The organism is Gordonia sp. ABSL11-1 (assembly GCF_030315685.1).
GTDB lineage: Bacteria > Actinomycetota > Actinomycetes > Mycobacteriales > Mycobacteriaceae > Gordonia.
The window spans coordinates 1-56726 of the sequence record NZ_JASXSI010000007.1 but is presented as its reverse complement, the minus strand read 5'-3'; the positions used below and the strand labels follow the sequence as shown (position 1 = coordinate 56726).

Genomic DNA, 56726 nt, shown 5'->3' with positions numbered 1-56726 from the left:
TGAAGAACTTGCCGGTGGCCGTGATCACCAGTGGCTTGGTCGGCTCGGCGGCGATCTGATCCAGGTGGTCCCTTACCGTCGCGATCCATTCGATCCGGAACCGGTTGTCCGGATTGGACTCGTCGAGTTCGACACCCTCGGCGCCCAGGTAGAGCTCGGTGACATCGCCCGCGGAACTGAGAAACGGCATGTAGCGACCTTATCGCCGGGCATTACTGTTGGGCCCATGGACCCCACTGCCGACGCCGACGCCGCTGCGATCGCGGCCGCGGCGACGATCGCCGCCGAGACCGATTGCACCAGGCACGACGTCGCGGTGGTCCTCGGGTCGGGCTGGGCACCGGCGGCCGAGGCCTTCGGCTCACCCGTCGCCAGCGTGCCGATGGCCGATCTGCCGGGGTTCACACCACCCAAGGCCGCAGGTCACGGCGGTGTCGTGCACTCGGTTCGCGTCGGTGATCGGCGGGTGCTCATCCTGCTCGGACGCATTCACGCCTACGAGGGCCATCACCTGTCGCGGGTCGTGCACCCGGTCCGGACCGCGGCCGCCGCGGGGGCGCACACGATCGTGCTGACGAATGCTGCCGGAGGACTGCGCGACGACATGTCCGTCGGGCAACCGGTCCTGATCAGCGATCACCTCAATCTGACGGCGCGGTCACCGCTGGTCGGTGCCCAGTTCGTCGACCTCGTCGACGCCTACTCACCCGCATTGCGCGACCTCGCCCGCACGATCGACCCGACACTGGCCGACGGTGTCTACGCCGGATTGCCCGGCCCCCACTACGAGACGCCCGCGGAGATCCGGATGTTGCGCACCCTCGGAGCGGACCTGGTCGGCATGTCGACGGTCCACGAGACCATCGCCGCACGCGCCGCGGGTCTGGATGTGCTCGGCATGTCGCTGGTCACCAACCTCGCCGCCGGGATGACCGGCGAACCACTCAGCCACACCGAGGTTCTCGAGGTGGGTCGCGCATCGGCGAGCCGCATGGGCGAGCTGCTCGCGTCCATCATCGGTCAGCTCTGACCATGACGGTGACCGAACCCGACGACTGGATCGACGGCGATCCGGACCCGCGCACCCGGCGTGAGCTGGCCGCGCTCGGCGCCGACGACCTCGCCGAACGTTTCTCCGACACTCTGCATTTCGGTACCGCCGGCCTGCGGGGACCGGTCCGGGCGGGCCCGAACGGGATGAACGTCGCCGTCGTCACCCGGGCCACCGAGAGCCTCGGACGATGGCTCCTCGACCGGGGCAACGCCGGCGCCACCGTCGTCGTCGGCCGGGACGCCCGCCACGGTTCGTACGAGTTCGCCACCGCTGCAGCCGAAGTCCTCGCCGCTCAGGGTTTCGATGTCGTCGCCCTGCCGGGCGCGACACCGACCCCGCTGGTCGCGTTCGCCTGTCGCGACCTCGGAGCCGCGGCCGCCGTCACCGTCACCGCGTCGCACAATCCCCCTGCCGACAACGGCTACAAGGTGTATCTGACCGGGGGCGCACAACTCATCCCGCCGGCCGATGCGGAGATCGAGTCACTGATCTCCGGCGCGCCGCCGGCAAAAACCATTGCGCGACAACCGGTGTCGTCGGACTGGCGGGCCTCGTTGAATGCCCGCCGCTATCTGGACCGACTGGACCGACGGTTCGGACGTGTCGAACGATCCCCCGTCCGCATCGCCCTCACCGCGATGCACGGCGTCGGTGGCGCGACCGCGTTGACCGCGTTGCGCCGCGCCGGATTCGACGACGTGCATGTCGTCGCGGATCAGTTCGCGCCCGACCCCGACTTCCCGACGGTACGGTTCCCCAATCCCGAGGAGCCCGGCGCCGCCGACCGACTACTGACCCTCGCCGACGATGTGGACGCCGACCTCGCCATCGCCCTGGACCCCGATGCCGATCGATGCGCGATCGGCACACGCGCGCACGGTCACTGGCGCATGCTGACCGGCGACGAGACCGGCGCCCTCTTGGGACGACATCTGCTCTCGACCACCGATCTGGCCGATCCCGTCGTCGCCGCCACGATCGTCTCCGGATCACTCCTGGCGAAGGTCGCCACCTCGATGGGCGCGCGGTACGTGACGACCCTGACCGGCTTCAAATGGCTTGTCCGCGCGGGTGAACCGCTGCTGTACGCCTACGAGGAGGCCATCGGACACTGCGTCGATCCCGGTGCCGTGCGCGACAAGGACGGCATCGCCGCCGCCATCGTGGCCGCCCTTCTCTGCCACGAACGTCGATGCGCCGGTGACGATCTCTCCGGCGCACTCGACGAACTCGCCGTCGAGCACGGCGTGCACGTCACCACGCAACGCTCGATCAGGGTCACCGACCTCGACGAGATCACCGAGCTGATGGCGGATCTACGCCGCACACCGCCGACCGTGCTCGCAGGTGTGCCCGTCCGGACCGACGACTTCGCCACCCGCGACGACACCCTGCGCACCGACGCGCTGCAGATGACCGGTACGTCGACCGATGGCGTGACGGTCCGCGTGATGGCCCGACCCTCGGGCACCGAGCCGAAGCTGAAGTACTACATCGAGGTCGTTGCATCGGCCGCGGCACCGGACATTCCGGACATCACCAGGCACCTGCACGAGGTCGCCGGCGCAGTCGCCGACGCCCTCCCTGTGCACGCTGGATACGGTGAACGGCGTGCACACGGTTTCTGATCCGATCCTGGACGCCACCGACCTCGACGTGGTCCGCAACGGGCGAGCCCTGCTCCACAAGGTGAGCCTGCGGGTGCAGCCCGGCGAACACTGGGCGCTGCTGGGCCCCAACGGAGCCGGGAAGTCGACCCTGATGACGATCCTCGGGGCGCGCGGACATCCGACGACCGGAACGGTCGATGTGTTGGGCAAGCGACTCGGCCGGGTGGACATGCGCGAACTGCGTACCCACATCGGGCACGTCGACCCGCGCTGGCGCATCGACGTCCCACTGACCGCCCACGAGGTCGTGCTGACCGGCCTCACCAACACTCCCGAACTCGACCGTCGCCACACCTACACCGACGACGAGCACCGGCACGCCGACGACCTTCTCGAGCTCCTCGGCATGACCGCACGCCGCGACTCGATGTGGCCGGTCATGAGCCAGGGCGAGCGCGGCCGCACCCTCATCGCACGCGCACTCATGCCCCGACCCGCACTCCTGCTGCTCGACGAACCAGCCACCGGACTCGACTTGGCCGCACGCGAGAAGCTGCTCACCGGCATCGACCAATTGCGTTCCGAGGTACCCGATCTCGCGAGCGTGCTGGTCACCCATCACCTCGAGGACCTGCCCGCCAGCACGAGTCACGCCATGCTGCTTCGGGACGGCGAGGCGATCGCGGCGGGTCTCGTCGACGACGCACTCACCTCGGAGACCATCAGCGAATGCTTCGACCACCCCGTCGTCGTGCGGCGATCGGATGGCCGCTGGGCAGCCGTCGCGGCCTGAGCGTCCGAGCTGATCAGCGCGGCCCGAACTGGCGGTCGCCGGCATCACCGAGGCCCGGCACGATGTAGGCGACGTCGTTGAGCCCCTCGTCGACCGCGGCCACCACCAACCGCACGGGATGGCCTGACGACTCGAGCGCGGTGACCCCCTCCGGCGCGGCGACAACGCAGACCGCGGTGATGTCGGTGGCCTTGCGCGCCATGAGCAACTCGATGGTGTGCAGCATCGACCCACCGGTCGCCAGCATCGGATCGAGGACGAACACCGGCAGTCCGGACAGATCGTCGGGCAGCGACTCCAGATAGGGCACCGGCCGCGCGGTGGACTCGTCACGCGCGACACCGACGAAACCGACGTGCGCCTCGGGCACCATCGCGTGCGCCTGCTCCACCATGCCCAGCCCGGCACGCAGCACCGGCACCAACAGCGGCGGCGTCGCCAGCCGTGACCCGTCGACCGCCGTCAGCGGCGTCTCGATCGAAACGGTCTCGCTCGGGGCCCCGGCCAGCGCCTCGTACACGAGCATCTGTGTGAGGTCCGACAGGGCCGCCCGGAACCCCGCGTTGTCGGTGCGCTTGTCGCGCATCGTGGTGAGCCGGGCGGCGGCCAGCGGATGATCGACGATCTGTACCTGCATGGGAATCACCCTAAGTGGAACCAGACGCGTCGGTCGGGCGTCAGAGATACATGACCGAGGTAACCGCCCACTCCCCCGCGTTGTCCGCCTATGCGCGTGCCCAACACGTCGCCGCCGACGAACTGCGCACCCAGGCCGCCCACCAGAGAGGTGAGGTCGGCGAGCTCACGCCGACCTTCGGCGTCATCGGCGCCGACTTCCTGGCCGCCACCGCGTTCGTGCTCGACGGACGCTCCCGTCGGCTCGACACCGTCGCCGCGCGCCACGCGGATCAGGCTCGCGCCACCCGCGCGGCCGACGACCGCTACACCGAATCCGACGACTCCGCCGCTGCCGCCCTGCGGTCGTCGGCACCCGATCGGGAGCTGTCACTCTGATGCTGACGATCGACATCCTCATCGCACCGCTGCGCATCATGATCACCGCCCTCGGGACCGGTGTGCTGCCACCGGACAACCCCGCCGACCGCCTGCGCACGGCGACCCCACAACTCGAAGAGATCCGGCAGACGTCGTCGGCCGCGACCGATCGCGTCGCCGCGCAATGGCGCGGCACCGGTGCCGACGCGGCCTCCCGGACCGCCGGTCGAGACCGCACCGCTGTCGCGGACGTGGCCGACGACAGCGCCGAGATCGCCACGCTCATCGAGCAGGCAGGCGTCAAGGTCAAGGTGGCCGCCGACCAGCTCGGGGCACTCATCGACTCGTTCGAACGCATCGCCGCAGCACTCGGACCGACCCTGTTCACACCGCAGGGGATCTCGATGATCCTGCCCATCGCCCTCGACCACATCGGTCGCGGCATGCAGATCGTCGCGCGTACGCAGACCGACCTGCGGACCGACACCGACCGCATGATGAGCCTCGGGCGCACCGAGGCGCCTGCCGACGTCTCGCGGCTCTCGCCGGATCCGGTCGCCGGCGGCATCCCGGTCAGGCTTCCGGACGGGTCGGTCGCGTACGCCCCGAACGAACGGGCCGCCAAGGCCGTCGAGGCCGCGCTCAGCCAGCGCGGCGTGCCCTATGTGTGGGGCGGCACCACGCCGAATGGTTTCGACTGCAGCGGGTTCACCCAGTGGTCCTATCGTCAGGCGGGTCTGGAGCTCCCCCGGCTGGCGCAGGATCAGGACACCGCCGGGGTGCCGGTGAGCCAAGGAGACCTGATGCCCGGCGATCTCGCGGTGTGGGATGGCCACGTGGCGATGTACATCGGGAACGACCAGCTCGTGGAGGCCGGCAACCCGGTCCAGACCTCACCGTTGCGCACCACCAACGCCGGTCAGGGCTTCCAGGGATTCTTCCGTCCACGATGAGTCCGGGCCGCGATCCCACGGCGTTCATCGTCTGGTCGCAGGCCCGCCACCCGAGTTCACAGATCCGATCAGTACGCTGTGTCCTCATGGCCGGAGACATCGTCCCCATCGAGCTCGGACTCACCGACGGAAACATCTTCACCCTCTGGGCACCCCGGTGGCGTGAAGGTGACGACGAGTGGGAGGCATTCCTCGGCCTCGACGAGGATCTCTACGGCTTCCCCGGGGTGGCCGAGCTGGCGGCGTTCATCCGCAACGACGACGACAACGATCTCGTGGAGCATCCGGCGTGGGAGACCGTCGTCGGGCTGCAGGCCGACGAACTGGTGCCCGACGACCGCCACTCCTACGACCTCGTCGGAGTGCCGGAGCTGGCCGCCGAGGACCCGTCGCCCGAGGTCATCGCCGAACTCGAGGATGCTCTCGAGATCGTGCGCATCCTGGGCGAGGTCTGCGAACTCACGGTCATCACGAAGTTCTTCAACGGCAATCCCATCCTCGGTGCGGTCACGACCGGCACCCGCAACTTCGTCGGCCGCGAGGGCGTCGACCTGTGGGTGCGGATCGGCCGGTTGATCGCCAAGCACTGGGATGACGTGATCGACGCGATCGACGACGTCATCTCCACCCCGAAGGTCGACCCGGCAGCCGTCGAGACCGCCGAGGCCGAACTCGAGGCGGCCGCGTCCGCCGAGGACGAGGACGAACCGGCCGACGACGACATCGAACTCGTCGAGGGTGCCGCAGCGGCCACGTCCGATGAGGGGTCCGACGACACCGACGATTCGGACGAGGACGACGACCACGACGACGAGATCGACGACGATATCGATGACGACGACTTCTGGGCGGGTGTCGGTATCGACCCGATCCGGATCGTCACCAGCGACGGCGAATACCTATCGCTGCGTTGCTATCTCGGCGACGACCCGGTCTTCCTGGGGAACAACGGGAAGATCTTCGTGTTCGGTTCGTCTCGATCGCTGAGCCGTTTCCTCGCCGACGACGACGACCACGATCTCGCCGACGTGTCGACGTTCGACGAGGTGCGCACCGGCGCCACCGACGGCTCACTCGAGTTCGACGTCATCGACGACAACGTGTACGTCCTGCCGGGTCTGGTCGACGACATCGCCGACGGACCCCGCCGGATGGACCGCAACCAGCTCGACCTCGCCGTCGAATTGCTCACCGACGCCGCCGACTACGCAGACGACGACTCGGTCAACGAGGCGCTCGGCTCGACCACCCCGCTCGGCTGGTTCGTCGACTACGCGATCAATCCCGATCCGAAGCGGATGGCACCGAGTCCGCCGTTCGAGAACGAGTCCGAGGCCTGGCGAGCACTCGTCCACGACTTCGAGGCCCGGCTCGTCAAGAAGTCCTGACGCCTCAGCCGAGCAGCACCGCGTATCCCGGCTTGATGACGTCGTCGATCAGGGCGAGCCGCTCGTCGAAGTGGATGAAGGCCGACTTCATGGCATTGACGGTGAACCGTTCGAAGTCCGCCCAGCCGTAGCCGAACTGCTGGGCGAGCCGATAGAACTCCTTGCTCATCGTCGTGTCGCTCATGAGCCGGTTGTCGGTGTTGACCGTGACCCGGAATCGCAGGCGCGCCAACACGTTGAACGGATGCTCGGCGATCGAGGCCACCGCCCCCGTCTGTACGTTCGAGCTCGGGCAGAGTTCGAGCGGAATCCTGTTGTCGCGCACGAGATCGGCGATCTGGCCGAGTTCGGCACCAACGAAGCTCTCCGCCGCGAGATCGACACCCTCCGGCAGGGTGATGTCGTCGATGACACGCACGCCGTGACCGAGTCGGTCGGTACCGCAGAACGCGAGCGCCTCGTGGATCGACGGCAGCCCGAAGGCCTCACCTGCGTGAATCGTAAAGTGCGCGTTGTTCGCTCGCATGAACTCGAAGGCGTCGAGGTGTCGGGTCGGCGGATGCCCCGCCTCGGCACCAGCGATGTCGAAGCCGACGACACCCTCGTCGCGATAGCGGACCGCCAGCTCGGCGATCTCCCGCGACCGGGCGGCGTGACGCATAGCGGTGACCAGGCACCGCACGATGATCGGGCGCCCCTGGGCCCGAGCCTGCGCCTCGCCCTCGGAGAATCCCGCGAGCACGGCCTCGACCACCTCGTCGAGGGTCAGTCCGCGCGCGAGGTGCTGCTCGGGCGCATAACGGATCTCGGCGTACACCACCCCGTCCTCGGCGAGATCCTCGACGCATTCGCGCGCGACCCGCGCGAGGGCCGAGGGTGTCTGCATGACCGCGACGGTGTGCGCGAAGGTCTCCAGGTAGCGATCGAGCGAACCGCTGTCGGCGGCGTCGCGGAACCACCCGGCGAGTGACTCCGCGTCGTCGGCCGGCAACTCCGAATACCCGACCTCGCGAGCCAGTTCGAGGATCGTCGCGGGTCGTAGTCCGCCGTCGAGGTGATCGTGCAGCAGTACCTTCGGCGCGAGCCGGATGTTCGGCAGGTCCAAGGGTCGGCCGGCGGGCGTGACAGTCATCGTCATGTTCCGACGGTAACGCGGTCGGTGATCAGCGGCGCGCGCTCGCGTCGCGCGTCACCGAGCGAGACCGCAGAGGCGAGCGCCGCCCGTGCCGCCGCGAACCGTTCGGGCGTTCTGGTGTGCAGGGTGAACAGCACGTCGCCGGCGCGCACCCGATCGCCGGGCTTGGCATGCATCGTGATCCCCGCCTCGGCCTGTACGGCCTCACCGGGCACGGCACGACCCGCACCCAGTCGCCAGGCGCCGAGACCGACGGCCATCGCATCCAGCCCGATCACCACGCCGTCGCCGTCCGCGACGACGGTGTCGGTGTGCGGCGCCTGCGGCAGCGGCGCGTCCGGGTCGCCCCCCTGCGCGCGGATCATCTGCCGCCATGTGTCCATCGCCTGCCCGCCGGTGAGATGGTCGGCGGGATCGACATCGCGAAGTCCCGCGGCGTCGAGCATCTCCCGGGCCAGGGCCAGGGTCAGTTCGACGACGTCGTCGGGACCGCCACCGGACAGGACCTCCACCGATTCCGCGACCTCGAGCGCATTGCCCGCGGTGAGCCCCAGAGGGACATTCATGTCGGTGAGCAGCGCGCGGGTCCGCACCCCGGCGGCCTCGCCCAGGGCGACCATCGTCTCCGCGAGCTCGCGGCTCTCCGGTTCCGACTTCAGAAACGCACCGCTCCCGAACTTCACGTCGAGGACCAGGGCGCCGGTGCCCTCCGCGATCTTCTTGGACATGATCGAACTGGCCAGCAGCGGTATCGACTCGACAGTTCCGGTGACATCCCGCAGCGCGTACAGGCGACGGTCCGCGGGCGCCAGATCACCACCGGCGGCGCAGATCACCGCACCCACGCTCTCGAGCTGCGCGGACATCTCGTCCGGCCCCACGTCAGCCCGCCACCCGGGGATGGACTCGAGTTTGTCGAGAGTCCCGCCGGTGTGCCCGAGGCCACGTCCGGAGAGTTGCGGAACGGCGACACCGTAGGACGCGACGAGCGGCGCGAGCGGCAACGTGATCTTGTCCCCCACACCCCCGGTGGAGTGTTTGTCGACGGTGATCATCGGCCGCCCGTCGCGCCGGAGGCCGGAGAAGTCCATCCGACGGCCGCTGTCGATCATCGCCTGGGTCCACCGGGCGATCTCCCGACGGGTCATGCCGCGGAGCACGATCGCCATGAGCAGGGCCGACATCTGCTCGTCCGCGACATACCCTGCCGAGCGCGCGTAGCGATCGACGACCCAGTCGATCTGCGCATCGCTGAGCTCGCCGCCGTCGCGCTTGGTCCGGATCACGCCGATCGTGTCGATGATCTCGGCGTCGGAGGTGTTGGAGGTCACCGGGTCGCCTCCAGATCGTCGGGACCGAACGCGTCGGGCAACAGCGCGCCGAGCGTCGTCGGCGCCGACCGATGGTCGACCGCCAGTCCGTTCCCGCCGTGTTCGAGCAGCACCTGACGGCATCGTCCGCACGGCATCAGCACCTCGCCACGGGCATCGCAGACCGACACCGCGACGAGCCGCCCACCGCCCGTTCCGACGAGGTGCGCGACCAGTGCCACCTCGGCACAGATGCCGAGTCCGTATGAGACATTTTCCACATTGCAACCCAGGACGACCCGTCCGTCGTCGAGTAGGCCCGCCGCGCCCACCGGAAACCCGGAGTAGGGCGCATAGGCTCGCGCGATCATCGATTGTGCGTTGTCGCGCAACAGATTCCAGTCCACTTCGGCGCTCACGGAGAGCTCCTCCCCATCGGTACGGGCGAGCAGGATGTGACATCCCTTACCATCACAAAACTTGGTAAGGCAAACCTAAGTCGAGATCACTTGTCGCCCAGATCGGTTCGGGCAATTTACTGTGCGGCTCAGCATAGGTTTAAAGTCTCTTCCATGGGTCCACGGCCGAGCCAGATAATGCCGACTCGGCACATCCATCGACGCTGTTGGAGGCCAATTCCCTGATGAGCACCCCGACCGAGGTAGCACCCGAGCCGGTGCGCAAACGCTCCCTGTATCGCGGCGACCCAGGCATGTGGTCGTGGGTGCTCCACCGCATCACCGGTGTCACCATCTTCTTCTTCCTGTTCGTCCACGTGCTGGACACCGCCGTCATCCGGATCGACCCGAACAAGTATTCGGAGATCATCGAGACCTACAAGACCCCCCTCATCGGCTTGATGGAGATCGCCCTCGTCGCCTGCGTGCTCTACCACGCGCTGAACGGGGTGCGGATCATCCTCGTCGACTTCTGGTCCAAGGGTCCCAAGTACCAGCGACAGATGCTGTGGGTGATCCTCACCATCTTCGTGGTCGTGTTCGGCGCGGCGGCGATCCGTCTGCTGCAGATCCTGATCACCCACTCGTTCTAGGAGGCACCTGATGACTGCATCGCAAGCAACTCCGGGTGTCGCCAAGACGCTGGGTACCCAGTACGACCGCCCGGCCAGCCTGGACAACCCGCGCTCGCCGCGCATGCGCAAGGGCGGCAACTTCGAGAAGTACGCATGGCTGTTCATGCGCTTCTCCGGCCTGGCACTGATCATCCTGACCATCGGCCACATGTTCATCATGCTGGCGTGGGACGACGGCGTGCACCGCATCGACGCCTCCTTCGTGGCGGCGCGCTGGCGTGAACCCTTCTGGCAGATCTGGGATCTCTCCATGCTGTGGCTCGCCCAGCTGCACGGCGGCAATGGCGTGCGCACAGTCATCGCGGACTACTCGCGCAAGGACTCCACGCGGTTTTGGCTCAATGTCCTGCTGGGCATCTCGATGATCTTGGTGCTGGTCCTGGGTACGTACGCACTGCTGACGTTCGACGTGAACAGCGTCGGCTAGAGGAGATAGACGAACTCATGCAGGAACATCGCTATGACGTTGTCATCGTGGGCGCCGGCGGCGCCGGGATGCGTGCGGCCATCGAGTCCGCACCCCGTGCGCGGACCGCGGTCCTGACCAAGCTCTACCCCACCCGCAGCCACACCGGCGCGGCACAGGGCGGCATGTGCGCGGCACTGGCCAACGTCGAAGAGGACAACTGGGAGTGGCACACCTTCGACACCGTCAAGGGCGGTGACTACCTGGCCGACCAGGATGCCGTCGAGATCATGGCCAAGGAGGCCATCGACGCGGTGCTCGACCTCGAGAAGATGGGCCTGCCGTTCAACCGGACCCCCGAGGGCAAGATCGACCAGCGTCGCTTCGGTGGACACACCCGCGATCACGGCAAGTCCCCGGTCCGCCGGGCCTGCTATGCCGCCGACCGCACCGGCCACATGATCCTGCAGACGCTGTATCAGGACTGCGTGAAGCACGACGTCGAGTTCTTCAACGAGTTCTACGCGCTCGACATCTGCCTCGGTGAGAACTCCGACGGCGAGATGGTCGCGACAGGAGTCGTCGCCTACGAGCTCGCCACTGGCGAGATCCACGTGTTCCACGCCAAGTCGATCGTCTTCGCGACCGGCGGTTCGGGACGCATGTACAAGACCACCTCCAACGCCCACACCCTGACCGGCGACGGCATGGGCATCGTCTTTCGCAAGGGACTTCCCTTGGAGGACATGGAGTTCCACCAGTTCCACCCGACCGGTCTGGCCGGCCTCGGCATCCTCATCTCGGAGGCCGTGCGCGGTGAGGGCGGGATCCTGCGCAACGTCGACGGCGAACGCTTCATGGAGCGCTACGCGCCCACCATCAAGGACCTCGCCCCCCGCGACATCGTCGCCCGGTCGATGGTGCTCGAGGTGCTCGAGGGCCGCGGCGCCGGGCCGAACAAGGACTACGTCTACATCGACGTGACCCACCTCGGCGAGGACGTCCTCAACGAGAAGCTCCCCGACATCACCGAGTTCGCCCGCACCTACCTCGGCGTCGATCCCGTCACCGAGTACGTGCCGGTCTACCCGACCTGCCACTACGTGATGGGCGGCATCCCGACCAACATCGAGGGCCAGGTCCTCCGCGACAACGACACCGTCGTGCACGGTCTGTACGCGGCCGGCGAGTGCGCCTGCGTGTCGGTGCACGGTGCCAACCGTCTCGGTACGAACTCGCTGCTCGACATCAACGTCTTCGGGCGCCGTGCCGGCATCGCCGCCGCGGAGTACGCCACGTCGGCTGAGTTCGTCGAGCTGCCGGAGCAGCCGACCGAGATGGTCGACGCGTGGATCGAGACGATGCTCTCCGATCACGGTCACGAGCGGGTCGCCGACATCCGGACCGAACTGCAGGCGACGATGGACAACAACGCCTCGGTGTTCCGCACCGAGGAGACGCTCAAGCAGGCACTCACCGACGTCCACGCGCTCAAGGAGCGCTACGACCACGTGCGGGTGCACGACAAGGGCAAGCGGTTCAACAGCGATCTGCTCGAGGCGATCGAACTCGGCTTCCTGCTGGAGATGGCGGAGGTCACCGTCGTCGGCGCGCTGAACCGCAAGGAATCACGGGGTGGCCACGCACGCGAGGACTACCCCGACCGCGACGACGTCAACTACATGCGGCACACGATGGCATACAAGAAGGGCACCGGCCTTCTCTCGGACATCGAGCTGGACTACAAGCCCGTGGTGCAGACCCGCTACGAGCCGATGGAGCGTAAGTACTGATGACAGCGATCATGGACAACCCGGCACCGGCCTCCGACGAACCGCCACTGCCCCCGGTACCCGACGAAGCCACCATGGTGACCTTGAAGATCTACCGGTTCAATCCGGAGAACCCCGACGCCCAGGGCTTCGAGAGCTTCCGCGTGCCGGCCCTGCCGACCGATCGCCTGCTCAACCTGCTGCTGTACGTGAAGGGCTACCTCGACGGCACGCTCACCTTCCGGCGCAGCTGCGCACACGGTGTCTGCGGGTCGGACGCGATGCGCATCAACGGCGTCAACCGCCTGGCGTGCAAGCTGCTCATGAAGGACATGCTCCCGAAGGACAAGTCCAAGGAGATCACCATCACCATCGAGCCCATCAAGGGGCTGCCGGTGGAGAAGGACCTCGTGGTCGACATGGAGCCGTTCTTCGACGCATACCGTGCCATCAAGCCGTTCCTGATCACCAGCGGCAACGAACCGACGCGCGAGCGCATCCAGAGTCAACACGATCGTGCGCGGTTCGACGACACCACCAAGTGCATCCTCTGCGCCTGCTGCACGACGAGCTGTCCGGTGTTCTGGAACGAGGGCAGTTACTTCGGACCGGCGGCCATCGTCAACGCACACCGGTTCATCTTCGACAGCCGTGACGAGGGGGCCATCGAGCGCCTCGACATCCTCAACGACGTCGACGGCGTCTGGCGGTGCCGGACCACGTTCAACTGCACCGACGCCTGCCCCCGCGGCATCCAGGTGACCCAGGCGATCCAAGAGGTCAAGCGCGCCCTGATGTTCTCGCGCTGACCATCCGTCGCACACGCGACCCGCAGATCTTCTCTCTGCCCGGACATGGAACCGGATCGCCCACCGCTGCGTCCAAAGATCATGACCCGCACACGTCTCGTCGTCGCCGGCCTCATCCTGATGCTCGGTGTCGGCACGCCGCTTGCCCACCCGGCCGTCGCCAATCCCCGGTACCCCGGCGACGGTGACCGCATCACCGTCGTCCTCACCTCGGATCGCCAGTACAACAGTGCGGTCGCCTGGTACGACGCGCACAACCACATGCGGCGCCAGAGCGATGTACCGCTGAACCGCTTCGACAAGCGCACTGGCCTCTGGACGGGTTCACTGGTCTATACGAGCCGCGTGCGGCATCAGAAGATCGACACCGTCCTGCAGTCCGACGGCCGGTTCGCCCGGTGTGCGGTCTGGATCAACAAGACGAAAGTCCGGGAGAAGACGGCCCGCGGACCGCGATATGCCACCGCCTACTGTCACTAGACGACCGAATCCGTCGTGAATCGACAGTTTTCTCACCAATTTCCTTCCTCGGCGCGCGAAGGTGCTGCGGAAACCGTAATCTGATCCCACCTTGTTCCATGACACCTTGTTCCATGAGTGGGAGTCAGAATGGTCGAAACCACACACGCCGAGATCCACGCGGGTGAGAAGGGTCTGCGGGCCGGTTCCATCGGACTTCTGGGCAACGTCATCATCGGGTTGTCGGCCGTCGCGCCGGCCTACAGCCTCGCGGCGACACTCGGCTATGTGGTCGCGGCCGTCCACATGAAGGCTCCGGCGATGTTCGTGCTGGCGTTCATCCCGATGCTCCTCGTGGCTTTCGCGTATCGCGAGCTCTCCCGCGACACCCCGGACTGCGGTACGACGTTCACCTGGGGGACGAAGGCCTTCGGCCCGTGGATCGGATGGATCGGCGGCTGGGGCCTGGCGGTGTCGGCCATCATCGTGCTGGCCAACGTCGCCGAGATCGCGGCCGTCTACCTGCTCAAATTCCTCGGCCTGGACTCTCTGGCGGAAACGCTGTGGATCAAAGTCCTCCTGGGCTGCATCTTCATCGCCGTGATGACGTGGATCAGCATCCGGGGCATCGTGATCAGCGAGCGGATGCAGGCCGTCCTGATGTTCGTACAGTTCGCGGTCCTCATCCTGGCCAGCGTCATCGCCCTGGTGAAGGTCGGCCTGGACACGGCGGGCCCGCAGGCGATCTCACCCGAGATCAGTTGGTTGTGGCCCGGCGGACTCAGTCAGTCCGAGATCGCCGCGGCGGTGATCCTGTGCATCTTCATCTATTGGGGATGGGACGCGTGCCTGGCGATCGGCGAGGAGACGAAGGATCCGGAGAAGACGCCCGGCCGCGCCGCGGTGATCACCTGCCTCATCCTGGTCGCCACCTACGTGCTCGTCGCCTACGCCGTGGAGTCCTTCGCCGGGTTCGGTGACACCGGGATCGGCCTCAACAACCCGGACAACGCCGACGACGTGCTCACCATCCTCGGCGAACCCGTCGCCGGTGCGGTGATGGCCGCGGCCCTGTTGCTCACCGTCAGCATCTCGGCACTCTCGTCGACGCAGTCGACGATCCTGCCGACGGCTCGAGGCAGCCTGTCGATGGCCGTCTACAAGGCGCTGCCCGAGCGCTTCGCATCCATCCACCCCCGGTACATGACGCCGGCATTCGGCACCGCGGTGATGGGGATCTCGGCCCTCGTGTTCTACCTGGTGCTGTCGTTCCTGAGCCAGAACACACTGGGCGACTCCATCGCCTCGCTCGGACTCGCGGTCGCGTTCTACTACGGGATCACCGCGTACTCGTGCGTGTGGTACTTCCGTCGCACCTTGTTCGAGTCGGCGCGGAACTTCTTCATGCGCGGTCTGTTCCCGCTACTCGGAGCCGTCGCCATGACCTGGGCCTTCGTCAAGAGCGCCGTCGACATGATCAAGCCCGACTACGGCTCCACGTCCATCGGCGGTATCGGCGGCGTCTTCATCCTGGGCGTCGGCATGCTCGTCCTCGGCATCCCGCTCATGCTGGCCTGCTACGCGCACAACAGCAGCTTCTTCAAGGGCGAGACCCTCGACGCCACCACCGAAGTGAAGGTGCCCGATGTCTACTGAAACGCACCCCGCGCAACCACCAGGCCGGCTGGCCGTCGGGTACCTCGCCACGCCCTCGGGTCGGGACGGCGTGGCCCTCGCCGTCGCGATCGCCCGGGTGACCGGAGCCGCGATCGATCTGATCTGCGTCGTACACCCGGTCGAATACGACGGCCGGCCCGGACTCCGTGAATATCAGGAGCGCATCGAGAACCAGGCGGCGCAATGGCTCGCCGACGGCGCCGCGGAGATCCCCGACGACATCGAGAAGCGCACGATCGTCACCCTCGACGACTCGTTCGCGCAGGGCCTCATCGACGCCGCACAGCGGGCTGGGGCGGAGATGATCGTCGTCGGCGGCACCGGCGACGGACTGTTCCGTCGCCACAGTCTGGGAACGGTCAGCACCGAGCTTCTGCACTCGTCACCGCTGCCAGTCGCGCTCGCCCCCCGCGGCTACGCCGAACGTCCCCCGGCACGACTCGATTCGGTGACCGTCGCGGTGTCGGTGAAGCCCGGACGCAGCAACCCGCTGCCGTTCGCGCTCACCCTGGCGACCTCGTCGGGTCTGGATGTCCGTCTGCTGTCATTGGTCTCGCTGAACTCTCCGTTCGACGACGAGTCGTCGCGCGACGCGCGCGAACAACAGGTCGCTGTCGCACAGAAACTGCTCGACGAGACGCGCTCGACGGTTCCGGACGACCTCGACGTCGACGTCCTGGTGGCCGATGGCGCGACCCTCGACGAGGCCCTCGACAACCTGCCGTGGGATGACGGCGACATCGTGGCGGTGGGCTCCGGCCATCTCGGGACGATCAACCGGGTCTTCCTCGGCAGCACCGCGGCGCGAATCCTACGCTGGACCACGGCACCCGTGATCGTCGTACCACGATCGACGGACCCGTGAGCGTGCACACCATCCTCGAACTGCGTCACGCCGAATGTGAGTCGCCGGGGGCGCTCGGCGCCGGACTCGCCGACCGCACGCGTATCGAGACCGTCCGGATGTGGGCCGAGCCGCTACCGGCCGACCCCGCGAACGTCGACGGAATCCTCGTCATGGGCGGTCCGATGGGCGCCGACGACGGCCCGACCGTCCCGTGGATCGACGAGGAGATCGCGTTCCTGCGCCGCGCCGTCGACGTCGGCGTGCCGGTCTGGGGAGCCTGCCTCGGTTCCCAACTGCTCGCCACCGCACTCGGGGCCGAGGTGACGACCGGGCCCGCACCGGAGATCGGCGTCTTCGACGTCACGCTCACCGACGAGGGCCGTCACGATCCCGTCTGGTCCGGGCTCGGCGCTGCGACCTTCCCCGCCCTGCACTGGCATTTCGACACGTTCTCGCTACCACCCGGTGCGCACCTGCTGGCGTCATCGGCAGCGTATCGCCATCAACTGTTCCGGCACGGCCCCCACTACGGCGTCCAGTTCCACCTCGAGGTGGACTCCCCTCTCCTACAGGAGTGGCTGGCGGTCGATGAGTACCGGGCGGAACTGCGTGCCACGCTCGGCGACGACGGTGTCGAACGACTGACCGCCGACGTCGCCGACGCCGCCCCGGTCACGCATCCGATGGCAGTCGCCGCGGTCCGGCGGTGGTTCGACCTGCACATCGGGCCCTAGCTGTCGAAGCCGAGACCGATCCGGTCCATCACGCTCAGCCATGCTCCCCGCTTGCCCTCCCGACGCTCGCTCCGTGCCAGTTCCTTGCGGGTGAGGGTGATGCCGAACCATCGCAACGGCTCCGGCGGGAACGGGATCGGCCTGGTCCGCACCATCGTCAGTCGGGTCCGTTCGGTGTCGAGCCCGTCCACGAGGTCGAGCGCGGTGCGCGCACCGAAATGCGATGCGCCGACGCCGAGTCCGGTGAAGCCGACGACACTGACCACACGGCCGTCGAGCGCCCGGTCCCAGAACGCGCAGAAGCGCGAACAGGTGTCGATGACACCACCCCAGGCGTGTGTCGCCCGGATTCCCTCCAACTGCGGAAAGAACTGCAGCAGATGTTCACCCAGCAGGCCGAACTCGCGCGGCTCGAACGAATGACGCGGATCGGCGTCGGAACCGTAGTGGTAGAGCGCATCCCAGCCACCGAAGAGAATCCGGTCGTCGGCGGTCAACCGGAAGTAGTGGAAGCGGGGTCCGCTGTCGGCGAGGCCTTCGCGACCCGCCCATCCGACGGCGGCCCGCTGCTCCGGCGACAACGGCTCGGTCATCAACGCGTAGTCCCACACCGGCACGGTGTACAGACGCAGGCGACGCAGCAGCGACGGGCTCGCCGACGTCGCGAGAACGACTGCCGCAGCATCGATCTCACCGTAGGGTGTGGTCGCCCGGACACGATCTCCGTCGGAGCAGAGGCCGGTGACCTCGGTGTTCTCGTGGACGGTGACGCCGAGATCCTCGGCGGCCCGGGCCAGTCCCCACGCCAGCTTCGCCGGATCGAGCATGATCACGTCGGGGTCGAGGACGGCGGCGGCCACCATCGGTGACGTGACGCGCTCACGCGCCTGGGGTCCCGGCAACAGCGGGAGCGTCGCGCCGAGCAGTGCGCCCTGCGAGGAGTGCTCCTGGAGATCGGCCACCTGCCAGTCGAAGTTGGCGATGTCGAGCTCACCGGTGCGTTCGGCGTCGGCATCGATACCGAGGCGCTCGAGCGTCGACTCGATCGCGTCGAGGGTCTCGCGGCCCATCCGGATCAGCTGGGGCATCTCGTCGCCGAACCGGTCGAGACCGTTCGCGAGGCCGTGGGTGATGCTCGCCGAGCAGAATCCGCCGTTGCGGCCCGACGCCTGTTCCGCGATCCGGTCGCGCTCCACCAGCACGATGCGACGGTCCGGGTTCTCCTCGGCCGCCTGGACCGCGGCCCACAGGCCGGTGAACCCACCACCGACGACGAGCAGGTCGGTGGTCACCGAGGTGTCGAGACGTCGTCGGGGCGCGGGGCGTTCCGGCCGGTCCAGCCAGTAGGGTTCTCGTCTGGCCTGCGCCACCATGGCCAGCCCGCGCTCGGTCGGCTCCGTGGCCCACGGTTGCGCCAGCCCGCCCGAGCGGCCGCGACTCACCGTCCACCCGCGAACACTGTTCGATGCCAAGGCTTCTCGGCAAGCGCGGTGATGTCGCTCATCACGTGCTTGACCGCCAGGTACTCGTCGAGCGAGTAGGCGGACATGTCCTTGCCGAAGCCGGATGCGCCGAATCCGCCGTGCGGCATCTCGCTGATGATCGGGATGTGATCGTTGATCCAGACACACCCGGCGTGGATCTCCCTGCCCGCACGCTGCGCGCGGAAGACGTCGCGGGTCCACGCCGAGGCGGCGAGGCCGTAGACGGTGTCGTTGGCGCGGCGGATCGCGTCGTCGTCGTCGGTGAAGGTGCTCACGGTCAGCACCGGCCCGAACACCTCGTCCCGGTACACCTCCGCCTCCTCGGTCACGTCGGCGAGCAACGTCGGCCGGTAGAACGCCCCCGGCCCGTCCACGACCGTTCCCCCGGTCACCAGTCGCGCACCATCGGCGACGGCCCGATCGACCATCCCCGCCACCTTGTCCCGATGTGCGCGCGAACTGAGTGATCCCATGTCGGTGTCCGGGTCGGTCGGATCGCCCACCGTCATCGACGCCATCAGTTCGGCCACGCCGTCGACGAAGTCGTCGTACAGCGCCGGTGCGACGATCGCCCGCGTCGCGGCGGTGCAGTCCTGCCCGGCGTTGATCAACGACCCGGCGACCGCGCCGTGGACGGCCGCGGTGAGATCGGCGTCGTCGAAGACGACGAACGGCGCCTTGCCACCCAACTCGAGTTGCACACGGGTGCCGTTGCGGGCGGCCTGTGCCATCACCTGGCGCCCGACCCCGGTGGAGCCGGTGAAGGTGACCATGTCCAGGCCTGCGTGCCCCGACAGCGCGGACCCCACCTCGGCGCCGGTCCCGACGACGACGTTGAACACACCGTCGGGCAGGCCGGCCTCAGTCGCCAGACGTGCCAGGGTGAGCGTGGTCAGTGGGGTGAGTTCCGCCGGCTTCAGCACGACCGCGCACCCGGCGGCGAGAGCGGGGATGACCTTCCACACCGCCATCTGCAGCGGGTAGTTCCAGGGCGAGATCGACCCGACGACACCGACGGGTTCGCGTCGGATGGACGACGTGTGATCCCCGGAGTATTCGGCGCTGGCCTTGCCGTCGAAATTGCGGGCGAGACCGGCGAAGAAATCGACGTTGTCGATACTGCCGGGCACGTCGAACTCCGTCGCGAGCCGGACGGTCCGTCCGGTCTGGGCGACCTCCTGCGCGGCGAGGGCTCCGGCCTCGGCGCGCATGACGTCGGCCAGCCGCCGCAGTACCTCCGACCGTTCGGCCGGTGTCGCGGCGCCCCACCCGCCTTGGGCGGCGCGCGCCGACTCGATGGCCGAATCCACATCGGCCGACATCGCCAGCGATACGGTGGTGACAGCCTTGTCGGTGGCCGGATCGATGACCGTGTGGGCAGGTCCGGTGCCGTCGACCGCGGCTCCGTCGATCCAGGATCCGGGCACTGCGTGAGGGGTGGACATGGCGCAGAGTCTAACAGCGCGGATGACGGAATCACTATGTGAAGTCCGATTTTTCCTACGGATAGCGTCATTTCGAGTTGCCAACTTCTACTGAATCCGTCACCATCAGGGCGTGGTCGAACCTCCCTCACCCGCGCTCGACGCGACGGCCAAGAAGATCATCGAAGAACTCCAGGCCGATGGTCGGAGTTCGTATGCGTCGATCGGCAAGGCGGTCGGTCTCTCCGAGGCCGCGGTACGCAATCGTGTGCAGCGCCTCAGCGAGAGCGGGCTCCTGCAGATCGTCGCCGTGACCGATCCATTGAAGCTCGGGTTCTCCCGGCAGGCGTTGATCGGCATCCGCTGTACCGGGGACACCGAGGCCCTGGCCGAGCAACTCTCAGCCTGCCCCGAGATCGATTACGTCGTCCTGACCGCCGGATCGTTCGACATCCTGATCGAGGTCGTGTGCGAGGACGACGATCATCTCCTGCGCATCCTGAACCAGAAGGTCCGCACGCACTCCGAGGTCACCGCGACCGAGACCCTGGTCTATCTGAAACTGGTCAAGCAACAATACAATTGGGGTACCCGATGAGCATTGCCGACGAACCCGCCACCGATCTCACACTCGGCGAGCGCAGCGCCGCCCACCTCTGGGGCCATTTCGCCCGCCACGGCGACGGCATCACGCCGCCGGTGATCATCCGCGGCGAGGGCATGCGGATCTATGACGACCGCGGCCGCAGTTACCTCGACGGCCTCGCCGGGCTGTTCGTCGTCCAGGCCGGTCACGGCCGCGTCGAGCTGGCCGAGGCCGCCGCGAAGCAGGCCAAAGAGCTTGCGTTCTTCCCGATCTGGTCCTACGCCACGCCACCGGCCGTCGAACTGGCCGAACGTCTCGCCGCATACACACCCGGTGATCTCAACCGCGTCTTCTTCACCACCGGTGGCGGCGAGGCCGTGGAGAGTGCCTGGAAGCTGGCCAAGCAGTACTACAAGCTGGTCGGAAAACCCATGAAGCACAAGGTGATCTCCCGTGCGGTCGCCTATCACGGCACCCCGCAGGGCGCGCTCGCCATCACCGGCGTGCCCGCCCTCAAGCAGATGTTCGAGCCGCTGACCCCCGGCGGGTTCCGTGCGCCGAACACCAACATCTACCGGGCGGACGACGATCTGGCCGCCGACCCGAAGAAGTTCGGACGATGGGCCGCCGATCGCATCGCGGAGGCCATCGAGTTCGAGGGTCCGGAGACCGTCGCGGCCGTCTTCCTCGAACCCGTGCAGAATGCCGGCGGGTGCTTCCCGCCGCCTCCCGGCTATTTCGAACGGGTCCGCGAGATCTGCGACGAATACGATGTGCTGCTGGTGTCCGACGAGGTCATCTGCGCCTTCGGCCGCATCGGATCGATGTTCGCCTGTGACGATTTCGGGTACGTGCCGGACATCATCACCTGCGCGAAGGGAATGACCTCGGGCTACTCGCCGATCGGCGCGATGATCGCCAGCGACCGGCTGTTCGAGCCGTTCCGCGATGGGACGACCTCCTTCCCGCACGGGTACACCTTCGGCGGGCACCCGGTGTCGGCGGCCGTGGCGCTGGCGAACCTCGACCTGTTCGAGCGCGAGGGTCTCAACGATCACGTGAAGCAGAACGCACCCGCGTTCCGCGCGACGCTGGAGCGGCTGAACGATCTGCCGATCGTCGGTGACGTTCGCGGCGAAGGCTATTTCTACGGGATCGAATTGGTGAAGGACAAGGCGACGAAGGAGACGTTCAGCGACGCCGAGTCCGAACGCATCCTCCGCGGATTCCTGTCCAGCGCACTGTTCGAGGCCGGGCTCTACTGCCGCGCCGACGACCGCGGGGACCCCGTCGTGCAGCTCGCGCCGCCGCTCATCGCCGGTCAGGCCGAGTTCGACGAGATCGAACAGATCCTGCGGTCGGTGCTGACGGAGGCATATACCCTCCTGTAGACCATGACCAGGATTCAGGAGCTGCCCAAGGTCGAGTTGCACGTGCACATCGAGGGCACACTGGAACCCGAACTCGTACTGGAACTGGCGCGCGATGCCGGCGTCGAACTGCCCTACCCCGACGCCGAGTCGTTGCGGAGCCGATATGTGTTCGGCAATCTGCAGTCGTTCCTCGACATCTACTACGAGAACATGGCCGTGCTCCGTCGTCGGCCCGACTTCGGCCGCCTTGCATATGAATACGCCAGACGTGCCCACGCAGGCGGGGTGGTGCACGCGGAGGTGTTCTTCGATCCGCAGGCGCATCGGATCCGGGGTGTGCCCGTCACCGACCGGCCTACGACGGGTGGCCCACGCCGGCGAGGAGGGCGGTCCCGAGTCCATCCGGATGGCGATGGATTCGCTCGGCGTCGAGCGGGTCGATCACGGGATCCGCAGCGTCGACGATCCGGCCCACTGACGGTGACGCCGACAACAATTTCGCCGCCGTCGCCCAGACCTTCGACCTCGACGACGCCACACTCGCCCGGCTCGCGCACAGGCTCACCGCTGGTAACCTCCGAGCGATGAAGGTGGGGGCACGAACGGCTGCGGGTCTCGTCGCGGCAGGTATCGCGATCGCCCCCATCGCGGGGATGCCGCCGATGTCTGCGGCCGCTCCGCTCACGCCCGTTCCGACCCCCGTCACCGATCACTGTCCCCATCGTGTCGGGCCTCCCCCGCCGGTCGACGAATCCGAGGTCGTCGCCCCTGGCGCGGCGTCACCGACCCCGCTGCCCGTCCCTGCCACGGCAGTGGGCGGCGAGCGTCTCGCAGGGTGTGGTGTCGTCGCCGACCCCGCGCTCGGTCCGGTGCCGCCGAACCTGACGTCTGCCGGCTGGCTCATCGCCGACCTCGACAGCGGGCACGTCATCGCGGCCAAGGATCCCCACGGACGATACCGTCCGGCCTCTACGATCAAGGTGTTGCTGGCCCTCGTCGCCCTGGACGAACTCGACCTCGACACACCGGTCGTCCCGACGGCGGAGGACTGGGGTGCGGAGGGCGATTCGTGCGGCATGGGTCCTGGCGGGCACTACACGACGCGAGACCTGCTGACCGGCCTGATCGTGGTGTCCGGCAACGACTGTGCCCATGCGTTGGCGCGCGAGCTCGGCGGAGTCGAGGCGACGCTCGACAAGATGAACGAGAAGGCCCGAGCACTGCACGCCCTGGACACGCGGGCGGCGTCGCCCTCCGGCCTGGACGCGGCCGGGATGTCGAGTTCGCCGTATGATCTGGCGCTCATCTTCCGGGAGGCGATGCGCAACAGTACGTTCCGCGAGCTGATCGCATTGCGCACCCATCCGTTCCCCGGGTATCCGAAGCGCCCCGACGTCCCCGGCGACACCGACCATCCCGCCTACCCGATGTACACGTCCAATCAGCTCCTCCTGGAGGGCTATCCGGGGACACTCGGCGGTAAGACCGGTTACACCGACGATGCACGCAAGACCTTCGTCGGCGCCGTCGAGCGCGACGGTCGGCGGATCATGATCGTGCAGATGTTCGGACTCACCGTCGAGTCCGACTCCTACTGGGACCAAGCGAAGTCGCTGTTCGACTATGGATTTCGCGCACCCGCGCAGGCGAGGACGGGAACGCTGGTCGCCCCCGGCGCGGCGGCCGGAGGCAACCGAACAGCGCCTCCGACGACCACGACCACCACGACATCGCCGCGAGCCGACACGACGGTGAGCGCCACCGGCACCGATCACCCCACTCGATGGTCGGTGCGCATCCTGATCGGTCTGATCGCGGCACTCGCGGCAATCGTGCTGCTGCTCATCGCACTTCGCCTCGTCGCCCGACGCTGAGGGCTGACGCCGACCAGGCCGTTCAGCGGCGGAGCAACCAGCCCGCGACCGCACTGGCCGCTGCACCGATTCCGGCAGCCGCGACGAGCGACGCGGGCTTGGAGACCGGGTTGACGTCGTAGTTCGGGGAGACGACCACCGGCGGCAGCGGTTCGTCCTCCTCGGTCACCTGGAACTCGTCGTTGATGGGATCCGTCGCACACCAGGCGGCGGCGTAGAGAACGATCCGCGAGGCCAGGTAGGCGAACACCAGGAGCCCGATGATAGGGCCGAACGCCACGCCGGCCGGTCCGCTCAGCACGGACTGAAGATAGATACCGCCGACCGTCTTGACGATCTCGAAGGCGATCGCGGTGAGCAGCCCGGCCTTGAGTGTGTTGCGAAACGGCAACTGCACCAAGGGCAGTCGTGACATCACGAAGGTGAAGAGCAGCCAGGTCGCCAGCACCGAGACGATGATCGACACGGTACGGACGACCGCCGGGGCCCACACGGCGTCGTCGAGCCCGACCCACGACAGGACCTCGGTCGTCAGGCCCGAGTTGCCGAGGGCGGTGAGTGCCATCGTGGCCGCGAACGCCAGTCCCAGCACGACGAAGGTGACGAGGTCCCACACCTTCGACATGACCGCGTTGCGGTCCACACGTCCGCCCCACATCTCCGTCATCCCCAGCCGGACACCGGAGATCCATCCGATCCCGGTGAACGCCGCGCCGAGCAGCCCGACGATGCCCACCGCGGCACGAGAGTCGATGGCGGAATTGATCAGATCGTTGACCTGCTCGTCCATGCCCTCGGGCACATTCTCGACGATGGCGTCCTGGAGTTGCTTCAGCAGGTCCGGCTGGTTCGCCAGCACGAAGCCGCCGATGGCGAACACCACCATGACGATCGGGACCAGCGCCAGGATGCCGTTGAAACTGATCGAGGCCGCATAGAGGTTGCCGCGCCGATCGTTGTAGCGCTGCACCGTCTGGATCAGGTGTTCCAGCCACGGCCAGCGCTCGCGGCGCTCCTGGAAGGTCGTCTTCGCTCGATCGACGACCGATTTACTCGAATCCACTACCGAACTCACGAGTACCGCCTCCTCGCTCGGGTCACCGGGCCAGTCGGGTCAACGGATGTCAGCCTCCGGGTGTCAGAAATCCCACTCTGTCATAGACGGAGGCCAGAGTCGCCGAGGCCACGCTCCGCGCGCGCTCCGCGCCCTGGGCGAGGATCGCGTCGAGTTGTGCCGGATCCTGCATGTACTCGTCGACCCGGCCGCGCAACGGGGTGACCAACTCGGTCAGGGCGTCGGCGGTGTCGACCTTGAGGTCGCCGTAGCCCTTGCCCTGGTACTTGTCGACGAGGACGTCGACCGGCGTCCCGCCGAGCGCGGACTGGATGGTGAGGAGGTTGCTCACCCCCGGTTTCGTCTCGGGATCGAACCGGATCTCGGTGTCGGTGTCAGTGACCGCCGACCGGATCTTCTTGGCGGAACGCTTCGGCTCGTCGAGCAGATTGATCAGGCCGCGGTCGGACTCGGCCGACTTGCTCATCTTCGCGGTCGGGTTCTGCAGGTCGTAGATCTTGGCGTATTCCTTGACGATGTGGGCCTCAGGAACCTTGAGCACACGGCCGAAGCGTGAGTTGAACCGCTGCGCGAGATCGCGGGTGAGCTCGAGGTGCTGGCGCTGGTCCTCGCCGACGGGCACCCGATCGACCTGGAAGGCGAGGATGTCGGCGGCCATGAGGATCGGATAGGTGAACAGGCCGACCCCGGCCGCATCCACCCCCTGCTTCGCCGACTTGTCCTTGAACTGGGTCATCCGGCTGGCCTCGCCGAATCCGGTGATGCACGACAGCACCCAGGTCAACTGGGCGATCTCCGGGATGTGGGACTGCACGTAGATCGTCGAGCGGCTCGGATCGACGCCGACCGCGAGCAACTGCGCAACGCTGAGCCGGGTCCGGTCCGCGAGGGTCTTCGGGTCGAACGGAACCGTGAGTGCGTGCATGTCCGGGATGAAGTAGAACGCCTCGAAGTCGTCCTGCAGGGCGACCCACTGTCGCACAGCACCCAGATAGTTCCCGAGATGGAAGGAATCACTGGTCGGCTGGATCCCGGACAGCACGCGTGGTCGCGCGGCACCGGCTGCGGAGACGTCACTGCTCATGGTCTCCAGTTTCGCAGACTCCCGCGCGGACCCGTCGGTGAGCGTCGTCGCTGGCGACGGCTCAGTCGTAGACCACGGTCATCGGAGCGTGATCCGACCATCGCAGGTCGTAGGCGTCCGCTCGATCGACGGTCGACTTCACCGCGCGCCTTGCGAGGGAGCGGTTGGCGAGCTGATAGTCGATCCGCCAGCCCGAGTCGTTGTCGAAGGCCTTGCCCCGCCACGACCACCAGGTGTACGGCCCCTGCTCATCGGGCGCGAGTTCCCGCGCCACGTCGGACCACCCCGACGACAGCAGATCGCCGACCCAGGCACGCTCGTGCGGCAGGAATCCGGGGCTCTTCAGATTCCCCTTCCAGTTCTTGATGTCGGCCTCGGCGGGCGCGATGTTCCAGTCGCCCCCGACGACAACGTGTCGACGACGCCGGCGGAGGCGATCGAGATGCGACCCGCACTCGTCCAGGAACCGCACCTTCTCGTCGAACTTCGCGACGTCCTTCGGCTCCGACGACGCCGCGGCCCCCTTCGGCAGGTACAGGCTGGCGACCGTCGTCGCGCCGAGGGGACCGTCCAGATCCGCCTCGAGATAGCGGCCGGTGGCGTCGAACTCCTCGCTGCCGAACCCGATGCGGGTCGCGACGATCGGAATCCGGCTCAGCACACCGACGCCCGCATGACCCTTGACCGACGACGCACTCATCCTCAGATGCCATCCGTCGTCGAGTGCGGGCGCGAGCGCCTCGGCGGCCTGATCCTCGTCCGCGCGGATCTCCTGCATCAGGATGACGTCGGACTCGGTCCCCGACAGCCAGGCGAGCATGCCCCGATTGGACTCCGAACGATGTTTCACCGCGGCGCGGATGCCGTTGACATTGACAGTGCTGATGGTGAGCGACACAGGGCCACAGCCTACCGGCCGGTTGTGGTGCGCCCGTACCAGAGGTAAGCCAACCCTTGCCATCGCGCGCACCTTTATGTAACCCTTACCTAACTGAGGATTCGAGGTGAGGAAATGTTCGTCTGCATCTGCCGGGCGGTGACCGAGGACGAGGTCCACGAGCACTGCTCCGCCGGCGCCCTGTCGGTCGACGCGGTCAGCGAACGCTGCGGCGCCGGAGAAGGATGCGGAACCTGCCTCGAACGACTTCAGGCCATCATCAGTGAAAGGAATACCACCGCCACCACCGCCGCCTGACCCAGACGTCTCATGACGTGAGTCCACGACCTCGTGCCCAAGTCCGGGCGCGGGGAGTTTTGCCGTGCTACGTTCCTTTAACCACGGCGAACGGAGGCACAGTCATGCGCGGCGACGACGAGGTGATCGCTCTCCTCAACGAACAGCTCACCAGCGAGCTGACGGCGATCAACCAGTACTTTCTCCATGCGAAGATGCAGGGCAACTGGGGACTCACCGAGATCGCGGGCAAGACGCGTGAGGAATCGATCGAGGAGATGCACCACGCCGAGATCCTGACCGATCGCATCCTGTTCCTCGAGGGACTGCCGAACTATCAGAAGATCCTTCCGCTGCGGATCGGCCAGTCCATCCGCGAGCAGTTCGAGTCGGACATGGCGATCGAGGTCGAGGTCGTCGAACGCCTGCGCCCCGGGATCGCGATGTGCCGCAGCAAGGGTGACATCACCAGCGCGAAACTCCTCGAGGAGATCCTCAAGGACGAGGAACACCACATCGACTACCTCGAGACCCAGCTCGAACTGATGGACCGCCTCGGCGAGCAGCTGTATCTGTCGAAGACCGTCGCCACGCCACCTACGGTCGAGTGATCGCGGTGGCGGCCGCGCCGACATTCGCCGTCCGACGCTGAGTCGCCAGCGCGACGCCCAGCATCACGATCCCGGCGATGGTCAGCAGCGCGCCGAGGATCGACGGTGAGCGGTAGCCGTGGCCGGCGGCGATCACGACACCGCCGAGCCATGCGCCTGCAGCATTGGCGATGTTCAGCGCCGAGTGATTGAGGGCCGCTGCCAACGTCTGGGCGTCGTCGGCGACATCCATCAGCCGCGTCTGCAGGGCTGGGATCGTCGACGCCCCGGAGAGCCCGATAGCAAAGCTGAGAATCATTGCGGCCCAGACATTCTGGAGTGTCAGACCGAACAGTGCCAGTGACACGCCGGTGGCGACGAGTCCGATGAGGATCCCCATCGGCACACTGCGGTCGGCGATGTACCCGCCGACGATGTTGCCGGCGACCATGCCCAGACCGAACAGCATCATGGCGACCGGCACGAGTGACACGGAGACGCCGGTCACCGTGGTCAGCGCCGAGTTCAAATACGTGTAGAAGGCGAACATCCCGCCGAAGCCGACGACTCCTACGAGAAGGGTGAACCACACCTGCGGGCGAGCGAGAGCGCTCAGTTCCGTCATCGGGTTGGTGACGCGCATGTCGGACAGGTCGGGCATGAACCGGACCAGCGCGAGGATCGTCAGCAACCCGATGACGACGACGAGGGCGAAGGCCACCCGCCATCCCAGCGATTCGCCGAGCCACGTCGCCGCCGGTACTCCGAGCACATTGGCCACCGACAACCCGAGCATCACCTGACCGACGGCTTTCGCCCGATCACGAGGACCCGCGAGGTGGGCGGCCACCAGGGCGGCGACACCGAAATAGGCGCCGTGCGGCAACCCGGCGACGAATCGCGCCGCCATCAGGAATCCGTAGTTCGGGGCGAGCACGGTGACCACGTTGCCGACGGTGAACGCGATCATGAGGCCGACGAGAAGCGTGCGCCGCGACACCCGTGCGGTGATCGCCGCGATCAATGGTGCGCCGACGACGACACCGAGGGCGTAGGCCGAGATGACGTGCCCGGCGGTCGGCTCGCTCACGCCGAGCGTGTCCGCGATGCTGGGCAGCAGACCCATCGCGACGAACTCGGTGGTCCCGATGCCGAATCCGCCGAGCGCGAGTGCGAAGACCGCCCACCGTCGGATCGACGGCGGCACGGGCGTCAGGGAGGCGTCGGGCAGGGCCGGGGCTTCGGGTGAGGCTGAGGACACTCAGTCACCAACCCACCGGGGGCCCGGAAGGATTCCAGCTGCGTCAGGTGAGTTCGTTCACAGCCGGAGTCGGTCCGGCGGCGCCTCACTCGCCGTCGTGGCCACCGCCCTTCGAGGAACTCTCCGATGACTTCTTCGACGAGCCGGACGTCGAGTCCGCGGCGTCGCCCACCTCGGCACCGCCGGTCTCCTCCCCTCCGGTCGTGGACGTCTCAGCCTCGGTGGAGCGATCCGACGAGTCACCGGGTTCGGCACCACCGGACGTCGAGCCGGTGTCGGCGGGCGGTGCCTCCGGCTCCGGGTCGGCCGCCACGACGGGTGGCGCCTCGACGACCGTCTCCGGTTCGGGCCGGGGTTCGGGTCCCGACCGGGACGGCGCGACCGGTTCGACGGCCGGCGACGTCGCAGACACCGATAGGTCATCGTGCGTCTGCCCCGGTGCTCGGACGTCCGGGGTGGACGTCTCGACGACGGTCGCACCCGGATGTTCGACGGCGGCCAGGGTCTGCAGGGTCTCGGCGTGTTGTTCGACGGCCGCGCGCGCCGTCGTGCTCGTCTGCACGGCGGTCTGCGCACCCACCACGGTCACCAGCTGATCGGCCCAGTAACGGGTGAAGCTGACCGGCCATCGGATGATGCTGCGCACGCTGGCCGCGAGCGCCGCGGCTCCGGCGGTGAACTGCTCCGGAGCGCGATTCACGATGCCCTGCAGGATGTCCTCGAAGACGTAGATGTCCGCAAGGTAGGCGCCATAACCCAATTGCGGCAACGGCGGGAGGAGATCCTGCACCACCCGGATCGCCGGCTGCAGATTGGCGAGCGTGATGCCGAGAGGGAGACCGATCTTCGGACGGTTCGCGAGGAAGTCCCCGATCTCACCGGTGTAGCCGAGATTCGCCGCCTGCTCGCGGAGGTACTCGACGATGGAGGAATCGAACTCGACGACGCAGGTCGTGTCGTTCGTCCCTGTGCAGTCGACGTTCCGTCCACTCCACCAGTCCGCCCTCGGATTCTGGAACATGTAGTACGGATACCGACCGTGTTTGACCCAATAGCCCGCAAGTCCGTCGATGGCACCGATCGGGTCATACATCGGGTCGGGCAGATCGCAGATCGGGTCGCCGTCGATACAGACGGAGACGACGTTGTCCGCGAGGCTCCCGAAACCGCCGTCCCGCGCACCCGACATCGTCATGCCCGGAATGACACCGATGAGCGAGAGCTCGATGCCCTTCCCGGTCTTGTCCCCGTCCTGGCGGGGATCTGCGTAGAGCTCGCCGGAGATGGTCTCTGGATTGATCGTGTACCCGGCGCCGTCGGCGGACGTTCCGGTGAGGCCCCGACCATTCCCGATGTCGGACAGCACGTCCCCGGCGATGCGCGCACCTTGGGAGTAGCCGGCCACGACGACGGGCATGTCTCCACACGACTGTTGATAGCCCGCGATCGCCGACTTGGTCGACGCGATCCCTTGCCGCGTGCTCTCGTCATATCCGGTTGCACCGGCCGGCCAGACGGCGGCCGGGTAGTCGGCGTAGATGATCTTGTAGGCCTTCTCACCTGCGTAGTCGCTGGCCGGGTTCGCCTTGTCGTCAGGACCGAGACCGGTGTACCGCTGTTTGACGCCGACCATCACCGCGCCCTCGTGATCCCACGTCCCGCCGACGATGACCACAGCGCCCGCACCGCAATCGTCCGCCCGCGCCACACCTCCCACTCCGGGGAGACAGAATGCCGTCGCCACGGCGACACTCGTCGAGATGGCAATGAGAATGACGGTTAGTCTGCGGGACACTCCGAACCGAGCGGACATGCGGCATCGTCTTTCTTCGCCTGGCGCGGGTCGGTCCGGACCTCGCGTCCCCAGGGCTGGCCACAGGTTAGATCCGCCATCACAAAACTGAGATGTTCTGAGAAAAGCCGGTGCCACACACCTGGGAATTCATCGATCCGTGACCGATAGTTAGTTCAATCAGACCACATTCGGGGCGTTCGGCTCAGGCCGATCGGGAGGGTTCTCGTACCCGCCGAGCCGTGCTATATCCTTGACGCCAGGTCATGAGCATCAGCGTCAAGCCCCGGCTTGCTGATCGGCAACCCTCCAACCGCGGTGGGGTGCTCCGGGTGATGACCGGGTTGAGGAACCCGAACCGGTTCCGAGGCAAGCGCGGGTCCGAAGGTCGGACCCCATCAGGGTCGTTGCACCCTGCCGACCGCAGAAAGTGATCACCAGAGCCATGTCTGACGTCACCGACGACACAAATCCGGCCGACAACTGGAGTTTCGAGACCAAACAGGTCCACGCGGGACAAACCGCCGATCCTGCGACCAATGCGCGGGCACTGCCCGTCTACCAGACCACCTCGTACGTGTTCAACGACACGCAGCACGCGGCCAACCTGTTCGGGCTCGCCGAGCCCGGCAACATCTACACGCGCATCATGAACCCGACCCAGGATGCGGTCGAACAGCGCGTCGCCGCGCTCGAGGGTGGCGTCGCCGCACTCCTCGTCGCCTCGGGCCAAGCCGCGGAGACCTACGCGATCCTGAACATCGTCGAGACCGGTGGGCACGTCGTGTCCAGCCCGCGTCTGTACGGCGGAACGTTCAACCTCTTCCACTACACCCTGCCGAAACTGGGCGTCGAGGTGTCGTTCGTCGAGGACCCCGAAGATCTCGACTCCTGGCAGGCCGCGATCAAGGACAACACGCGCGCACTGTTCGGCGAGACGATCTCCAACCCCAACAACGAGATTCTCGATGTCGAGGGCATCGCCGAGGTGGCGCACCGCAACGGATTGCCGCTGATCGTCGACAACACGGTGGCGACCCCCTATCTGCTCAATCCCCTGGCCCACGGCGCCGACATCGTCGTGCACTCGGCCACCAAGTACATCGGCGGCCACGGCACCGCCATCGGCGGCGTCATCGTCGACGGCGGCACCTTCGACTGGCGTGGGCAGCGTGACGGCAAGGATCTGTTCCCCGGGTTCACCACGCCCGACCCGAGCTACCACGGCGCAGTGTTCGCCGACCTCGGCGCACCGGCGTTCGCGCTCAAGGCGCGGGTGCAGTGGCTGCGCGACACCGGCGCCGCGATCTCACCGTTCAACGCCTTCCTCCTCGCGCAGGGACTCGAGACGCTGAGCCTGCGGGTCGAGCGTCACGTGGCCAACGCGCAGCGGGTGGCCGAGTTCCTCGAGGGTCACGCCCAGGTCGAGTCCGTCGCCTACGCGGGACTCCGCTCGTCGCAGTGGTTCGACCGCGGGCAGAAACTCCTCCCCAAGGGTCAGGGCGCGATCGTCGCGTTCGAGATCACCGGTGGAGTCGACGCGGGCAAGAAGTTCGTCGATGCGCTGTCGCTGCACAGCCACGTGGCGAACATCGGTGACGTGCGGTCGCTCGTCATCCATCCCGCGTCCACCACGCACAGCCAACTGACCCCCGAGGAACAACTCGACGCCGGCGTCACCCCGGGCCTCGTGCGCCTGGCCGTCGGCATCGAGGGGATCGACGACATCCTCGCCGATCTCGAGCAGGGATTCGCTGCGGCGAAGTAATCGCGACGACAAGACCGAGGTGCAGACGAAGAGTGAGTGAATTGTGTCGGTGAGTATCGAATCGAAGGCCCAGCCCGCTGATCGTCCTGACTGGGAATCCGTCCCGGACGGGGCGATGTCGAGCGCACACATCGGTTCGGTCTCACTCGACAACGGTGGTCGGATCGACGACGTCACCCTGGCGTTCCAGCGCTGGGGGACGTTGTCGCCGACCCGGGACAACGTCATCCTCACCCTGCACGCCCTCACCGGAGACTCACATGTCACCGGCCCCGCCGACGATGCGCACCAGGCGGCGGGCTGGTGGGACGGTCTCATCGGGCCGGGCGCTGCGATCGACACCGATGAGTGGTGCGTCATCTCGGCCAACGTCCTCGGCGGATGCCGCGGGTCGACCGGACCGGCGTCACCCGGTCCCGACGGCCGTCCGTGGGGTTCCCGATTCCCGGCGATCACGGTCCTCGACCAGGTGCGCGCCGAGCGAGCGCTGATCGATCAGCTGGGGATCACGGGTATCGGCGCGGTGATCGGCGGGTCCATGGGTGGTGCGCGCGCCCTCGAATGGGCCATCGAGTATCCGGAGCTCGTCCGCAGCGCACTGGTCCTGGCCGTCGGTGCCCGCGCCACCGCCGACCAGATCGGCACGCAGACAACGCAGATCGCGGCGATCAAGGCTGACCCCGCCTGGCAGGGCGGTGACTATCACGCGTCGGGACGGATCCCGACGACCGGCCTCGGCGTCGCCCGCCGCATCGCGCACCTGACCTATCGGGGCGAGGCCGAGCTCGATCAACGGTTCGCCAACGACGCCCAGGTCGACGAGAACCCGCTCGGCGGCGGCCGATACGCGGTCGACAGCTATCTGCAGCATCAGGCCGACAAGCTCATCCAGCGCTTCGATCCCGGGAGTTACGTGGTCCTCAGTGAGGTCCTCAACAACCACGACGTCGGGCGCAACCGCGGCAGCCTGGAGAAGGTGCTGCGCGAGTGCACTGTTCCGGTCATCGTCGGTGGGATCGCCTCGGATCGACTGTACCCCTTGCGTTTACAGATTGAACTGGCCGAGCTGCTGGGCAACTGCGTCGGCGGCCTCCAGGTGGTGCACTCCGACAACGGACACGACGGATTCCTGACCGAATTCGACGCGATCAGCGATCTGCTCAAGCAGACCGTGGAGATCGCCCGCTAGTCGCCGAGCGGGGGCGGGGTCGGCGTCGTCGTCACACCCGGCCGTGTGACATCCCGATCGTTCGCCCCTTGCGGATTCGCGCCCTGTGGCGTCGGCGACGACGGGGTCTCCCGCTGAGGTACCTCATCACCGGGCGTCGGCGGGGGCGGTGTCGGCGCGGTCGTCTGCGGCGCCAGCCCGGGCGGCAGGAACTCCGGCGGGATCGTCGGCGTGGGCCTGGTCCCGGTCGGCCACGGTAGCGACGGCAACGGGTACGGCGAGAGGGTCCGCGTCGTCGTCGACGGTGTTCCCGGCTGCGTCGTCGGCGGCAATTCCGTTGTGGCCCAACCCGGTGCGTCGCCCCAGCGCGGTTCGGTCCGCTGCGGCGTGGCCACCGGCGCCTGCTCCGGGATCTGCGGAATCTCCGGCTCGGGCTCCCGGGTGGTGACCGCCTGCGACTGCTGCTGCGACGACACGGTGTCGTCGGTGGTGCTCGTGGGCGCTGCCGTCGTCTGCGACGACGGCGACGGCGCGGGTCCGTTCTGTCCGGTCAGGGAGGAGCTCACCGCGTAGATCGTCATCATCGCCGCCGCGAGGATCGCGCCGACGACGGCAAGCGGTGTCGCCGACAACCACTCGCGATTGCGGCGGCCGCCGATGAACGCCAGTCGCGATGTGGCCTCGGTGACTGTCTGGGCACGCGCCAGGATGGCCGCGCCGATCGAGGCGGCGAGTTCGGGCGCATCCGGGACGACAACCTCGACGCCGTGTTCACGGGTGACCATCGTCCGCGCTGCGGACAGGTTCGCGATACCGCCGACCAGGACCACCGCCTCGGGATGGACTCCGCGGTCGGCGAGGTCACCGAGGTAACGGGTGAGAACGCTGCGCGCCTCGTCGATCATCGGGCCCGCGGCCGCGTCGATCGTCTCGCCGGTGAGTGTCATGTGACCGCCGCCGTCGGCGACAAGAATCGAACCCGTACCCGCCGACGTCGACGGCGCGGAGATCTCCTCCTTCGCGGTGCGGCACGCGCTGAGCAACGCACCCCGGCGCACCCGGGCACCGATCGGGTCCTGTGGGCTGTCGTCGGACACCAGCTGCGTCACGATGGCCCGGTCGAGTTTGCGTCCGGTGAGCGCCCGCGACCGTTCCGGATCGGAGATCCGGCTCGTCGACGGCTCGACCGTGTACAGGGACATGCCGGTGTCGCCACAGTCCACGATGACGACGGAGGAGAACCGGTTGATCTGACCTGTGGCCGACAGATAGGCGACGACGGCCTCGTCGTCGTGTATGAGGTGGATCTGGCGGCGCGGCCCGGCGCCGCGGGACTGCAGTTCGCGGCGCTGCTTGGCGGTCCGTGCGGCCACGCCTATCGGTCCGACCCGGACGTTCGAGTCGCGGGCGGCTCCGAGGACGAGGTCGATGCCGGCGTTCACCCGTCCGGCGACGTCGAGTCCATCGCTGCGATCGACGTCGATGACCCGGGTGTCGACGATGCTGCGGCCGACGTCGTCGCGCGTGAGCAGCACATAATGAATCATCCCGTCGCCGGCGGAAACGCCCATCGACGTCGATTCGCCGGGCATCGTCGAGCTCTCGGTGGTGATCGTCGAAGTGATACGTACTCCCCCGGATGTCGTCGCCCTCAGGGCTCAGGTCACGTGTTGATATCTATTGTAATCAATCTGTGCCCAAGGGATCGATCGACGTCGCCAACCAGAGTATGAGAGTCCCCACCGTCGCCATGGCGGCCACGTCGAAGAAACGGCTCCTCACCTGGAGCAATCCGGCTCTCGAGGTCGGTATGAGTGCTCGGAGCAATGCACCGAGCAAAAGTGCCGAACCGAACACGAATGCTCCGCGACGCCAGCGGTCGAACACCACGAGAACCGCGGCGACCAGCAGTCCGAGCAGGACAAGGAAGTACGGGATCTGCACCAGATACCGCCTGACGGCCCGTGCGTGACGGATTCGCTCGACGCGCGTGATGGTGCTCACCCGGTCCGTGCGCGGGGTCGTCCGGCCGCCGCCGTCGGCGTCCGGGCTCACCCGATCGGTCCCGCCCCGGCGCGTTCGGCCAGCTGCGCCTCGGCGCGCTCGACGACGTTGACCAGCAGGAAGGCCCGGGTCAACGGTCCGACACCGCCGGGATTGGGCGACACGTGGCCGGCGACCTCCCAGACGTCGGGGGCCACGTCACCGGTGAGCCCGGCGTCGGTACGGCTGACCCCGACGTCGATCACGGCGGCACCCGGCTTCACCATGTCGGCGGTGATGAGGTGCCCCACGCCGGCGGCGGCGATCACGATGTCGGCGCGCGACACCTCGGAGGCGAGATCGCGGGTACCGGTATGACACAGGGTCACGGTCGCGTTCTCGCTGCGTCGGGTCAGCAGCAGACCGATGGGTCGGCCGATCGTCACGCCACGGCCGACGACGACCACCCGCGCGCCGGCGATCGGGATGTCGTATCGCCGCAGCAGGTGGACAACTCCGCGCGGGGTACACGGCAGAGTCGACTCCTTGCCGAGTACCAGGCGACCCAGATTGATCGGGTGCAGTCCGTCGGCATCCTTCTCCGGATCGATGCGCTCGAGGGCCGCGTTCTCGTCGAGATGGCGCGGCAGCGGCAGCTGAACGATGTAGCCGGTGCATGCGGGATCGGCGTTGAGGTCGTCGATCGCGGCGTTGAGCTCCTCCGTCGTCGCATCGGCGGGTAGGTCCTTGCGAATCGACGCCACCCCGATACGGGCGCAGTCGGCGTGCTTGCCCTTCACATACGACTGCGATCCCGGGTCGTCGCCGACCAGGACCGTGCCGAGCCCGGGCGTGATGCCCTCGGCACGCAGCTTCTCCACCCGCACGCTCAGATCGGTGAAGATCTCGTCGCGGGTCGCCTTGCCGTCCAGTCGTATCGCACTCACGGGAATCCATTGTTCCATTCCGGATATCGTTGCTCTACGTGGACACACGACCGGGGACGCAGAGAGTGCCGCAGCGGATCACCGCGGACGATGTGCGTGAGGCACAGGAGCGGATCGACGGCCACCTCCGGCGGACCCCGACCCTGCGCTCGAGTCTCGTCGGCGTGAACGGACCGGTCGACGTCGTCCTCAAGCTCGAGTACACGCAGATCGGCGGATGCTTCAAACCCCGCGGGAGTCTGAACGCGGTGCTGTCTGCCCGCGCCGACGGCCGCCTCGGCGAGGCGGGCGTGCTCGTCGCGTCCGGCGGGAACGCCGCCATCGGGGCGGCGTCGGCGGCGCGGATCGCGGGGACCACGTGCACCGTCGTCGTGCCCGAGACCGCTCCCCGGGTGAAGGTGGACCGACTCCGCTCGCTCGGCGCCGTCGTCCATCAGGTCGGCGACCGTTATCAGGACGCCGCCGACGCGGCGGTGCAGATCGCCACCGACTCGGGCGCCCTGCTGTTGCATGCCTACGATCAGCCCGACATCGTCGCGGGCGCGGGCACGATCGCACTCGAGCTCGCCGAGGACGTCGACGGTCCGCTGACAACGGTCGTCTGCGTGGGCGGCGGCGGCTTGCTCGGCGGACTCACCGCGGCGATGCGTCCGGGCGACCGGGTCGTCGGCGTGGAACCGGCGGGGTCGTCGTGTCTGCACCGGGCACTCGAGTGCGGCGAGCCGGTACCCGTCGACCTCGACAGTGTGGCCGCCGATTCGCTCGGCGCGACACGGCTCGGCGACATCTGCTGGGCGACCATCGCCGACCGTCCGGTGTCGAGCGTGGTGGTGACCGACGATGAACTCGTCGCGGCACGACAAACCCTGTGGGAGTCCTTCCGAATCCTCACCGAACACGGCACCGCGACCGCCGTCGCCGCCGTCCTCACCGGAGCCGTTGCACCAGAACCGGATTCGACTCTCTGCATCGTGCTGTGCGGTGCGAACACCTCGCTCGAGGTGTGATCGACGCATCGTCGGTCGGCCGAATGATGATCGCCGCGAGGCGTTCCACCCGTCTGGCCGGCAGGGCTACCGTGCGGGGCATGCACCCCAACGCGCCGGTGCGGTGATCGGGTGGCTGGCCATCGCTCCTGGGTCAGGCGGTCACGCCGCTGAGCAGCGTCGTACTGTGAGCACATCATGTTTCGCATCATGTTCTACCAGCCGTGCATCCCGCCGAACACGGGTAACGCGATCCGGTTGGCCGCCAACACCGGGTGCGAGTTGCACCTCATCGAGCCGCTGGGATTCTCGATGTCGGATGCGCAGGTGAAACGCGCCGGACTCGACTATCACGAGATGGCCACGGTGACAGTGCATCCCGATATCGCGGCAGCGTGGACAGCACTGCAGCCGGAGCGGGTGTTCGCGTTCACCGCCCGTACGACGCGCTACCACACCGACGTCGACTACCGTCCCGGCGACGTCCTGCTGTTCGGGCCCGAACCGACCGGGCTCCCCGACGACGTGCTGGATCAGCCGGAGGTCACCGAACGGCTGCGCATCCCGATGCTCGCCGGACGCCGGTCCCACAATCTGGCCAACGCGGCCAGCATCGTCGTCTACGAGGCATGGCGACAGAACGGCTTCGGCGGCGCCGTCTGATCCGCTCGGCCCTCAGCCGATCCGGGAGCTCAGTCGATCCGGAAACGTTTGGTCCGGGCAGTCGCGCCACCGACGAGTGCGACCTTGCTCTTGGGCACCCCGAGATGCTGCGCGAGGATCTCCGCGACAGCCTTGTTGGCGCGGCCCTCGGCCGCCGGCTCGCGGACGAAGATGGTCACCGAACCGTCCGGCCCGGTCTCCACCAGGGGACCCTTGCGGCTGCTCGGCTTCACGGTCACCACGATCTGCCTCGGCATGGCGGGCCTTTCTCTTCGTTGATGCCAGTCTGTCTAATGCCAGTCCCTGGAACGAGTTCCGACCCGGAGATCCAGGCGCTGCAGTCGTTCTGCCACAACCGTCACCGCCCCCTCGGCGTTCTGCACGGTCCCCCGGATCAGCAAAGCCGATGCCGAGTGTGCCAGACTCCGGTGCCGAGTCCACAAGCCCACCGAGCAGACGACGTTCACCATGCCCGTTTCGTCCTCCAGGTTGATGAACGTCACACCCGAGGCCGTCGCCGGACGCTGCCGGTGGGTCACCGCCCCCGCCACGCTCACCCGTGAACCGTCGGCCACCGACAGCAGTCCGTCGGCGGGGATGACCCCCATCGCGTCGAGCCGAGGGCGCAGGAACTGGGTCGGATACGACGTCGGCGTGATGCCGGTCGCCCAGGCATCGGTGGCCGCCAACTCCACATCGGACAGGCCGGGGAGGGTCGGTGTGGCCGCCGCCGATTCGAGAGGGAGCTGATCCGCCCGCACGGTCGCCGCGGCGCCCGCCTCCCACAACGCCTGTCGTCGACTCATCCCGAATCCGGAGAACGCCCCGGCACCGGCCAACCCCTCGAGTTGCCGGGACGTCAGCTCGGCACGACGGGACACGTCGGTGACATCGGCGTAGTCGCCGTCACGCTCACGGCACTCGACGATGTGTTCCGCAACGTCGTCGCCGATACCGCGTATGCCACCGAGCCCCAGCCGGACCTCCATCCCCTCGTTCTCCAGATTCGCGTGCGGAAGGGAGATGTTGATGTCGGGGCGGTGCACCACGACACCGTGCCGGCGGGCGTCGGCGACCAGTGATTGCGGCGAGTAGAAGCCCATCGGCTGCGCCCGCAGCAACGCCGCACAGAACGCGGCGGGATGGTGCAGCTTGAACCACGACGAATAGAACACCAGTGAGGCGAAGCTCTGCGAATGACTCTCCGGAAAACCGAAATTGGCGAACGCCGCCATCTTCTCGAAGACCCGGTCGGCCATGTCGCCGGTGATCCCGTGCAACTCCGCCATTCCGGCATAGAACCGTTGCCGGAGACGCTCCATCCGCTCAGGCGACCGTTTGGAACCCATCGCTCGTCGGAGCTGATCGGCCTCTGTCGCGTCGAATCCGGCGACATCGACGGCGAGTTGCATGAGCTGCTCCTGGAACAACGGCACACCGAGGGTCCGATCGAGGGCCTTGCGCATCGACGGATGCTCGACCGTCGCCTCCTCGATCCCGTTGCGCCGCCGGATGTACGGGTGCACGGAACCGCCCTGGATCGGTCCCGGCCGGATGAGGGCGACCTCGACCACCAGGTCGTAGAAGTTGCGGGGCTTCAGCCGCGGGAGTGTGGCCATCTGCGCGCGCGACTCCACCTGGAAGACCCCGACGGAGTCGGCGCGACACAGCATGTCGTAGACAGCGGACTCGGTCAGGTCGAGGGTCGCGAGATCGATCTCGAGGCCCTTGTGATCGGCGACCAGATCGATCGCATAGTGCAGAGCCGAGAGCATGCCCAGTCCGAGGAGATCGAACTTGACCAGGCCGATGGCGGCACAGTCGTCCTTGTCCCACTGCAGGACACTGCGGTTCTCCATACGCGCCCACTCCGTCGGGCAGACGTCGGCGATGGGACGGTCGCAGATCACCATGCCCCCGGAGTGGATGCCCAGATGCCGTGGCATCCCGAGGATCTCCGAGGCGAGTTCGGTGACGTCGTCGGGCGCCTGGTCGGGCATCCGGCTCCACGCATCCTGCTGCCCGGTGGCGTAGCCCAGCGCCCGCGACATGTCCCGGATCGCCGACTTGCCCCGGTAGGTGATCACATTGGCGACCTGCGCGCTGAAGTCCCGGCCGTAGCGGCGATAGACGTACTGGATCGCCTCCTCCCGTCGGTCGGACTCGATGTCGACGTCGATGTCCGGCGGTCCGTCGCGTTCGGGTGAGAGGAACCGCTCGAACAGCAGCTTGTTCGCCACCGGATCGACGTTGGTGATGCCGAGGGCGTAACAGACCGCGGAGTTCGCGGCACTCCCCCGGCCCTGGCACAGGATGTCGTGGGTCTTGCAGAAGTTCACGATGTCGGCGACGACGAGGAAGTACCCGGGAAAGGTCAGCGTCTCGATGATGCGGAGTTCGTGCTCGATCTGCCGGTACGCCTGCGGGTGGGCGGCAGGTGATCCGTAGCGCCGCAGCGCTCCCGCCATGGTCTGCTCCCGCAACCAGGTGATCTCGGTGTGTCCCGCCGGGACGTCGAACGGCGGTAGCTGCGGCGCGATGAGTCCCAGTTCGAATGCACAGTCGGCGGCGAGCCCGACCGCGTTGTCGATCGCCTCCGGATGGCCGGGGAGGAGACGGGCCATCTCGTCGCCGCTGCGCAGGTGGGCGCCGACGACACCGGGGAGCCAGCCGTCGATCGTCTCGATGTCGGTCCTCGCGCGGACGGCGGCCACCGCCATGGCGAGTCGTCGGCGGCGCGGTGACGCGAAGTGCGCCCCGGTGGTCGCCACCGTCGTCAGCTCCAGCTCCGCGGCCAGACCGGCCAGGGTCGCGTTGCGCTCGTCGTCCTCGGGCAGCCCCTGGGCGGTCAGTTCCACCACGACATCCGTGTGCCCGTGACGCTCGACCAGATCATGCAACGCCGCCCTCGCCGCGTCGGGACCGCCGCGATCGAGCGCCCGCCGCACCTGCCCCTTGCGGCAGCCGGTGAGGATCAGCCAGTGACCGCCGGACCGGTCCGGCAGGGCGTCGCGGTCATAGCGCAGGAGCCCCTTCTCACCCGCGATCATGTGTGCCTCGGAGATCGTCCGTGACAGTCGGCGATAGCCCTCGCCATCACGGGCGATCACCAGGAGGTGGTCACCGGGCGGATCCGGCACGCCGGTCCGCGTGACGTCGGGTTCCAGGGACAGCTCCGCACCGAAGACCGTCGGAAGGCCGAATTCCCTTGCCGCCTCGGCAAATCTGACGATGCCATAAAAACCGTCGTGGTCGGTGAGGGCCAGCGAGGAGAGACCGAGCCGCTGCGCCTCCTCCACCATCTCCTCCGGCATCGACGCACCGTCGAGGAAGCTGTAGGAACTGTGTGCGTGGAGTTCGGCGAACGGCACCGCCGACCGCCCACGTTCGATGCCCTCGGACCGATAGGCGCCCCGCTTACGCGACCAGGCCGGGCTGTCACCACCGTCGCCGAGTGCGCCGGAGTTGTCGCCGGGACCGAACGCCTCGCCCGGTCGGCCGCCGCCCGGTGCACGACCGGAGAGCACTCGCTCCATCTCCGACCACGTCGGTGGCCCCTGGTCCCATCCCACCCCGAGAGTTTATCGAACATGTGTTCGATGACTCAAAAGGTGGGCGCCACCCGACGACGCGCGGCACCTGACGATCGGCCACGGTCATCACCATCAGGGCGACGCCGATCCCGACGACGACCCAGCCGACGACGTGGAGGCCCGAGTCGGTGGCGTGGGCACCGAACGCCAGACCGATCAGGCTCGACGAGAAGATCGCTCCGAAGTACGCAAAGGTGCGATAGAGACCGGAGGCCACCCCGATGGTCTCCGGCGGGCTCTGTGCGTACAGCGTCGCCTGGTTGGCGAACCCACTGAGCCCGTTCGCCAGCCCGAACAGCACCGACATCAGCACCAGCACCCAGATCGCCGAACCGCTGTCGATGGTCACCGCGAGCACACCCGATGCCGCGAGCCCGGCGCCGGTGAGGATCAGCGGCACCCGCACCCACCCGTGGGTCGAGTTGATCCGCGCCACCACGATGCTGACGGCCGACAGCGGGATCAGGATCAGGCCCACCTGTGACGCGTCGTAGCCCGCCGCCCCCTCCATCCACTGACTGATCCCGTACATCGCCGCATACGATCCGAGCGCGGCCAGCGCCTGTCGGAGATAGGTACGCACGAGCGGAGCATTACCCGCCAGCATGCGTACGTCGATGAGCGGTCGGGCAGCGCGCCTCTCCCACCACACCAGCAGCACGATCGTGACCGCGACGCCGGGGATCAACCACCACGTGGGCGATGCCAGATCGCTGAGCAGACACAAGGCGCTGACGACGGCACCGGCGAAGAGGACGATCCCGACCACATCGGCCGTCCGCATCAGAGCACGAGGCCCGCCGAACGTGACCGGCGGGTCCCTCGGGACGCTGCGCAGCACCCATACCAGGGTGAGGACAGCGACCGGGATGTTCACGAGGAACACTGCGCGCCAACCGAACACGCCGGTGAGAACCCCGCCGACCGGCAGACCGACGACCGCGATGACCTGGGCGGCGATCGAGAAGCCGCCCAGCACCCGGGTCGGCACCCCGATCCCGACGGAGTCGGCGCGTTTGCGCACCAACGACATCGCCGTGGGATAAGCGGCCGATGTCCCCACCCCGATCAGAGCCCGGGACAGCACGAGAAACCCGAACGCGGGTGCCAGCGCACCGATCACCCCGGCAGCGACGAGGATGAGCAGGCCCGAGATGAAGACACGGCGATCTCCGAAGATCCGCGCGAGTTTGCCCATCGTCGGCTGCATCACCGCGCTGCACAGATACAGCACCGAGATGAGCATGGCCGTGGACTGCGGGCCGCGGTGGAAATCGACCCCGATCCCGACCAGCGCCGTGGCCATCATCGAGCTGTTGATCGGGTTGAGGGTCGACCCCATCATCAAGGGGCCGGTGAACCGCCATCCGAACGGCTTGTCCGGCGCGGTACCCGTCTCAACCCGCTCGACGGCCCGGTGGGCCGTCACCGGCGGGTGGCGTCGAGGAGCTCGAGAAGCTCTGCGGTCGAACCGGTCTCGGCGATACGAGGGAAGATCGAGGTCAGGCTGTATCGATGTCGGGTCTCGTCGGAGTCGGTCATCGCATCGACGGGCAGGGTGACATGGAAGCCGGCCTCGTGCGCATCCCGCGCGGTGGATTCCACGCCCGCACCGGTCGCTATACCCACGACGACGACCTGTGTGACTCCGCGTTCACGCAGCCCCTCGGCCAGACCGGTTCCCGAGAACGCGCTCACCGAGTGTTTGACGACGGCGAGATCGTCGGCGCGCGGGGCGAATTCGTCGATCAACTCGTCCCAGCCGGCAGGGAGCTCACGCGCCGAGCCGTCACTGAGATCGGTCCGGCCGGGCGGCGCGCCGGCGACGGTGACGAACACGACCGGCAGGTCGTGCGCCCGGAATCGCTCGACGAGGTCGGCCGCGTGCCCGACGACATCCATTGCGGGATGGGGGGCGAGTTCGCGTCCGACGATCCCGCGCTGGAGGTCGACGACGATCAGCGCCGTCCGCGGGTCCAGGGTGGTCATGGCCATGTCGTCGTCCTCTCGATCATCACGACTCGGCGAGCCGCTTCAGGAGCCGGGCGGCAGAGGCCAACCGTTCGATCTCCTCGTCGGTCAGCACGTCGGCCATCTGTGCCGTGAGCCAGTCCTCGCGGGCCAGCCGTCCGGCGCGGAACTCGTCGCGGGCGCGTTCCGAGACACTCAGGATCGTCTTGCGCCCATCGTCGGGATCACGTGCGCCGACGACCATGTCCGCCTCCAGCAGTGCGGACACGATCGCCGCCATCGACTGGGGTCGCATCCCCTCCGCCCGAGCGAGTTGGTTCGCGGTCGAGGGCCCGTCCCGCTCGAGCCGTCCCAGTACGTTCAGCTGGGACCTGGTCAGGTCGGCACTCGGGACCTCGTGCCGCAGCCGGCGCATGAGCTGGCCGAGTGCGATCCTGAGGTCGGCGGCGACGGCAGCAGTGCCGGACGTGTCGTCCACTCCGACGACGGTACCAGATAGTCAGCCAACTGAACAGTTGGCTGACTATTACCTCAGATCCCGAACGCCGGCGGGTACTCGATCACGCCACTCGAGACCGGGAGCGCAAGGCGCAAGGGCCTCCCGACGCGCGTCGACGATACTCGCCTCATCCGGCTGATCGAACGCGTCCGTCACGACGTCGCGGATCGTGGCGACGTCGTCACGGGAGATGCGGGTCGCGATCCGATCGGGGCGTGTCATGATCCACAACCCGAGCCCCGTCACCAACCTTGCCATTCGTCGATGTAAGTGTCACTCTGTGTACAAACCGACTACTTACCGAGCGGTAAGGACACGCCCATGACGACCTACTTCATCACCGGCGGCAGCGGATTCATCGGACGCCGGGTCATCGACAGACTCCTCACGGTGGAACCCGAGGCACGGATTCTCGCGCTCGTCCGCGCGGGATCGCTGTCCCGTTTCAGCGAGCTGCTCGCCGACATCGACCCGACCGGACGGGTCCGACCGGTCGCCGGCGACCTCACCGCGCCCGGACTCGGTCTCGACGGTACGGAGCTGCCGCCCATCGACCACGTCCTCCACCTCGCCGCCATCTACGACATGACCGTCGACGCCGACGCCCAGCAGGCGGCGAACGTGGAGGGCACCGCGCGGGTCGCCGACTTCGCGACCGCCCGGGACGCGCTACTGCATCACGTGTCGTCGATCGCGGTCGCGGGCGATCACCGTGGGACGTTCACCGAGAGCGACTTCGACAAGGGGCAGGGCTTCCCCTCCCCGTATCACCGTACGAAGTTCGAGGCGGAGAAAGTCGTCCGGGAACGAGATGGCTTGCGATGGCGCGTGTATCGGCCGTCGGTGGTCGTCGGCGACTCCCACACCGGCGCGATGGACAAGATCGACGGACCGTATTACTTCTTCCCCCACCTCTCGATGCTCGGGCGACTGCCGTCGGCGCTCACGCTCCCCATGCCCGATCTCGGGAACACCAACATCGTCCCCGTCGACTACGTCGCCGATGCGATCGTCGCCCTGTGCGCCGTCGACCCGGAACGCAGCGGGCAGGTCTTTCACCTGGCCGATCCGCGCCGGCGCACCATCACCGGGATGTACAACGCGATCGCACCGGGTTTCGACGCTCCCCGGGGACGTGATGTCGTCCCGAACGGGATCGTCGAACCGCTGCTCACCCTGGCCGGCACCGGACCGTTCCGCGTGGGACGCGATCTGGTCGCGACGCAACAGGGCATCCCCCGGCGCTGCTCGACACGATCGCGCTGACCGTCGACTTCCGCGCCGACGACACCGCCGCCGCGCTGGCCGAACGCGGCATCATCCTGCCGGACCTCGACGACTACGGCCCGCGCCTGTATCGGTACTGGGCGGATCATCTCGACCCCACCCGGCACCGCCGGACGGACCCGCGCGGGCCGCTGGTCGGGAAGACGATTCTGATCACCGGCGGTTCGGCCGGGATCGGCAAGGCCACCGCCCGTATGTGCGTGGCCCGGGGCGCGGACGTCATCATCGTCGGCCGCACCGCCGACGCCCTCGACGCTGCAGTGTCCGAACTGCGCGCGACCGCGAGCAAGGACGGCGTGCCACCCGGCCGCATCCACGGATACCCCTGCGACATCACCGACGAGGAATCCGTCGCCGGTCTCGTGAAAACCGTTCTCGCCGAACATGACCACATCGACGTCCTGGTGAACAACGCGGGCCGCTCCATCCGTCGGGCCGCCGTCAACTCCACCGAACGGCTGCACGACCATCAGCGACTGATGGCGGTCAATTACTTCGGGGCCGTGAACCTCACCCTCGGACTCCTTCCCCACATGGTGGAGCGGCAGTCGGGCCACGTCGTCAATGTGACATCTGTCGCGGTGCAGTCGCGGGGTGCACGGTTCGGCGCGTACGCGGCGTCCAAGGCGGCCCTCGAGGCCTTCAGCGACGTGACCAGGGTGGAGACCCTGTCCGACCATGTGACCTTCACCAACGTCCGGTTGCCCCTCGTCCGGACGCGCATGATCGCGCCCACCGAGGCCTATGAGAACCAGGCGGGCGTCTGGGGTGTGGACAAGGCGGCGTCGCGGGTCCTGCACGGAATTCTCGATCGGCCACGAAACGTCAACTCCCCCATCGGCATCCTCGCCGAGCTCGGACATCGATTCACCCCGAAGCTCATCACCAGGGTGCTCCACCAGGAGTATCTGATGTTCGGTGAGTCGGCGGCCGCCCTGGGCCGGTCCGCGGACACCGACGACGACGAATCCGGCTCGTGAACGACACGCCGTATCTCACCGTCGACGTCGGGCGTCTCGACCGCAACATCCATGCCGTGGCCACCCGCGCAGCCGTGGCCGGCCTCGATCTCCGGCCACATGCGAAGACCCACAAGAGCGTCGAGATCGCACGGCGACAACTCGATGCGGGAGCAGTCGGCCTGACCGTGGCCACCATCGGCGAGGCGGAGGCCTTCGCGGCGGCCCACGTGTCCGGGGACGCCGATCTGTTCATCGCCTATCCACTGTGGGTGACCGAACACAAGGGCGCGCGCCTGCGCACCCTCGCCGCAGCGACGCGATTGCGGGTCGCCGTCGACTCCGTCGACGGCGCGAACCGTCTGGCCGCCGAGGTCGGCGACGCCGACATCGAGGTCCTCGTGGAGGTCGATTCCGGACAGCATCGGACCGGTGTGCCACCCGAGGACGCCGGGACACTCGCGTTTGCGGCCACCAGAGCCGGTTTGCGGGTCGTCGGCGTGTTCACCTTCCCGGGTCACGGATACGGCCCGGGCGACGCCCGCAGACGCGCCGCGGAACAAGAGGCCGCCGCTCTCGAAATGGCAGCACAACAGTTGCGGGACAACGGGATCGACCCGATCGTGCGGAGCGGGGGATCCACGCCGACGATCGAGTACGCGGGATCGGACGTGCTGACCGAGATCCGGCCCGGGGTGTACCCGTTCGGGGATGCGCAGCAGATGGAACTGGGGACGGCGACCGCCGACGACATCGCGCTCACCGCGGTGGCCACCGTCGTCCATCGCACCGGCAACCGCATCGTCACCGACGCCGGCAGCAAGATCCTGGGTGCGGACCGTCCCGCGTGGGCGCCGGGTTTCGGGCGGCTGCTCGATCACCCCGACGCGCGCATCACCTCCTTGTCGGAACATCACGCGGTGATCGAGTTCGACGACACGACAGGCGATGTCGGACCGCTGCCGGTTCCCGGTGACCGGGTGCGCGTCGTGCCCAACCACGTGTGCACGGCGGTGAATCTCGTCGACGGCGTGATCGCCGTCACCGCCGACGGCGTAGAGGAACACTGGCCGGTGATCGCGCGCGGCGCAAACGCCTGAGGCTCACTCGTACACCCCCTCCACGACCCAGGTCTGCGCGCGATACCTCAGCAACAGGGCGCGCGAGTCGTCAAGCAGGACCTGCGCACGGGCGACGACCGCGTCGCCGGAGGTGGTGTCGGCAGCGGTGTCCACGCCGGTCGGCCAGGGTCCGGCCCACCAGCGCAGCTCCCATGAGCCGCGGTCCCGGCCGTTGCGTTCCATCCGGATCGTGGTCGGCTCGGCGGAGAACCCGCCTCGGCCGGTGACCTCCACCGGACGGCCGGTCAGATCCAGCACCTGGATCGGGGTGTCCACCAAGACGGCGGGGGTCGGCTGTGGAACCCCACCCGGCCACGGCGCACCCGGGTCACGCGCCGGGACCCTCTCATCACCCAGCGAGACCATGGTGATCCGCTCCCCCGGTCCGCGACCGCCACTGGAGATGGGCAACTGCACAGCGTCTCCACCGAGCAGCCCCTGCACCCGGACCAGCGAACGTCGGGCACGTTCGTCGACCTCCGGATCCTCGGGTAACCCGTTGCCGTTCAACGCATACTGCAATGCGCCCGCCGCAACGACCTCGATGGGTTCCAGCCGCAGCATCCCGATCGGCGAATCCGGCCGGCCCTGCGCCCCCACCCGACCGCCGGTCAGCCACCCCTCGAGTTGCCACCGGATCCGATCAGCGGTCGCCTCCGGCGTGAGTGGCTGCGCACATCGCCAGGTCCGCGCGTGACGCTGTCCGCGTTCGGTGACCGCCTCCACCGTGAGCCGCGTGCACGCCACCGAGGCGGCGGCCAGTCGGCCCGCGAGCTCATCGGCCAGCCGCCGTCCGAGGAAGGCCGCGGAGTCGACCCGGTCGATGGGCGGGTCGCACTCATGCTCGATCACCAGGTCGGCAGGGGCCACCTGACCCGACGGCGGCCGGCCGGGCAGCGCGTTCGCCAGACGATGCGCGACGACCGCATCGGCGGAGAACCGGGTGGCCACATCCCGGACCGACATGTCCGCGAATGCGCCGATCGTCGAGATACCCAGTCGGCGAAGAAGATCCACAAGATCAGCGCGATCAGGGCCGCTCAGGCTCGGCTCCAGGGCGAGATCGGAGACCGGCCGCCGGGCGAGGAATGCGGCGTCGCCCCCGGGTTCGACATGATCACCCTGCCTCGCTGCCAGCACGGCGGTGAACAACTCGTCGGCGACACCCGCCTGGGCCTCGACACCAGAGGCGGCGACGGCGTCGATCGTCTTCTCGGCCAGCACGCCCTCACCACCGAAGTGACGCGTCGCCGTCGTCGACGGCATCACCAGCACACCGGGACGCAAGACCTCGACGACCGGGACCAGATCGGCCACCACCGCGACCACCGGCTCGAAGATCCGACCGTCCCGATGGTCGTCGGCGGCCACCACGGTCATCTCCGGGCAGACCGACTGCGCCTGTCTCTTCCGCATCCCGCGGCGGACCCCCACCCGACGGGCCGGTGCCGAGCACGCGACGACCCGGTTCGCGTGGAGCACCGCGATCGGATGCTGCGGCGGGATCTCACCGTCGATCGCGGCGGCCGTCGCAGGCCAGTCCGGACACCACAGCGCGAGCACACGACCGGCCCCCATCAGTTCGCCACCGCCAGCGTCGGGCGAGGCTGCGCCGCCGACAGCCCCACACGCCGATCCGGACCGGAACCGGTTGCCACCACCTCGATCTCGCCGATCCGACGACGATGTCCACGATCGGTGACGGCCACCCGCAACGACACCCCACCGATGCGTCCGAACCCCGCACGCGCCGCGGCGAGGTCGGCCGAACCGGTACCGCCGGGGAGGTGTCGGTAGGTCAGCACCTCGGCCTCCATCCGCACCTGCGCCCCCGGCCAGACACCGCCGACGGTGATCAGTGTCGACAACTGTTTGCGCACTCGCCCCATCACCACGCGGGTCCGCGACGGCGGCACGGAGATCCCGGACAGACCGAGCACCACCAGATCCATCCCGTCGAGCAGCACACCGGCCACCTCCACCGGATCGACGCCGGGGTCGGGCACCGTCGCGATGCGCGGCAGCTCCCCACCCAGCTCGACCACCGACCCGAGGTTGAGCTGTGGCAGGCCCACGATCCCGACCTGCCCGCCGGATGCGGTCACCGAGGCGATCATCGCCAGCAGGATCGACCGGGCGCCGGAGACGGCGACCACGCTTCCCCGTGCCAGCCCGCGCCGCGGCATCAACTCGGCCAGCACCTCCGGCACCGCCAAGACGTCGTCGGACCGATCGGCGACCTCGACCGACCGGCGATCCGGGCGGCCCGACATCGCCGCGATCTGACGCCGGAGACGATCGAGCTCATGACCGGCAGCGGTATCCGCGACAGCATCGACAGACACACTCATACATCCTCCTGACCAGCGACTTTCCGCAATCAGCGCGCCGGGAAGATGCATGCTGTTCGAACATGTTTTCGATTGATTCGATACTAGGACGGGCCACCGACAACCGTCAACGCGTAAGGTCGGAGGCCGATCAGAACAGGGTCAGGGCCTGCTGCAACTCGGGCTGCGCCACCGCACCGGCGGCCGCACCCGAACCACTCGATGCCGCCCCGCGCAGCCCCTGGGCGCCGGCGAGTCCGTGTCGCTCGACCAGCGGACGCATCCGCTCACGCAGCCAGGAGGAGTACTCGGGCGTGACATAGGCACCCCGGCCGTACAGACCCCGATAGCGACGCACCAGCGCGGGATGCTCCTGCGCCACCCACTCCATGAACCAGGGTTTGGTGGCACCACGCAGATGCATCGGGAACGCCGTCACCCCGGATGCCCCGGCATCGGCGAGTGCGGACAGCAGGCCGTCCAGATGAGCCGTCGAGTCCGTCAGATACGGGATCACCGGCGCCACCATCACATGTGGCGCGAAGCCGGCATCGGCGACCGCCCGGATCAGCTCCAGCCGCGCCTTCGGGGTCGGCGTGCCGGGCTCGATGGCCTTCTGCAACTCGATGTCGTTGATGGCCAGCGAGATCGCGATGCTCACCGGAACCTTGCCCGCCGCCTGCCGCAAGAGCGGCAGATCCCGGCGCAGCAACGTCCCCTTCGTCAGGATCGAGAACGGTGTCGCGGCCTCCGCCAGCGCCGAGATCACCCCAGGCATCAGACGATAGCGACCCTCCGCACGCTGGTACGGATCCGTGTTGGTGCCGAGCGCCACCGTCTCCCGCGACCACGACCGGCGCCGCAACTCCTTGCGCAGCACGGCCGCGACGTTGAGCTTGACCACCACCTGCGTGTCGAAATCACGTCCCGCATCCAGATCGAGATACTCGTGGGTCGGACGCGCGAAACAGTATCTGCACGCGTGGGTGCATCCGCGAAAGGTGTTCACCGTGAACCGGAATGGAAGATTCGACGCCTCGGGAACCTGATTCAGGGCGCTCTTGGCGAGGACCTCGTGGAAGGTGACACCCTCGAAATCGGGGGTCTGCACCGAACGCACCAGACCGGCCTTGCCCAGGCCGGGCAGAGCACCGTCGTCGACCTCGACGCCTTGGTCGGACCACCGCATGGCCCTAGTCGAACATACGTGCGATTTGCGTGTCAAGCGTGGCCGTCCACACCCGGGCCCCTCCGACTATCATGCTGCTATGTCGCCCACCCGCCCCGAGAGCCACCGCACCCCAGGGCCGCAGTACCTGGTCGCCGGTCGCTACCGACTGTCGTCGCGCATCGGCGGTGGCGGCATGGGAACCGTCTGGCTGGCACGCGATCAACTCCTCGCGCGCGATGTCGCCGTCAAGCAGGTGGTCTCGACCGAGGGCCTCAGCGAGGAGACCGCCGAGAACATCCGCCGTCGCGCGATGCGGGAGGGGCGGATCGCCGCGAAACTCTCTCATCGCAACGCGATCGCCGTGCACGACGTCGCCCTCGACAGCGGTGAGCCATGGATCGTCATGGAGTACCTGCCCTCGCGCAGTATCGCCCAGATATTGCACAGCGCAGGCACTCTCGCGGTCGGCCAGGCCGCCCAGATCGGCGCGCAGGTGGCCGATGCGATGAGCGCCGCACACACCGCGGGCATCATCCACCGCGACATCAAGCCCGGCAACATCCTCATCACCACCACCGGCCGTGACGCCGGGCTGGTCAAGATCACCGACTTCGGCATCTCGCGGGCCAAGGACGACGTCAGCCTCACGCACACCGGCGTGATCACCGGCACCCCAGCCTATTTCGCTCCCGAGGTGGCCCGCGGTGCGGAACCCGACGAGGCATCCGACGTCTACTCCCTGGGTGCGACCGTGTACACTCTCGTCGAAGGTCAGCCGCCGTTCGGGGTGGACGACGACTCACTCGCACTGCTGCACAAGGTGGCTCGTGCCCGGATCACCCCGATGACCAGAGCCGGTGCACTGCAACCGGTCATCCTCGCGCTGCTCGAGCCCAGCCCGGCCAAACGTCCGTCGATGTCGGCCGCGCGTGATCTGCTCGCCCGGGTGGCCGCAGGCTCCCGTGGCAGCACGCGCGCCGTCCTCGACGGCCCGATCACCACCCCCGATGGAGGCGTGCCCACCTGGGCACAACGCTCCCCTCGCCCTCCGCGGTCCCATCCGACGGGAACGCATCTGCCGGTCGGCGGTCCGCCGCCGGGCGAGACCATCGCACCGGGCCCGGGTCGGGGGCAGTCGGGACAGTCCGGTCCGCACGTGACGACGGTGGACGGGTCGGCGCGCCCACGACAACCGTCACGATCATCGGCGCCCCGACCATCGATGCCCCGGCCGTCGATGTCACCGACGTCAACGCCACGGAGATCCGGCCCGTCGAATTCGTCGACGACACTGATCTTGTCGGCGTTCGCGGCCATCATCGTTCTCGCCCTCGTGGTCGTGCTGATCATCGCGGCCACGGCCTGACCGGGGCCCACCCCACGCCGAACTCAACCGATGTGTCGGGTGGCCGCCCACCGGGTCAACGCGTTGCGGTTGGACTGCTGGGTCTTGCGCAGCACGTTCGACGCGTGGGTCTCGACGGTCTTGATGGAGATGAACAGTTCGTCGGCGATCTCCCGGTAGGTGTATCCGCGTGCCAGCAAGCGGAGCACCTCGAGTTCACGCTTGGTGAGCGAGTCGAGTTCGGGATCCAGGGGCGGCTCCGGGGCCGCCGACTTCCCGGTGAACGAATCCAGCACGAAGCCCGCCAGTCGGGGACTGAACACCGCGTCGCCGTCGGCGACCCGGCGCACCGCATCGGCGAGTGCGGCGCCGTCGATGGTCTTGGTGACGTAGCCGCGCGCCCCGGCACGGATCGTCGCGATCACGTCCTCCGCCGCGTCGGAGACGCTGAGCGCCAGGAAGACCGGTCCGTCGTCGGTGGGCACGGCCTCGTTCACCGACCGCAGCACCGCGACCCCGCCGCCGGCCGGCATGTGCACGTCGAGGAGCACGACGTCGGGCTGCATCGCGAGGATGCCGTCCACCGCCTCGGCCACCGTGCCGGCCTCGCCGACGACCTGCAGCCCGTTCTCGGAGGCGAGTTCCGCGCGCACCCCGGACCGGAACACGGCGTGGTCGTCCACGAGAAAGATCGTGCAGGTCTCCGGGTCGGTCATCGAGATCCTTCCTGTTCGCGTGAATGATCCACCGGCACCACGGTTTCCGGGTGCTCGGAACGGCCGGTATCGTCTCTGCGGGGCATGGTGAGCCGGACGTTGGTCCCGCGGCCCGGCGACGAGTCGATCGCGACGTCACCGCCCGCGCGCTCCATGCGCGCCCGGATCGACCGGGCGATCCCCTGCCGGTCGTCGTCGACGACGTCGGGATCGAAACCCGCACCGCGATCGCGGACGAACACCTCGACCTGGTCGTCGGTCACCTCACCATAGACGTCGACCTTGCGTTCCCCGGAATGCTTGGCGGCGTTGACGAGTGCCTCACGGGTGGCCCCGACGAGCGCCGCCCACCGACGTCGGGCATCGGCCGGCTCGTCCTCGGGCCGAAGATCGCCGACGGTGATCACCTCGACCTCGATGCCGTAGTGATCCTCGACCTCGGCACCGACCCCCTGCAGGCCGGCCGACAATGACCCGGCACGCTGCGCGGGATCGCCGAACAGCCATCCGCGCAACTCCCGCTCCTGGCTGCGCGCGAGACGGGCGACCTCCTCGGGTTTGCCTGCCTGCTTCTGGATCAGCGCGAGTGTCTGCAGCACCGAGTCGTGCAGGTGCGAGGCGATCTCCTCCCGCTCGGCGTTGCGGATGCGGGCCGCGCGTTCCTCGTTGAGGGCGCGCCACATCCGCATCCACAGCGGCACGGTCAGCAGGACCACACCGATGAGCGTCGCCAGCACGGCGAGCACGGTGGTCGACAGCCCGCCGAAGCTCTGGTCACCGGCGAGCACGATCACCACCAGACCACCGATGACCAGCAGCGCTCCGCCGACCAGCCGCGTCCACGTCAGCACCGCCGGGGTGCGCGGCGAGGTCCGGGAGGTGTCGAACTCCCGCCACACCAGGCTGGCGCCCACGACGACGAACACGAACGGCACGAGGTAGGCGGCCGGGGTTCCCGACGCCGCGAATCCCACCACCGACATCGCCACCAGCCCGACGATCGCGAGGCCGTAGGCCTGACGGCGCTCACCGGGTGACGGCGGCGCCTCGTCGTGGCCGGGCGGGCAGAAGAACCACAACAGACCGTAGGCGAGCACCCCGGCCCCGGCGAGCGCGGCGAGCACCATGAACACGACGCGGACGCGGAACGCGTCGACGCCGAGATGATCGGCGACTCCGCCGGCGACACCCGCGATCACACGTCCCCCGTCGCGGCGCTCCAGCCGCGGCGTCGGTGCCGGGGCCGTGCGCGACGACGGCGGAGGTGACGACGCGGCGGGTGACGCCGGTACGGGCACACCACTACTCATGACTCGATAGTGGCACGCCGGCGCCCCCGAGGACATCAGGGACGAATCAGGGTCTTCCCCCGATGTGCCCGCGCGATCCGCCCGACAGGATGGGGACCATGGACACGAAGCAGTTCGAGGGGATGTGGGAGACGCGGCCGATCCGGCCCAACCGCAACCGCACGGTCGCGGGCGTCTGTGCGGGCATCGGCGCCCGGTATCGGGTGGACCCGACGCTGGTCAAGATCGCGTTCGTCGTGGCGACGTTGTTCGGCGGCAGCGGGCTCGTGCTCTACATAGCGGCCTGGGTGGCGTTGCCGAGCGAGGACCGCACCAACGACGAGCTCGGCTCGATCCGGCATGCGGGATCGGCCTTCCGGCACGGCGGACGACATTCCGGGCACCGCAGGCCGCAGTTCATCCTGCTCATCGTGCTCGCGATCATCATCCTGACCTCGTTCGGACCCAACGCCACCTGGAGTTCCGGCGGCCTGCTGGGCGCGGCGCTGATGCTGCTCGGCTGGTGGCTGCTCTATCAGCGCACCCCGGAGCCACCGATCGGGACGAGCGCGAACACACACCGGCAACCCGCGACATCCGGCGCAGGGGATCAGCTGCAGCCGTGGATACCCCGCGCGATGATGACTGTTCCCCGGACCTCGACGACGTCCGCGTCGAACCACTGGCCCGCGTCGGCTGCGGCGGCGACCGCACCGATGGCCACCGACTCCGGCGCCTCCGGACCTGGTGCGGGTCAACACTTCTCCGAGGAACCGACGTCGACCGCCGGGACGACGATCCCGGGCACCGTCGCGACACCCACCCCGACGGCAACCGGTGACCCGACCACCGACGACCTCCGTCGCACCCCGCCCGCCTGGGATCCGCTGGGGGCCGCGCAGTTCGCCTGGGATCTGCCCGATCCCGCTCCCGACCGACTCCCCACCGAGCCCGACGAGCCGCGCTCGCCGCTGACCCTCGTCGTCATCGGCCTGGCCGTCATCGTCGGGGCAGCAGGTGCCGCGCTGCATCGGGTGGGCGTCGACTGGTTCACCCCCGCCCGCATCCTGTCGATGTCGCTCGCGGTGGTCGGGCTGGGCCTGGTGTACGCCGGCCTGCGCCGTCGCCAGACCGGACGCCACAGCTCCGGACTGGTCCCGATCGCGCTCGCGCTCGGCGTCGCCGTCGTGGCGACGACCGCGGTCGGACACTTCGACGGACTGCCCGCCGGAGGCGCCGGGGAACGTGTCTGGAAACCGATCAGCGAGAACGACATCGAGAGCGAGTACACCCTCACGGTCGGCAAGATGGTGCTCGATCTGCGCGATGTCGAGCTCACCCGAGACCGGACCGTCGCACTGCACGGCGGGATCGGCGAGATCCAGGTCCTGGTCGGTGAGAACATGAACGTCCGCGCCGACTGCGATTCCACGGTGGGCGACTACGTCTGCCCGGCCGGGCTCGACGGTGGCCGCGACGGCACCGAGGGCCCTGTCCTGACGATCGACGCCACGACGAACATCGGCCATGTGGAGGTTGCTCGATGAGTACCGAACCGACCGTCCGCGACACCCGTCATCGTGCTCCCGGACTGATCGTCCTCGGTGTGATCGCCCTGGTGGTCGCCGGATGGGGACTCGTCGGCGACCTGACGCTGATGTCGGCGGCCGTCCTCGGCTGGATCGCCGTCGGAGGAGGCCTGGTGATCGGGTTGATCCTCATCCTCACCGGAGCCCGGTCGTCACGTCGCCGCTGAGCCCCAGAGACCGACCTCAACCCGCCGTACGAACCACCCTCACTCCCATTCGATGGTGCCCGGCGGCTTGCTCGTGACGTCCAGGACGACACGATTCACGTCGGGCACCTCGTTGGTGATGCGGGTCGAGATGATCTCCAGCGTCTCGTAGGGCACCCGGGTCCAGTCCGCGGTCATCGCGTCTTCGCTCGACACCGGGCGCAGCACGATCGGGTGCCCGTAGGTGCGCCCGTCGCCCTGCACACCGACACTGCGCACATCGGCCAGCAGCACCACCGGACACTGCCAGATCTGTCCGTCGAGCCCGGCTGCGGTGAGCTCCTCCCGGGCGATCAGATCGGCCTTGCGCAGCATCGACAACCGGTCGGCGGTCACCTCGCCGACGATGCGGATGGCCAGGCCCGGACCCGGGAACGGCTGG

54 protein-coding genes, 2 pseudogenes and 1 riboswitch (1 of these 57 running past the window's edge) are annotated in these 56726 nt (G+C 67.9%); of the genes and pseudogenes, 29 read left to right on the top strand and 27 right to left on the bottom strand.

The window, feature by feature from the left end; translation table 11 throughout:
- On the bottom strand, positions 1-190 hold the 5' portion of the coding sequence (locus tag QSJ19_RS10085) for an enoyl-CoA hydratase/isomerase family protein (protein WP_286320105.1). It extends 509 nt beyond the left edge of the window; only the first 190 of its 699 coding nucleotides appear in the window; the start codon lies at positions 188-190; the stop codon falls past the left edge of the window.
- A gap of 36 nt (positions 191-226) precedes the next feature.
- Between QSJ19_RS10085 and QSJ19_RS10080 the strand changes: the two genes are divergently transcribed.
- From QSJ19_RS10080 to QSJ19_RS10070, 3 genes are read left to right on the top strand one after another with little or no spacing between them, the layout of a single operon-like run.
- Entirely contained in the window at positions 227-1030 is an 804-nt protein-coding gene (locus tag QSJ19_RS10080) for a purine-nucleoside phosphorylase (protein ID WP_286320104.1), read from the top strand.
- A 2-nt stretch (positions 1031-1032) separates the two neighbouring features.
- Positions 1033-2682: a phospho-sugar mutase gene (locus QSJ19_RS10075; protein WP_286320103.1), complete on the top strand. Its 1650-nt coding sequence runs from the start codon at positions 1033-1035 to the stop codon at positions 2680-2682.
- Entirely contained in the window at positions 2666-3457 is a 792-nt protein-coding gene (locus QSJ19_RS10070) for an ABC transporter ATP-binding protein (protein ID WP_286320102.1), read from the top strand. Before QSJ19_RS10075 ends, QSJ19_RS10070 begins: the two co-directional genes overlap by 17 nt.
- Before the next feature lie 13 nt (positions 3458-3470).
- Here the strand turns inward: QSJ19_RS10070 and upp are convergent, their stop codons facing one another.
- The gene (upp, locus tag QSJ19_RS10065; RefSeq protein WP_286320101.1) at positions 3471-4094 is read right to left on the bottom strand and encodes a uracil phosphoribosyltransferase; all 624 of its coding nucleotides are present in this window, start codon (positions 4092-4094) and stop codon (positions 3471-3473) included.
- Positions 4095-4144: 50 nt separating this feature from the next.
- On the opposite strand from upp, the gene QSJ19_RS10060 reads away from it, so the two are divergent.
- The 3 genes from QSJ19_RS10060 (at position 4145) to QSJ19_RS10050 (ending at position 6794) form a co-directional block, all read left to right on the top strand.
- Positions 4145-4471, top strand: a complete 327-nt coding sequence (locus tag QSJ19_RS10060; protein WP_286320099.1) for a type VII secretion target — start codon at positions 4145-4147, stop codon at positions 4469-4471.
- Positions 4471-5406 (top strand): C40 family peptidase, encoded by a 936-nt coding sequence (locus QSJ19_RS10055; RefSeq protein ID WP_286320098.1) that lies wholly within the window; start codon positions 4471-4473, stop codon positions 5404-5406. Before QSJ19_RS10060 ends, QSJ19_RS10055 begins: the two co-directional genes overlap by 1 nt.
- A gap of 86 nt (positions 5407-5492) precedes the next feature.
- Positions 5493-6794: a SatS C-terminal domain-containing protein gene (locus tag QSJ19_RS10050; RefSeq protein ID WP_286320096.1), complete on the top strand. Its 1302-nt coding sequence runs from the start codon at positions 5493-5495 to the stop codon at positions 6792-6794.
- 4 nt (positions 6795-6798) lie between these two features.
- Here QSJ19_RS10050 and QSJ19_RS10045 read toward each other — a convergent pair whose 3' ends face one another.
- From QSJ19_RS10045 to QSJ19_RS10035, 3 genes are read right to left on the bottom strand one after another with little or no spacing between them, the layout of a single operon-like run.
- A complete protein-coding gene (locus QSJ19_RS10045; RefSeq protein WP_286320094.1) occupies positions 6799-7932 on the bottom strand; it encodes an adenosine deaminase in 1134 nt (377 codons plus the stop codon).
- Positions 7929-9260, bottom strand: coding sequence for a thymidine phosphorylase (locus QSJ19_RS10040; RefSeq protein ID WP_286320091.1), 1332 nt, complete (start codon positions 9258-9260; stop codon positions 7929-7931). The genes QSJ19_RS10045 and QSJ19_RS10040 overlap by 4 nt, the downstream gene beginning before the upstream one ends.
- The gene (locus QSJ19_RS10035; protein ID WP_286320089.1) at positions 9257-9658 is read right to left on the bottom strand and encodes a cytidine deaminase; all 402 of its coding nucleotides are present in this window, start codon (positions 9656-9658) and stop codon (positions 9257-9259) included. The genes QSJ19_RS10040 and QSJ19_RS10035 overlap by 4 nt, the downstream gene beginning before the upstream one ends.
- Before the next feature lie 224 nt (positions 9659-9882).
- Here QSJ19_RS10035 and sdhC point away from each other — a divergent pair, with 224 nt between their 5' ends.
- The 8 genes from sdhC (at position 9883) to QSJ19_RS09995 (ending at position 17036) form a co-directional block, all read left to right on the top strand.
- Entirely contained in the window at positions 9883-10290 is a 408-nt protein-coding gene (gene sdhC, locus QSJ19_RS10030; RefSeq protein WP_286320087.1) for a succinate dehydrogenase, cytochrome b556 subunit, read from the top strand.
- Positions 10291-10300: 10 nt separating this feature from the next.
- Complete coding sequence (locus tag QSJ19_RS10025) at positions 10301-10759, top strand: succinate dehydrogenase hydrophobic membrane anchor subunit (protein WP_286320085.1); 459 nt, start codon at positions 10301-10303, stop codon at positions 10757-10759.
- 17 nt (positions 10760-10776) lie between these two features.
- Positions 10777-12531: a succinate dehydrogenase flavoprotein subunit gene (sdhA, locus tag QSJ19_RS10020; RefSeq protein ID WP_286320082.1), complete on the top strand. Its 1755-nt coding sequence runs from the start codon at positions 10777-10779 to the stop codon at positions 12529-12531.
- The gene (locus QSJ19_RS10015; RefSeq protein WP_187584817.1) at positions 12531-13319 is read left to right on the top strand and encodes a succinate dehydrogenase iron-sulfur subunit; all 789 of its coding nucleotides are present in this window, start codon (positions 12531-12533) and stop codon (positions 13317-13319) included. Before sdhA ends, QSJ19_RS10015 begins: the two co-directional genes overlap by 1 nt.
- Before the next feature lie 81 nt (positions 13320-13400).
- Entirely contained in the window at positions 13401-13799 is a 399-nt protein-coding gene (locus QSJ19_RS10010) for a hypothetical protein (RefSeq protein WP_286320081.1), read from the top strand.
- Positions 13800-13928: 129 nt separating this feature from the next.
- Entirely contained in the window at positions 13929-15434 is a 1506-nt protein-coding gene (locus QSJ19_RS10005) for an APC family permease (RefSeq protein ID WP_286320079.1), read from the top strand.
- Positions 15424-16320 (top strand): universal stress protein, encoded by an 897-nt coding sequence (locus tag QSJ19_RS10000; protein WP_286320078.1) that lies wholly within the window; start codon positions 15424-15426, stop codon positions 16318-16320. The genes QSJ19_RS10005 and QSJ19_RS10000 overlap by 11 nt, the downstream gene beginning before the upstream one ends.
- Complete coding sequence (locus QSJ19_RS09995) at positions 16317-17036, top strand: type 1 glutamine amidotransferase (protein WP_286320077.1); 720 nt, start codon at positions 16317-16319, stop codon at positions 17034-17036. The genes QSJ19_RS10000 and QSJ19_RS09995 overlap by 4 nt, the downstream gene beginning before the upstream one ends.
- Here QSJ19_RS09995 and QSJ19_RS09990 read toward each other — a convergent pair.
- Both QSJ19_RS09990 and QSJ19_RS09985 read right to left on the bottom strand, forming a co-directional pair.
- The gene (locus tag QSJ19_RS09990) at positions 17033-18409 is read right to left on the bottom strand and encodes an NAD(P)/FAD-dependent oxidoreductase (protein WP_286320303.1); all 1377 of its coding nucleotides are present in this window, start codon (positions 18407-18409) and stop codon (positions 17033-17035) included. The genes QSJ19_RS09995 and QSJ19_RS09990 overlap by 4 nt on opposite strands.
- Positions 18410-18474: 65 nt before the next feature.
- Entirely contained in the window at positions 18475-19965 is a 1491-nt protein-coding gene (locus QSJ19_RS09985; RefSeq protein WP_286320075.1) for a gamma-aminobutyraldehyde dehydrogenase, read from the bottom strand.
- 112 nt (positions 19966-20077) lie between these two features.
- On the opposite strand from QSJ19_RS09985, the gene QSJ19_RS09980 reads away from it, so the two are divergent.
- The 4 genes and pseudogenes from QSJ19_RS09980 (at position 20078) to QSJ19_RS09965 (ending at position 23777) form a co-directional block, all read left to right on the top strand.
- Positions 20078-20542 (top strand): Lrp/AsnC family transcriptional regulator, encoded by a 465-nt coding sequence (locus QSJ19_RS09980; RefSeq protein WP_286320074.1) that lies wholly within the window; start codon positions 20078-20080, stop codon positions 20540-20542.
- Complete coding sequence (locus QSJ19_RS09975; protein WP_286320073.1) at positions 20539-21921, top strand: aspartate aminotransferase family protein; 1383 nt, start codon at positions 20539-20541, stop codon at positions 21919-21921. The genes QSJ19_RS09980 and QSJ19_RS09975 overlap by 4 nt, the downstream gene beginning before the upstream one ends.
- Positions 21922-21924: 3 nt before the next feature.
- Positions 21925-22375 (top strand): annotated as a pseudogene (locus QSJ19_RS09970) (adenosine deaminase family protein); the annotation flags it as partial.
- A 181-nt stretch (positions 22376-22556) separates the two neighbouring features.
- Positions 22557-23777 (top strand): D-alanyl-D-alanine carboxypeptidase family protein, encoded by a 1221-nt coding sequence (locus QSJ19_RS09965; protein ID WP_502876133.1) that lies wholly within the window; start codon positions 22557-22559, stop codon positions 23775-23777.
- Positions 23778-23799: 22 nt separating this feature from the next.
- Here the strand turns inward: QSJ19_RS09965 and QSJ19_RS09960 are convergent, their stop codons facing one another.
- The 3 genes from QSJ19_RS09960 to QSJ19_RS09950 form a co-directional block, all read right to left on the bottom strand.
- Positions 23800-24852, bottom strand: coding sequence for a YhjD/YihY/BrkB family envelope integrity protein (locus QSJ19_RS09960; RefSeq protein ID WP_286320071.1), 1053 nt, complete (start codon positions 24850-24852; stop codon positions 23800-23802).
- A 49-nt stretch (positions 24853-24901) separates the two neighbouring features.
- The gene (trpS, locus tag QSJ19_RS09955) at positions 24902-25936 is read right to left on the bottom strand and encodes a tryptophan--tRNA ligase (RefSeq protein ID WP_286320069.1); all 1035 of its coding nucleotides are present in this window, start codon (positions 25934-25936) and stop codon (positions 24902-24904) included.
- A 61-nt stretch (positions 25937-25997) separates the two neighbouring features.
- Complete coding sequence (locus QSJ19_RS09950) at positions 25998-26834, bottom strand: exodeoxyribonuclease III (protein WP_286320068.1); 837 nt, start codon at positions 26832-26834, stop codon at positions 25998-26000.
- A 114-nt stretch (positions 26835-26948) separates the two neighbouring features.
- Between QSJ19_RS09950 and QSJ19_RS09945 the strand changes: the two genes are divergently transcribed.
- Positions 26949-27131 (top strand): (2Fe-2S)-binding protein, encoded by a 183-nt coding sequence (locus tag QSJ19_RS09945; RefSeq protein ID WP_286320066.1) that lies wholly within the window; start codon positions 26949-26951, stop codon positions 27129-27131.
- Between the two features lie 104 nt (positions 27132-27235).
- Positions 27236-27721, top strand: coding sequence for a bacterioferritin (bfr, locus tag QSJ19_RS09940; protein ID WP_286320065.1), 486 nt, complete (start codon positions 27236-27238; stop codon positions 27719-27721).
- Here the strand turns inward: bfr and QSJ19_RS09935 are convergent.
- Positions 27708-28961: an MFS transporter gene (locus QSJ19_RS09935; protein ID WP_502876130.1), complete on the bottom strand. Its 1254-nt coding sequence runs from the start codon at positions 28959-28961 to the stop codon at positions 27708-27710. The genes bfr and QSJ19_RS09935 overlap by 14 nt on opposite strands.
- Before the next feature lie 85 nt (positions 28962-29046).
- The gene (locus tag QSJ19_RS09930) at positions 29047-30705 is read right to left on the bottom strand and encodes a cutinase family protein (protein WP_286320063.1); all 1659 of its coding nucleotides are present in this window, start codon (positions 30703-30705) and stop codon (positions 29047-29049) included.
- Positions 30706-31015: 310 nt separating this feature from the next.
- Positions 31016-31135: riboswitch (SAM riboswitch) on the top strand.
- 63 nt (positions 31136-31198) lie between these two features.
- Between QSJ19_RS09930 and QSJ19_RS09925 the strand changes: the two genes are divergently transcribed.
- Together QSJ19_RS09925 and metX are read left to right on the top strand one after the other, a co-directional pair.
- Positions 31199-32521 carry a bifunctional o-acetylhomoserine/o-acetylserine sulfhydrylase gene (locus tag QSJ19_RS09925; RefSeq protein ID WP_286320061.1) on the top strand — a complete coding sequence of 441 codons (1323 nt, stop codon included), beginning with the start codon at positions 31199-31201 and terminating at the stop codon, positions 32519-32521.
- A 43-nt stretch (positions 32522-32564) separates the two neighbouring features.
- Positions 32565-33710 carry a homoserine O-acetyltransferase MetX gene (gene metX / locus QSJ19_RS09920; protein WP_286320060.1) on the top strand — a complete coding sequence of 382 codons (1146 nt, stop codon included), beginning with the start codon at positions 32565-32567 and terminating at the stop codon, positions 33708-33710.
- On the opposite strand, the gene QSJ19_RS09915 is transcribed toward metX, so the two are convergent.
- From QSJ19_RS09915 to QSJ19_RS09905, 3 genes are all read right to left on the bottom strand, one after another.
- Entirely contained in the window at positions 33707-35224 is a 1518-nt protein-coding gene (locus QSJ19_RS09915; protein WP_286320059.1) for an Hsp70 family protein, read from the bottom strand. The genes metX and QSJ19_RS09915 overlap by 4 nt on opposite strands.
- 151 nt (positions 35225-35375) lie before the next feature.
- On the bottom strand, positions 35376-35693 hold the full coding sequence (locus tag QSJ19_RS09910; protein WP_286320058.1) for a DUF3017 domain-containing protein: 318 nt from the start codon (positions 35691-35693) through the stop codon (positions 35376-35378).
- Positions 35694-35740: 47 nt separating this feature from the next.
- Positions 35741-36619 carry a bifunctional methylenetetrahydrofolate dehydrogenase/methenyltetrahydrofolate cyclohydrolase gene (locus tag QSJ19_RS09905; RefSeq protein ID WP_286320057.1) on the bottom strand — a complete coding sequence of 293 codons (879 nt, stop codon included), beginning with the start codon at positions 36617-36619 and terminating at the stop codon, positions 35741-35743.
- Positions 36620-36657: 38 nt separating this feature from the next.
- Between QSJ19_RS09905 and QSJ19_RS09900 the strand changes: the two genes are divergently transcribed.
- Complete coding sequence (locus tag QSJ19_RS09900) at positions 36658-37626, top strand: serine/threonine dehydratase (RefSeq protein ID WP_502876129.1); 969 nt, start codon at positions 36658-36660, stop codon at positions 37624-37626.
- 177 nt (positions 37627-37803) lie between these two features.
- On the top strand, positions 37804-38268 hold the full coding sequence (locus QSJ19_RS09895) for a tRNA (cytidine(34)-2'-O)-methyltransferase (protein ID WP_286320056.1): 465 nt from the start codon (positions 37804-37806) through the stop codon (positions 38266-38268).
- 29 nt (positions 38269-38297) lie between these two features.
- Here QSJ19_RS09895 and QSJ19_RS09890 read toward each other — a convergent pair whose 3' ends face one another.
- From QSJ19_RS09890 to QSJ19_RS09865, 6 genes are read right to left on the bottom strand one after another with little or no spacing between them, the layout of a single operon-like run.
- Positions 38298-38525 carry a DUF167 domain-containing protein gene (locus QSJ19_RS09890; protein ID WP_286320055.1) on the bottom strand — a complete coding sequence of 76 codons (228 nt, stop codon included), beginning with the start codon at positions 38523-38525 and terminating at the stop codon, positions 38298-38300.
- A 33-nt stretch (positions 38526-38558) separates the two neighbouring features.
- Positions 38559-41804 (bottom strand): error-prone DNA polymerase, encoded by a 3246-nt coding sequence (locus QSJ19_RS09885; protein WP_286320054.1) that lies wholly within the window; start codon positions 41802-41804, stop codon positions 38559-38561.
- Positions 41707-43290, bottom strand: coding sequence for an MFS transporter (locus QSJ19_RS09880; RefSeq protein ID WP_286320052.1), 1584 nt, complete (start codon positions 43288-43290; stop codon positions 41707-41709). The genes QSJ19_RS09885 and QSJ19_RS09880 overlap by 98 nt, the downstream gene beginning before the upstream one ends.
- A complete protein-coding gene (locus QSJ19_RS09875) occupies positions 43287-43856 on the bottom strand; it encodes an isochorismatase family protein (RefSeq protein ID WP_286320051.1) in 570 nt (189 codons plus the stop codon). The genes QSJ19_RS09880 and QSJ19_RS09875 overlap by 4 nt, the downstream gene beginning before the upstream one ends.
- A 19-nt stretch (positions 43857-43875) precedes the next feature.
- Positions 43876-44310: a MarR family winged helix-turn-helix transcriptional regulator gene (locus QSJ19_RS09870; RefSeq protein ID WP_286320050.1), complete on the bottom strand. Its 435-nt coding sequence runs from the start codon at positions 44308-44310 to the stop codon at positions 43876-43878.
- 48 nt (positions 44311-44358) lie between these two features.
- On the bottom strand, positions 44359-44553 hold the full coding sequence (locus tag QSJ19_RS09865) for a hypothetical protein (RefSeq protein ID WP_286320049.1): 195 nt from the start codon (positions 44551-44553) through the stop codon (positions 44359-44361).
- Positions 44554-44652: 99 nt separating this feature from the next.
- On the opposite strand from QSJ19_RS09865, the pseudogene QSJ19_RS09860 reads away from it, so the two are divergent.
- Positions 44653-46598 (top strand): annotated as a pseudogene (locus QSJ19_RS09860) (SDR family oxidoreductase).
- The gene (locus tag QSJ19_RS09855) at positions 46595-47677 is read left to right on the top strand and encodes an alanine racemase (protein WP_286320048.1); all 1083 of its coding nucleotides are present in this window, start codon (positions 46595-46597) and stop codon (positions 47675-47677) included. The pseudogene QSJ19_RS09860 and the gene QSJ19_RS09855 overlap by 4 nt, the downstream one beginning before the upstream one ends.
- A gap of 3 nt (positions 47678-47680) precedes the next feature.
- On the opposite strand, the gene QSJ19_RS09850 is transcribed toward QSJ19_RS09855, so the two are convergent.
- The 3 genes from QSJ19_RS09850 to QSJ19_RS09840 form a co-directional block, all read right to left on the bottom strand.
- On the bottom strand, positions 47681-49276 hold the full coding sequence (locus tag QSJ19_RS09850; RefSeq protein WP_286320047.1) for a DNA polymerase Y family protein: 1596 nt from the start codon (positions 49274-49276) through the stop codon (positions 47681-47683).
- Complete coding sequence (gene imuA' / locus QSJ19_RS09845; RefSeq protein WP_286320046.1) at positions 49276-50049, bottom strand: DnaE2-dependent mutagenesis accessory factor ImuA'; 774 nt, start codon at positions 50047-50049, stop codon at positions 49276-49278. The genes QSJ19_RS09850 and imuA' overlap by 1 nt, the downstream gene beginning before the upstream one ends.
- 130 nt (positions 50050-50179) lie before the next feature.
- A complete protein-coding gene (locus QSJ19_RS09840) occupies positions 50180-51217 on the bottom strand; it encodes an Rv2578c family radical SAM protein (RefSeq protein ID WP_286320045.1) in 1038 nt (345 codons plus the stop codon).
- Positions 51218-51296: 79 nt separating this feature from the next.
- On the opposite strand from QSJ19_RS09840, the gene QSJ19_RS09835 reads away from it, so the two are divergent.
- Positions 51297-52565 carry a serine/threonine-protein kinase gene (locus tag QSJ19_RS09835; RefSeq protein ID WP_286320044.1) on the top strand — a complete coding sequence of 423 codons (1269 nt, stop codon included), beginning with the start codon at positions 51297-51299 and terminating at the stop codon, positions 52563-52565.
- Positions 52566-52588: 23 nt separating this feature from the next.
- On the opposite strand, the gene QSJ19_RS09830 is transcribed toward QSJ19_RS09835, so the two are convergent.
- Both QSJ19_RS09830 and QSJ19_RS09825 read right to left on the bottom strand, forming a co-directional pair.
- Positions 52589-53260, bottom strand: coding sequence for a response regulator (locus tag QSJ19_RS09830; RefSeq protein ID WP_286320043.1), 672 nt, complete (start codon positions 53258-53260; stop codon positions 52589-52591).
- Complete coding sequence (locus QSJ19_RS09825; protein ID WP_286320042.1) at positions 53257-54570, bottom strand: ATP-binding protein; 1314 nt, start codon at positions 54568-54570, stop codon at positions 53257-53259. The genes QSJ19_RS09830 and QSJ19_RS09825 overlap by 4 nt, the downstream gene beginning before the upstream one ends.
- A 98-nt stretch (positions 54571-54668) precedes the next feature.
- Between QSJ19_RS09825 and QSJ19_RS09820 the strand changes: the two genes are divergently transcribed.
- A complete protein-coding gene (locus tag QSJ19_RS09820) occupies positions 54669-56096 on the top strand; it encodes a PspC domain-containing protein (RefSeq protein WP_353507136.1) in 1428 nt (475 codons plus the stop codon).
- On the top strand, positions 56093-56305 hold the full coding sequence (locus tag QSJ19_RS09815; RefSeq protein ID WP_286320038.1) for a hypothetical protein: 213 nt from the start codon (positions 56093-56095) through the stop codon (positions 56303-56305). Before QSJ19_RS09820 ends, QSJ19_RS09815 begins: the two co-directional genes overlap by 4 nt.
- Positions 56306-56344: 39 nt before the next feature.
- Here the strand turns inward: QSJ19_RS09815 and QSJ19_RS09810 are convergent.
- The coding region (locus QSJ19_RS09810; protein WP_502876128.1) for a GMP synthase (glutamine-hydrolyzing) at positions 56345-56726 on the bottom strand (382 nt) is incomplete at its 5' end.

What these genes read in the sequence shown, in the direction of transcription:
- QSJ19_RS09945 (WP_286320066.1), top strand. Translation starts at nt 26,949, where the DNA reads ATGTTCGTCTGCATCTGCCGGGCGGTGACCGAGGACGAGGTCCACGAG.
- QSJ19_RS09975 (WP_286320073.1), top strand. Translation starts at nt 20,539, where the DNA reads ATGAGCATTGCCGACGAACCCGCCACCGATCTCACACTCGGCGAGCGC.
- QSJ19_RS09985 (WP_286320075.1), bottom strand. Translation starts at nt 19,965, where the DNA reads ATGTCCACCCCTCACGCAGTGCCCGGATCCTGGATCGACGGAGCCGCG.
- QSJ19_RS10010 (WP_286320081.1), top strand. Translation starts at nt 13,401, where the DNA reads ATGACCCGCACACGTCTCGTCGTCGCCGGCCTCATCCTGATGCTCGGT.
- QSJ19_RS10045 (WP_286320094.1), bottom strand. Translation starts at nt 7,932, where the DNA reads ATGACGATGACTGTCACGCCCGCCGGCCGACCCTTGGACCTGCCGAAC.
- QSJ19_RS09820 (WP_353507136.1), top strand. Translation starts at nt 54,669, where the DNA reads ATGGACACGAAGCAGTTCGAGGGGATGTGGGAGACGCGGCCGATCCGG.
- QSJ19_RS10060 (WP_286320099.1), top strand. Translation starts at nt 4,145, where the DNA reads ATGACCGAGGTAACCGCCCACTCCCCCGCGTTGTCCGCCTATGCGCGT.
- QSJ19_RS09830 (WP_286320043.1), bottom strand. Translation starts at nt 53,260, where the DNA reads ATGACCGACCCGGAGACCTGCACGATCTTTCTCGTGGACGACCACGCC.
- QSJ19_RS09965 (WP_502876133.1), top strand. Translation starts at nt 22,557, where the DNA reads ATGCCGCCGATGTCTGCGGCCGCTCCGCTCACGCCCGTTCCGACCCCC.
- QSJ19_RS10050 (WP_286320096.1), top strand. Translation starts at nt 5,493, where the DNA reads ATGGCCGGAGACATCGTCCCCATCGAGCTCGGACTCACCGACGGAAAC.
- QSJ19_RS10005 (WP_286320079.1), top strand. Translation starts at nt 13,929, where the DNA reads ATGGTCGAAACCACACACGCCGAGATCCACGCGGGTGAGAAGGGTCTG.
- QSJ19_RS09990 (WP_286320303.1), bottom strand. Translation starts at nt 18,409, where the DNA reads ATGGTGGCGCAGGCCAGACGAGAACCCTACTGGCTGGACCGGCCGGAA.
- QSJ19_RS09835 (WP_286320044.1), top strand. Translation starts at nt 51,297, where the DNA reads ATGTCGCCCACCCGCCCCGAGAGCCACCGCACCCCAGGGCCGCAGTAC.
- QSJ19_RS09850 (WP_286320047.1), bottom strand. Translation starts at nt 49,276, where the DNA reads ATGGGGGCCGGTCGTGTGCTCGCGCTGTGGTGTCCGGACTGGCCTGCG.
- QSJ19_RS09885 (WP_286320054.1), bottom strand. Translation starts at nt 41,804, where the DNA reads ATGGAGCGAGTGCTCTCCGGTCGTGCACCGGGCGGCGGCCGACCGGGC.
- QSJ19_RS10000 (WP_286320078.1), top strand. Translation starts at nt 15,424, where the DNA reads ATGTCTACTGAAACGCACCCCGCGCAACCACCAGGCCGGCTGGCCGTC.
- trpS (WP_286320069.1), bottom strand. Translation starts at nt 25,936, where the DNA reads ATGAGCAGTGACGTCTCCGCAGCCGGTGCCGCGCGACCACGCGTGCTG.
- QSJ19_RS10075 (WP_286320103.1), top strand. Translation starts at nt 1,033, where the DNA reads ATGACGGTGACCGAACCCGACGACTGGATCGACGGCGATCCGGACCCG.
- bfr (WP_286320065.1), top strand. Translation starts at nt 27,236, where the DNA reads ATGCGCGGCGACGACGAGGTGATCGCTCTCCTCAACGAACAGCTCACC.
- QSJ19_RS10055 (WP_286320098.1), top strand. Translation starts at nt 4,471, where the DNA reads ATGCTGACGATCGACATCCTCATCGCACCGCTGCGCATCATGATCACC.
- upp (WP_286320101.1), bottom strand. Translation starts at nt 4,094, where the DNA reads ATGCAGGTACAGATCGTCGATCATCCGCTGGCCGCCGCCCGGCTCACC.
- sdhC (WP_286320087.1), top strand. Translation starts at nt 9,883, where the DNA reads ATGAGCACCCCGACCGAGGTAGCACCCGAGCCGGTGCGCAAACGCTCC.
- QSJ19_RS09815 (WP_286320038.1), top strand. Translation starts at nt 56,093, where the DNA reads ATGAGTACCGAACCGACCGTCCGCGACACCCGTCATCGTGCTCCCGGA.
- sdhA (WP_286320082.1), top strand. Translation starts at nt 10,777, where the DNA reads ATGCAGGAACATCGCTATGACGTTGTCATCGTGGGCGCCGGCGGCGCC.
- imuA' (WP_286320046.1), bottom strand. Translation starts at nt 50,049, where the DNA reads ATGAGTGTGTCTGTCGATGCTGTCGCGGATACCGCTGCCGGTCATGAG.
- QSJ19_RS09895 (WP_286320056.1), top strand. Translation starts at nt 37,804, where the DNA reads ATGTTTCGCATCATGTTCTACCAGCCGTGCATCCCGCCGAACACGGGT.
- QSJ19_RS09840 (WP_286320045.1), bottom strand. Translation starts at nt 51,217, where the DNA reads ATGCGGTGGTCCGACCAAGGCGTCGAGGTCGACGACGGTGCTCTGCCC.
- QSJ19_RS09925 (WP_286320061.1), top strand. Translation starts at nt 31,199, where the DNA reads ATGTCTGACGTCACCGACGACACAAATCCGGCCGACAACTGGAGTTTC.
- QSJ19_RS09825 (WP_286320042.1), bottom strand. Translation starts at nt 54,570, where the DNA reads ATGAGTAGTGGTGTGCCCGTACCGGCGTCACCCGCCGCGTCGTCACCT.
- QSJ19_RS09865 (WP_286320049.1), bottom strand. Translation starts at nt 44,553, where the DNA reads ATGACACGCCCCGATCGGATCGCGACCCGCATCTCCCGTGACGACGTC.
- QSJ19_RS10025 (WP_286320085.1), top strand. Translation starts at nt 10,301, where the DNA reads ATGACTGCATCGCAAGCAACTCCGGGTGTCGCCAAGACGCTGGGTACC.
- QSJ19_RS10080 (WP_286320104.1), top strand. Translation starts at nt 227, where the DNA reads ATGGACCCCACTGCCGACGCCGACGCCGCTGCGATCGCGGCCGCGGCG.
- QSJ19_RS09890 (WP_286320055.1), bottom strand. Translation starts at nt 38,525, where the DNA reads ATGCCGAGGCAGATCGTGGTGACCGTGAAGCCGAGCAGCCGCAAGGGT.
- QSJ19_RS10015 (WP_187584817.1), top strand. Translation starts at nt 12,531, where the DNA reads ATGACAGCGATCATGGACAACCCGGCACCGGCCTCCGACGAACCGCCA.
- QSJ19_RS09875 (WP_286320051.1), bottom strand. Translation starts at nt 43,856, where the DNA reads ATGGCCATGACCACCCTGGACCCGCGGACGGCGCTGATCGTCGTCGAC.